Source organism: Exiguobacterium sp. s56 (assembly GCF_018618255.1).
Taxonomy (GTDB): Bacteria; Bacillota; Bacilli; order Exiguobacteriales; family Exiguobacteriaceae; genus Exiguobacterium; species Exiguobacterium chiriqhucha.
Genome location: NZ_JACSLR010000018.1, coordinates 1 through 53,599 on the forward strand (window position 1 = coordinate 1; position 53,599 = coordinate 53,599).

Sequence of the window (53,599 nt, forward strand, 5' to 3'; positions counted from 1 at the left end):
TTCGTCCTGAGCCAGGATCAAACTCTCCAAAGAATTTGATATAGCTCTTTAAAAATGACGAAGCTTGCGCTTCATTCAAAAATTGTAAATCATTTTTGCCTCATCGTTCAGTTTTCAAAGACCAAATGTTGTCGTGTTAGCGACTTTTTAATAATAGCGATTTGACCTTTTAAAGTCAACCGTTTTTTATTATTTTTTTTAATTCGCATTCTGTTGTTCGTGTGTGAACAGCAGCGACGTTTATTAATATATCAGCGCCCCCTATTTTCGTCAACTGTTTTTCTAAAAAAACTTTATTTTTTGTTTTACGCTCTGTAACTGAACGAAAGAACGTTTCAAACAAACAAGCCCAGACGAATGTCTGAGCTTGTAATAGTACGCTGTCATGATGATTTAGATGACACACGTTTCTTCGTTTTGGCCTTTCCCGCTGTCGACGGTTTGACGCTCTCTGCCTGAGCAGGTGCTTGGAAGCGATGCAGCATCAAGACTTGATACGCATTGGCAAACACGAGCGTCGCTAACGCCGGCCACAAGAGGACGATTTCATCCGTCGCCTGTAGGGCTGGAATCCATTCGATTAACGTGATGACGATCATCAAGAAGAGCGTCGGGATGAACGCACTCGCGTTCGTCTGCTTCGCCTTACTCGTCGCGATAATCCAAGATACCATCACCAACACGACCATTTCACCGATATAGCGCCACATATGATCGTTGCCGAACGCGAGCATGCGAAGATATACCGCATCAAATAACGCAAAGGCGATCAATAGCACTTGCACGCGATTCCATAACCTTGGTCCTCGGAACAAGTCCAATCCAACCCGGTGGACAATCAAATAAGCAAAGAATCCCATCATGCTAATTCCCGTCCACGTGCTCGAGTAGCTAAGCGCCGTGACGATCGCTTCCCAAGATTGACTCACTAAATAACCTGGATTGGCCAGTAAGTTCATCACAAACCCAAATAACGTCCCGAAGACGAGCGTCGTCCAAAACAACCTTAAAAATCCTTGTACCTTCATTTGTGAACCATTACCCTTCTATCTGTTGAATGACCGCTTGTGCCAATCCATCGTATGTTTTCTCAAACGGATGCCCGTCCCGATAAACCGATGGGGCAAAGTCTTCTTCGTTTTCGTACGGCTGACCGAGCGGAATTTGAGCGAGCAACTTGCTCTTCAATGCCTCGGACAACTTTTCGCCTCCGCCGTAACCGAAGACATACTCTTTCTCTCCAGTCACTTTGCTTTCGAAGTACGCCATGTTCTCGATGATGCCAAGCACTTTGTGGTTCGTCTTAATCGCCATCGCCCCAGCCCGTGCAGCGACGAACGCAGCCGTCGCATGCGGTGTCGTGACAATCAACTCTTGGCATGCCGGGAGCATCGAATGAATATCGAGCGCGACATCACCCGTCCCTGGCGGTAAATCGAGGAGCAAGTAATCTAGGTCGCCCCATTCGACGTCGTTAAAGAAATTATTGAGCATCTTCCCGAGCATCGGTCCACGCCAGATGACCGGCGCGTTATCTTCGACAAAGAAGCCCATTGAAATGACTTTCACACCGAACCGCTCGACCGGGATGATTTTTTCTCCACGCACGACTGGTCGTTCTTCGATTCCGAGCATATCCGGCACACTAAAGCCATAAATGTCCGCATCAATCAATCCGACTTTTTTCCCGGCCCGCGCGAGCGCGACGGCTAAGTTGACGGAGACCGTCGATTTCCCGACGCCGCCTTTCCCTGATGCGATTGCGATGAACGTCGTACCGGCGTTCTCACGAAGAATCGCCGGCTTTGTCGCTTCTTTCAAGCTCTCGTCATTGAGCGCCTCGAAGCGGAGGCCGACCGTCTTGAAACCTTTTCCTTTGAGCAACGTGACAATCTCTTGTTGAAGTTGAAGCTGTTCCCCGCTCCCGGTTTGACCGAGCGCGACTTTAACACTGACATAATCTTCTTTAATGCGAATATCCTTCACGCCAGCTGTATCTCCAAGCGTACGGTTGATTGTTGGATCGATCAACCCCGCCAATTCTTCACGAACTTGTTCTACTGTAAGCATGTGGTTTCCCCCTAATTTCTGTCTCGCTAACAGTATATCAAAAAAAGCGTTTTCTTGAGGGAACGGAATGCAACAATTTCATGAGCAACAAAAAAACTCTCCGCCCCAATGGACAGAGAGTTTGAACCAAATTGTTCGAAGATTAACGCTTCGAGAATTGTGGTGCGCGACGTGCAGCTTTAAGACCGTATTTTTTACGTTCTTTCATGCGAGCGTCACGAGTCAAGAAGCCTTTTTCTTTGAGGCTTGGACGGAATTCTGGGTCCGCTTGAAGAAGCGCACGTGATACGCCGTGGCGAATCGCTCCAGCTTGTCCTGTGAATCCACCACCGTTAACGTTAACGATTACATCGTATTTACCTTCTGTTTCAGTCAATACGAGTGGTGATTTTGCCATCATGATCAAAGTCTCATGACCGAAGTATTCTGAAATATCACGGCCATTTACAACAACTTTGCCGTCACCTGCAACGAGGTGAACGCGAGCCACCGAGTGTTTGCGGCGGCCTGTTCCGTAGTAACGTACATCTGCCATCGTTTAGTTCCTCCCTGTGTCCCGATTAACCGCGAAGTTCGTAAACTTCTGGTTTTTGTGCTGCGTGGTTGTGCTCAGCTCCAGCGTAAACGTGGAGTTTGTTGAATGATTGACGTCCAAGTGATCCTTTTGGAAGCATCCCTTTGATTGCGAGTTCAAGCATACGCTCTGGACGTTTTGCGAGAAGCTCTTTTGCAGTTTGTGATTTCAAACCGCCTGGATGACCTGAATGACGGTAGTAAATCTTGTCGTTCAATTTGTTACCAGTCAAGTGGATTTTCTCAGCGTTGATGATGATGACGTGGTCTCCGCAATCAACGTGTGGTGTGAAAGTCGGCTTGTGCTTACCGCGAAGAAGTGATGCTACTTCACTAGTCAAACGACCAAGTGTTTTGCCTTCTGCGTCGATAAGGAGCCATTTGCGTTCTACTTCAGATGCTTTTGCCATGAATGTCGTGCGCATGTGGAATACCTCCTAAAATGTCTGTTTACTTAATTTTTTTAGTGCTTGTTTGATGCTTTATCATAATCCTAGTTTACGGGGCTAAGATTGTGGTTCATCTCTCAATGTGAAAATGAAATGCCAATGAATATAATACGATTTTATAGGGGGAATGTCAATCTACTTTTTCATAATTCACATTCCACAAATATAGACCGTGCGGTGGGGCTGTAATCCCAGCGCTACGCCGGTCTTTAGAAGCGAGCATTCGACTCACATCTGCCGGTTCATATTTCCCTCGCCCGACCTCAAGCAACGTACCAACCATAATCCGAACTTGGTTATAGAGAAAGCCCGAGCCGACGAATCGGAAGTACATCTCATCGCCTGCTTCAACGAGCTCCGCTTCATAAATTGTTCTGACGCGGTCCTCCACTTCCGCCTTCGTCACCGAGAAGGACGTGAAGTCGTGGGTCCCGACTAATAGACGAAGCGCCTGGCGCATCCGCTCATGATCGAGCGTATACGTGACCGTCACGGCATGGTGGCGTCGGAACGGATCGGCGTCGCCTCGGAAGAAATAGCGATACTCTTTCCGTTTCGCCCCGTACCGTGCGTGAAACGAAGCATCGACTTCTTCAGCCGCTTGGACGAGGATATCATCCGGTAACATCGCATTCAACGCTTTGACGAACCGGTCGACCGGCATCGAGAGGTGCGTATCAAAGTGCAAGATTTGCCCTCTCGCGTGGACCCGAGCATCCGTACGGCCCGAGGCCACGACTTTCACGGCTCGGCTATGCATCCGCGCCAAGACGGCCTCCACTTCGGCTTGAATCGTGTTTCCGTTCGGTTGTACCTGATAGCCTGCATAGTGCGTCCCGTCATACGCTACCGTCAGTTTGATTCGTTTCATCCAATCCCTCGCAATCCGATTAGAATGAGTGTCACGATGACAAAGATGAGGAGTAACGCCGTATCACGACGATGCCACGTCATCTCACGCAACCGCGTCCGCCCTTCACCCCCACGGTACCCTCGAGCTTCCATCGCCGTAGCGAGGTCCTCAGCACGTTTAAACGCAGATACGAATAAAGGGATCATGAGCGGGACGACCGCCTTGAGGCGATCCATGATTGGACCGCTCTTCAAATCGACCCCTCGCGCCTGTTGGGCCTTCATGATCCGATCCGTCTCGTCGGCCAACGTCGGCAAGAACCGGAGCGAGATGGACAACATGAGGGCGATCTCATGGGCTGGTACCCGGAACCGCTCTAACGGACGGAGCCCGGCCTCAATCGAGTCGGTCAGTTCCATCGGCGTCGTCGTCAGCGTCACGAGCGTCGTCAACATGACGAGATAGAAGAAACGGAGCGAGACGATTAAGCCCATGCGGACACCTTCCGAATAAATTGCGAACGGTCCGAATGAAATCAACTCGGTTCCCTCGCGATTAAAGAACAACTGCAACAACAGCGTAAATAGGATCAGGAATAGAATCATCTTCAGTCCGTTCCATAAATACCGCCACGACAGTTGAGACAATCGCACGGCGAACAACGTGAAGGCCAGCAAGAATACGTTCGTCCACAAGTTATCCGCCAAAAAGACGATGGGAATGAAGGCGAGGATAAACAACGTCTTGGCTCGCGCGTCGAGTGTGTGGAGCCACGAGTGTCCGGGAATGTACTGTCCGATAATCAAGTCGCTCCCCCCCTTCCTAGCTCGAGCGCAATCCAGTCCGCCAATTCAGTCTCTGTTCGGAGAGACGGTGTGGCGACCCCAAACACAGGGGCGAGTTCATTAGCGAAACGGAGCACGTGTGGAATCTCGAGCTGGAGCGCCTCGACGAGCGCCTCGTCTTTGAATAAATTGAATGGATCTCCGTCAAAGGCGACCTGTCCGCGTTCCATGACGACGACACGTTCCGCATAAGCCAACACGTCATCCATATCGTGCGAGACGAGGATGAGTGTCAAATCGAGTTCTTGTTTTAATCGTTTGAATAACGCCAGCATCTCGCGACGGCCGAGCGGGTCGAGCCCTGCCGTCGGTTCATCCACAACGAGAACGTCCGGACGGCTCGCGAGTACTCCGGCGATAGCGACACGGCGCATCTGTCCGCCCGAGAGATCGAACGGTGAACGGCTCCAAAGAGCTTCATCGAGACCCACAAGGCGTAAGGCGAAATGAGCCCGTTCTTTCGCTTCGTCTTCAGACGCCCCGAAGTTACGTGGACCGAACATGACGTCGCGTTCGACCGTCTCTTCAAATAATTGATGTTCCGGATATTGAAAGACGAGCCCAACGCGGCGCCGAAGCGGGAGTAAGCTTTGCTTTTTATCGCGACGCTTCGTGATCGCACGGACTTCGATATCATCGACGACGACACGACCTTTTGTCGGCCGCAACAGGCCATTCATATGTTGAACGAGCGTTGATTTTCCAGAGCCGGTGTGGCCAAGAAACGCAACAAGCGCCCCCGACGGAATCATCACATTCACATCGCGCAGCGCGGTTCGTTCAAACGGAGTATTCAATTGATATTGGTAAGTCACTTCTTCAATGCTAATCGGCATAGATGGTTCACCAACTCCGAATGTTGTAGCATCAGACGATCGAGTGGTATGCCCCGTTCCTTCAGTTCGAGTTGCATCCGGACAATAAACGGTACGTCGAGCTGAATGGCTCGTAACGCCTCCGGATTTTGAAACACGTCTTCGGGTGTGCCGGTCATCGCAATCTTGCCTTTCGACAACGCAATGATACGGTCGGCAAACAACACTTCGTCGAGCTCGTGGGTAATGGCGACAACGGTCATCCCTTCTGAGACGAGCTGTTGCACCGTTTCAATCACCTCTTTGCGCCCAATCGGGTCGAGCATCGAGGTAGCTTCATCGAGCACGAGGACATGCGGGCGCATTGCGAGAGCCGAAGCAATCGCAACACGCTGCTTTTGTCCACCGGATAACTGATGCGGTTCACGGTCCGCTAGTTCCGATAATCCAACGCGCGCTAGACTGTCATCAATTCGACGAACCATTTCTTGACGTGGAAGTCCCATGTTTTCGAGAGAGAATGCCACATCATCGCGCACGGTCGCCCCGACAAACTGGTTGTCGGGATTTTGGAAGACGACACCGATCCTTTTCCGAACGTCCCACACGTCTGTGGCGTCCGTTGGATCGAGTGCCTCAACCCGGACTTCTCCTTCTTGAGGAAGCAAAAGCCCATTCCACAACTTCGTCAAAGTCGACTTACCAGAACCGTTATGGCCAACGATCGCGAGCCATTCCCCTTTGTATACGTCGAGTGACAACCCATTGAGGGCTGGCTCGGTCTGTCCCGGGTAACGAAACACGATATCGCGTACCATAATTTGAGATTCCATCTGCCGACTCCTTTCCGATGTGGAAACAGGGCAATACGTCACCGCATGCCCTGTTGACTGCCTAATGAATTAGACGAGTTCGATGATTACGACTTCCGCACCGTCACCGCGGCGTGGGCCGACTTTCATGATGCGTGTGTATCCACCTTGACGTTCAGCGTAGCGTGGTGCCACGTCTTCGAACAATTTTTGGATTGCGTCTTTTTCTCCAGCGTTCTCTTTGCGAACGAATGAAGCTACTTGACGACGGGCATGAAGATCGCCACGTTTCCCAAGAGTGATCAATTTTTCAACGACTGGGCGAAGTTCTTTCGCTTTTTGTTCAGTTGTTTGAATGCGCTCGTTGATAATAAGGTCAGTTGCAAGATCACGTAAAAGTGCCTTACGTTGCGAGCTTGTACGGCCGAGTTTCGAATAAGCCATTACATTTCCCTCCTTCGTTTGAACTTAGTCTTCTTTACGCAAGCCCAAACCGAGTTCGTCCAACTTGAGTTGAACTTCTTCGAGTGATTTACGTCCGAGGTTACGAACTTTCATCATCTCTTCCTCTGATTTGTTTGCGAGTTCTTGAACCGTGTTGATGCCAGCGCGCTTCAAGCAGTTGTACGAACGAACTGAGAGATCGAGTTCTTCAATCGTCATTTCGAGTACTTTTTCTTTTTGGTCTTCTTCTTTCTCGACCATAATTTCTGCATTGAGAGCTTCGTCAGTCAAGCCAACAAAGATGTTCAAGTGTTCTGTCAAAATTTTCGCCCCGAGCGATACCGCTTCTTCCGGACGGATTGAACCATCTGTCCACACGTCTAATAGAAGCTTATCGAAGCTAGCATCTTGACCGACACGTGTTTTATCTACTTCGTAGTTCACGCGTTGAATCGGTGTGTAGATCGAATCGATTGGAATTACGCCAATCGGCATATCATCACGTTTGTTATCTTCTGCCTGGACGTAACCACGACCACGGCGAGCAGTCAAACGCATGCGAAGCGTCGCGTTGTCAGCGAGAGTCGCGATGTGGAGCTCAGGATTCAAGATTTCAACGTCGCTATCATGGGTAATGTCTGCCGCAGTGACAGCACCGGCACTTGAAACGTTAATCTCAAGCGTTTTCTCTTCGTCCGAGTACACTTTGAGTGCTAACTTCTTGAGGTTAAGTACGATTTGCGTGACGTCTTCGACGACTCCGTCAATCGTAGAGAACTCATGAAGTACGCCATCGATTTGAACCGCTGTTACCGCTGCACCAGGGAGCGATGACAAAAGAATTCGACGTAGTGAGTTGCCGAGAGTAGTGCCATATCCACGTTCAAGCGGTTCCACCACGAATTTACCAAACGTAGCATCCTCGCTGATTTCGACCGTTTCGATCTTTGGTTTTTCAATCTCGATCATCTGAACCCCTCCTTGAGTGTATCCTGCCATGCAGCGCGAGCTGCATTGTATATGCTGTTTGTGCTAGGTAAGCCCTTCACACGCACAAGCGATTATACGCGGCGACGTTTTGGAGGGCGGCAACCGTTGTGCGGAACTGGTGTTACGTCACGGATTGCAGTTACTTCAAGACCAGTAGCTTGGAGGGCACGGATAGCCGCTTCACGTCCAGCACCAGGACCTTTAACGTTAACTTCTACTGTACGCATACCGTTGTCCATTGCAACTTTCGCTGCAGTTTCAGCAGCCAATTGTGCTGCGAACGGAGTCGATTTACGTGATCCTTTAAATCCAAGGTTACCAGAAGTAGCCCATGAGATCGCGTTACCTTGCGTGTCAGTGATTGTAATGATTGTGTTGTTGAAAGTAGAACGGATGTGTACCACACCGACTTCAACATGTTTTTTGACTTTACGTTTTGAACGTACATTTTGCTTACGTTTCGCCATTGTTCAATTCCCTCCTTTACTTCTTCTTGTTCGCTACTGTACGGCGTGGGCCTTTACGAGTACGCGAGTTGTTCTTCGTGTTTTGTCCGCGAACAGGGAGACTACGACGGTGACGAACACCGCGATAAGCGCCGATCTCGATCAAACGTTTAATGTTGAGTGAAACTTCACGACGAAGGTCACCTTCAACTTTGATTCCGTCAATTGCTTCACGGATACGGTTGATTTCGTCTTCTGTCAAATCACGTGTGCGTGAATCTTCAGATACGTTTGCAGTCTTCAAAATTTCTTGTGCTCTTGTTTTACCAATACCAAAGATGTATGTGAGCGAAATAACGATACGTTTTTCGCGTGGAATATCTACACCAGCAATACGTGCCATGTGTGCACCTCCTCTTAGATTAACCTTGTTTTTGTTTGTGTTTCGGGTTTTCGCAAATTACCATTACTTTACCCTTACGACGAATAACTTTACATTTTTCGCAGATCGGTTTTACCGACGGTCTTACTTTCATGATTATACCCTCCTCCTGGAAAAATCGGAGTTACTTGTAACGGTACGTAATCCGCCCGCGAGTCAAGTCGTACGGAGACAACTCGACAGTTACGCGGTCACCTGGAAGGATTCGAATATAGTGCATCCGAATTTTCCCTGAGACGTGCGCGAGCACCGTGTGGCCGTTTTCTAACTCCACTTTAAACATTGCGTTTGGAAGTGGTTCGACAACAGTGCCTTCCACTTCAATGACATCTTGTTTCGCCATCATTTATTCCCCTTTCTATATGAAGATATTTAGGAGCACAGACGATCTATCGCATTGTACTGTGAGAGAAGGATCCGTTACGGATCAGCACGAAGCAATAGAGCCTCATTCACCGGAATCGAGTTTCGTTAAAATCTCGTATCCATCGTCTGTGATGGCGATGGTGTGCTCAAAGTGGGCGCACATGCTACCGTCCACTGTCACAACTGTCCAGTTGTCAGCCAGTGTTCGAACATAGCGTTGACCAGCATTGACCATTGGTTCAATGGCTAACGTCATTCCAGTCTTCAGGCGCGGCCCTTTCCCCGGTGGACCATAGTGCGGAATTTGCGGTTCTTCATGCAAATTTTGTCCGACACCATGACCGACGTATTCGCGGACGACAGAGAAATCATGAGATTCCACATACGCTTGAATCGCATGCGAAATGTCTGTCAGACGCTGCCCAGCCTTAGCGTGCTCCAATCCTTTATACAGACTTTCTTCAGTTACGTCAAGTAACTGCTGCGTCTCTGCTGAGATTGTTCCCACTGGATACGTCCAAGCGGAATCTCCATGGTATCCGTTATAGTAGGCACCGATGTCGATTGAGATGATATCTCCATCGTTCAATACCCGCTTTCCGGGAATCCCATGAACAAGCTCTTCGTTCACTGAAGCACAAACGCTACCGGTAAACCCGTTGTAGCCTTTGAACGACGGTGTCGCACCTTGGCTGCGAATGTATTCTTCCGCGATCCGGTCGAGCTCAAGCGTCGTAATACCTGGTTTGATGTGCTCTTTGAGCACCTGGTGTGTTCGAGCAACAATTTGCCCAGCCTCACGCATAATCGCTATTTCACGAGGCGTCTTCGTGATGATCATTCAGTACCACCGAGTAACGCTTTGACATCGGCGTATACGACATCGATTGGACGATCTCCATCCAATGTACGAAGATACCCTTTTTCAGCGTAAAAGTCAATGAGTGGTTTCGATTGCTCGATGTTGACGTCAAGGCGACGGCGGACCGTTTCCTCTTTATCGTCTTCACGTTGCATGAGAGCCGACCCATCCACATCACAGATGCCTTCCACTTTAGGTGGGTTGAAGATCACATGATATGTCGCACCGCACGTTGGGCAGATCCAACGACCTGTCAAACGCGGGACGAGAATTTCCGCATCCACATCGATATTCACGACATGGTCAATCTGTTTTCCCAAATCTTTAAGCAAACTTTCGAGTGCCTCTGCTTGAGCAACAGTACGCGGGAATCCATCGAGTAGGAAGCCGTTTTTCGTATCATCTTGACTCAAACGCTCACGTACGATTCCGATTGTTACCTCATCCGGTACGAGTTCGCCTTTATCCATGAACGATTTTGCTTCTTTGCCGAGTGGCGTTCCGCCTTTGATTGCCGCACGAAACATGTCGCCTGTCGAAATGTGTGGGATTTGGTACTCTTCGACGATTTTAGCCGCTTGAGTCCCTTTCCCTGCACCCGGTAAGCCCATGAGTACTAGATTCATCTCAGTTAGCCTCCAGTTTTGATTTTCACAACACGTCGTAAACACGACAGGAAGGAAGGGTGTACCCTTCCTTCCGCTTTAACGGATAAAGCCTTTGTAGTGTCGTTTTACAAGTTGACTTTCGATTTGTTTCATCGTTTCGAGGGCTACCCCGATCACGATCAACAAGCTCGTTCCTCCGATTTGCACCGAAGTTGGGAGACCGGCAAGCTTAATGAAGATTGTCGGCATGATCGCAACGAGCGATAGGAAAATCGCTCCGAAGAATGTCAAACGATAGAGCAACTTCGTGATGTACTGTTCTGTTTGCGCCCCAGGACGAATCCCAGGAATATAGCCACCTTGCTTCTGCAGGTTTTCTGCCATCTGTTCAGGATTGACCTGAATGAATGTATAGAAGTAAGCGAATGCGATGATGAGCGCTACGTAGATTGACATTCCGATTGGAGCTGTCGTATCGAAGTAGGTCTGCAACTTCTGCGTCGTTTCCGGAGAAGCAATGAAGCTTGCAACAGTTGGTGGTGTCACCATGAAGGAAATCGCGAAGATAACCGGGATGACACCGGCAGCGTTTAGTTTGATTGGCAAGTGCGTCGACTGTCCGCCCACAGGGGTACGGTTCGCCGTGCGTTTTGCGTATTGAATCGGAATTTTGCGAGCGGCCTGTTGAACATAAATGATCCCCATGGTCACCGCAAGGATAACGAGCAATAGTACAACCAAGTAAACGATGTTAATGAATAACGCATCTCCAGCATTTTGGAGCTTCGTCTCATAAATCTGCGTGAAGATTCTTGGGAACCCAGCGACGATACCGGCGAAGATAATGATGGAAATACCATTCCCAACACCTTTCTCCGTCGTCATCTCACCAAGGAACATCAAGAACGCCGTACCGGCAGTCAGTACGATCGCGATCACGAAATAGGTTGCCGTGCCCCACGTCTCATTGACGAGACCTGGATAGAGGCGGTTAAATCCAAACGACAATGAAGTCGCTTGAATAAACCCTAAGATGATCGTCCCATAGCGCGTGACCGTCGCTAGCTTTTTACGTCCAGACTCGCCCTGTTTTGCCCATTCGGCAAACTTCGGAACGACGTCCATTTGTAAGAGCTGCACAACGATCGATGCCGTAATATACGGCATGATCCCCATTGCGAACAGGGAGAAGTTCTGTAAAGCATTTCCTCCAAACAAGTTCAAGAAGTCGAGTAGACCTCCTGAGTCAAAACGCAACACATCCGTATTCACCATCGGCACCGGGATATGGGCCCCGATGCGGAAAATGATGATGATTGCGAGTGTGAAGAGAATACGCTGTCGAATATCTTTCACGCGCCACATATTGGAGATCGTCTGAAACATCAGATCACCTCAACTGAACCGCCAGCTGCTTCGATCGCTTCTTTCGCTGCACCCGAGAATTTGTTGGCTTTTACAGTCAATTTTGTTTCAAGCTTGCCGTTAGCAAGTACTTTGATTCCGTCTTTAGCAGAGCTGACAACACCAGTCTCGATTAAGAGTTCTGGAGTAACTTCAGTACCTGCTTCGAAACGGTTAAGCGTGTCTAGGGAAACAACTGCATACTCTTTACGAGTAGGGTTGTTGAAACCGCGTTTTGGAAGACGACGGTAAAGTGGGTTTTGCCCACCTTCAAATCCTGGACGAACGCCACCGCCCGAACGAGCTTTTTGACCTTTATGTCCACGGCCAGAAGTTTTACCGTTACCAGTCGCCATACCGCGACCGACACGGTTGCGTTCGTGACGCGAACCTGGAGTTGGCTTCAATTCATGGAGTTTCATAGTGGCACCTCCTTATTTAGTAAGATCTTTATTATTCGTTGATTTCGTTTACAGTCACAAGGTGCGACACCTTTTTGATCATACCACGCATCGCCACGTTGTCAGGGACAACGACAGTCTGATGCATTTTACGAAGACCGAGTGTACGTACTGTTACACGCTGATCCTCAGGACGACCAATAGTGCTGCGTGTGAGGGTGATTGCGAGTTTCGCCATGTCTAATTCCCTCCCTTATTTAAGAAGTTCTTCTACGCTTTTACCGCGTAGTTTAGCAACTTCCTCTGCTTTTTTAAGCTCTGTCAAGCCTTTAACCGTCGCACGGACGATGTTGATTGGTGTGTTAGATCCAAGCGATTTCGAAAGGATGTCACCTACACCTGCAAGTTCGAGCACTGCACGAACCGGTCCACCTGCGATAACCCCAGTACCTTCAGAAGCTGGTTTCATGAATACACGACCTGCTCCGAATACTCCTGTGATTTCGTGTGGAATTGTTGTACCAACCATCGGTACTTGAACCATGTTTTTCTTAGCGGCTTCAATAGCCTTGCGGATCGCTTCTGGCACCTCTTGTGCCTTACCTGTACCGAAACCGACGTGACCATTCTTGTCACCTACGACGACGAGAGCGGCGAAACGGAAGCGACGGCCACCTTTCACGACTTTCGCGACGCGGTTTACGGTAACAACGCGTTCTTCAAGTTGTTCCATGTTAACGTCTAACTGGCGCATCGAGTGTCCCCTCCTTTTTGTTAGAATTTAAGACCTGCTTCACGAGCTGCTTCAGCAACAGCTTTGACGCGGCCATGATAGAGGTATCCACCACGGTCGAACACAACAGTGTCGATACCTTTCTCGAGTGCACGTTCAGCTGCAAGTTTACCAACAGCTTTCGCTGCTTCAACGTTGCCGCCGTTTGTAAGATCGAGAGCTTTATCTTTCGAAGATGCTGACACAAGCGTTGTTTGTGCTGCATCATCGATGAGTTGAACGTAGATGTGCTTGCTCGAGCGGAATACGTTCAAACGTGGACGAGCTGCTGTCCCCGTGATCGTACGACGTACACGAGCATGACGTTTCTTACGAACTGCATTTTTGTCTGCTTTTGTGATCATTTATGCCACTCCTTTCCGTTCATTTCGTGACGAATTACTTACCAGTCTTACCTTCTTTACGGCGAATACGTTCATCAGAGTAACGAACACCTTTACCTTTGTAAGGTTCTGGAGCACGGTACGAGCGGATTTGAGCTGCAACGTGACCGACGCGCTCTTTGTTAATCCCTTTAACGATGATTTGCGTGTTTGAAGGAACTTCAATCTCGATACCTTCTTCAGCAACGTACTCGATTGGGTGCGAGTAACCGAGGCTGAGGACGAGTTTGTTACCTTGCTTAGCTGCACGGTAACCAACCCCTGAGATCTCAAGTGTTTTCTGGAATCCGTTAGACACACCTTCCACCATGTTGGCGATAAGGGCACGTGTCGTACCGTGGATCGTACGGTTCTCTTTCGAGTCATCCGGACGAACAACAGTCAATTCGTTTTCTTCAACTTTGATTTCCAAGGCTGGGTTAGCTGAAAGCGAAAGTTCACCTTTAGCACCTTTTACTGTGACCGTGTTGTCTTCTGCAACCGATACAGTAACGCCAGCTGGAATCGTAACTGGTTTTTTACCAATACGTGACATTGATTACACCTCCGTTCTTGTTAGAAAAGTGACTTACCAGATGTAGGCGAGCACTTCGCCGCCGACTTGTTGTTGGCGAGCTTCTTTATCAGTCATAAGACCTTTTGATGTCGAAAGAACTGCGATACCGAGTCCTCCGAGTACTTTTGGTACTTCATCTGCTTTTGCGTATACACGAAGACCTGGTTTCGAAATGCGTTTGAGACCAGTGATAACACGTTCGTTGCTTGCTCCGTACTTAAGGAACAAACGAAGTGTACCTTGCTTAGCGTCCTCGATATATTCAACATCGCGAATGAAACCTTCACGCTTGAGGATCTCTGCAACCTCACGTTTGATATTAGAAGCTGGAAGCTCTAATTTTTCATGGCGAACCATGTTAGCGTTACGGATACGTGTAAGCATATCTGCAATTGGGTCTGTCATTACCATGCGATGTACCTCCTTTCACACTGTTAGTGGATTACCAACTTGCTTTTTTAACACCAGGGATTTGACCTTTGTATGCAAGATCACGGAACTTGATACGGCTGATCCCGAATTTACCCATGTAACCATGTGGACGACCTGTGATGCGGCAACGGTTATGAAGACGCACAGGTGAAGAGTTACGTGGCAATTTGCTGAGTCCGATGTAGTCGCCTTCAGCTTTCAATTGTGCACGTTTCTCAGCGTACTGGGCAACGAGTTTCTCGCGTTTTTGTTCGCGATTCACCATTGACTTTTTAGCCATGTTGTCGACCTCCCTTTAGATTATTTTTGGAATGGCATTCCGAGAAGTGTGAGCAATTCACGAGCTTCTTCGTCTGTGTTCGCTGTTGTAACAACAACGATATCCATACCGCGTACTTTTGTTACTTTATCGTAATCGATCTCAGGGAAAATAAGTTGCTCTTTCACACCAAGCGTGTAGTTACCGCGTCCGTCGAATGCTTTCTTCGATACACCGCGGAAGTCGCGTACACGTGGAAGTGAAACAGTTACCAATTTGTCGAGGAAATCGTACATACGCTCGCCACGAAGAGTAACCTTCGCACCGATTGGCATGCCTTCACGAAGTTTGAAACCAGCGATTGATTTCTTAGCCTTCGTTACGAGTGGTTTTTGACCAGAAAGAATTGATAATTCTTCCACTGCCATGTCAAGAGCCTTCGAGTTCGAAACAGCGTCACCTACACCCATGTTGATGACGATCTTGTCGACCTGTGGGACTTGCATAACTGAGTCATAGTTGAATTTATCCATCATCGCTTTCACGATGTCGCTTTTATACTTCTCTTGCAAACGGTTCATAGTCGAATGGACCTCCTTTCGTCACGTTCTTCTTATTTATCGAGTACTTCGCCCGATTTCGCGACACGAACTTTTTTACCATCGACTACTTTGAAACCAACGCGAGTTGGTTTGCCCGTTTTAGGGTCGAGTGGCATGACGTTCGAGACGTGAATTGGTGCTTCGATTTCAAGGATACCGCCTTGTGGATTCGCTTGTGATGGTTTCGAGTGTTTTTTAATCACGTTGATACCTTCTACGACTACGCGGTTCTTGCTTGGCATAGCTTTGAGGATAACCCCTTGCTTGCCTTTATCTTTACCAGACATTACCTGGACTGTATCGCCTTTTTTAACATGCATCGTTTTGCGCACCTCCTTATAGGATTGAAATTGGAAATTAAAGTACTTCCGGTGCCAACGAAACGATCTTCATGAATTCTTTTTCACGAAGTTCACGTGCAACTGGCCCGAAGATCCGAGTGCCGCGTGGGCTCTTGTCATCTTTGATGATGACTGCTGCGTTCTCATCGAAACGGATGTACGAACCATCTTTACGACGAGCGCCGCGTTTTGTACGAACGACAACTGCTCTGACAACGTCACCTTTTTTAACAACGCCACCTGGTGTTGCTTGTTTTACCGTTGCGACGATAATGTCACCGATGTTGGCAGTCTTACGACCTGAACCACCGAGGACTTTAATTGTCAACAGTTCACGCGCGCCAGAGTTGTCTGCTACTTTCAAGCGAGATTCTTGTTGAATCATGCGAGTGTACCTCCCTCCGGATGTTTATAGATCCGAACTGTTATTAGATGATTACTGACTCTTCTACTACTGTTACGAGACGGAAACGTTTGTCTTTAGAAAGCGGACGTGTTTCCGCGATGCGTACCACATCGCCGATTTTAGCGACATTGTTCTCATCGTGTGCTTTAAATTTCTTCGTGTAGTTTACACGTTTGCCATAAAGCTTATGACGTACTTTTGTTTCAACTGCAACGACGATCGTTTTGTCCATTTTGTCAGACACGACGCGTCCAGTGAGTACTTTACGCTTATTGCGTTCCATGAGTGTTACCTCCTCTTAAAGAATCCGATTAGATTAGCCGTTGTTGATGCCGAGTTCGCGTTCACGAAGAATCGTTTTAGCACGCGCAATCGACTTGCGTACTTCACGGATACGAGCAGGATTCTCAAGCTGACCTGTAGCCAATTGGAAACGAAGGTTAAAGAGTTCTTCTTTCCACTCGCCTACTTTACCGTTGAGCTCTTCAGTTGTTGATTGACGGAGATCAGTTGCTTTCATTCGTATCACCACCATTTTCTTCACGTTTCACGAACTTACATTTAACTGGAAGTTTGTGTGCAGCAAGACGAAGCGCCTCACGTGCTACTTCCTCAGATACACCCGCGATTTCAAACATAACTTTGCCAGGCTTAACTACAGCTACCCAGCCTTCTGGAGCACCTTTACCCGAACCCATTCGGACTTCGAGAGGCTTTTTCGTGTATGGCTTGTGTGGGAAGATCTTGATCCACACTTTACCACCACGTTTCATATAACGTGTCATTGCGATACGTGCTGATTCGATTTGACGGTTTGTGATCCAGCTCGCTTCGAGCGATTGGAGACCGAATTCACCGAAATGAACTGTTGTGCCGCGTTTTGCATTTCCGCGCATTTTACCACGGTGTACACGACGATATTTCACGCGTTTAGGTAACAACATAGTGTGTTGCCTCCTTCCTGAAAGAGTGTTTATTATTCAGCGTTTTTAGCTGTGTTGTTTTTTGTTGGAAGAACTTCACCATGGTACAACCAGACTTTAATTCCGATTTTACCATAAGTTGTGTCAGCTTCAGCTGTTCCGTAGTCGATGTCGGCACGGAGCGTGTGAAGTGGAACTGTTCCTTCCGAGTACTTCTCTGAACGAGCGATATCAGCGCCACCAAGACGACCAGAAACTTCTGTTTTGATCCCTTTGATGCCAGTGCGCATCGAACGTTGGATTGATTGTTTCATTGCACGACGGAATGACACACGGCCTTCCAATTGACGAGCGATGTTTTCAGCAACAAGTTTAGCGACAGCGTCCGCGTTTTTCACTTCAACAACGTTGATGTGAACACGTTTGCCTTCAGCAAGCTTGATGATGTTTTTACGGAGTGATTCGATTTCCGAACCACCTTTACCGATAACCATACCTGGTTTCGCAGTGTGAAGTGAAATGTTTACGCGATTTGCAGCGCGTTCGATTTCTACTTTAGAAACACTAGCATCCTTCATTTTGTTTTCGATGTATTCACGAATAACGAAGTCTTCATGAAGGAGATCTGCGTAGTCTTTCTCAGCGTACCAACGCGAATCCCAGTCTTTGATAATACCAACGCGAAGACCGTGCGGATTTACCTTTTGACCCACTACATATCCCTCCTTATTTCTCAGTTACCACGATGTGGATGTGGCTTGTGCGTTTGTTAATGCGGCTTGCGCGACCCATCGCACGTGGGCGGAAGCGTTTGAGTGTTGGACCTTCGTTGACGAAGATTTCCGACACTACAAGGTTCTCAATATTCATATCGTAGTTGTGCTCTGCGTTTGCAATCGCTGACTTCAATACTTTTTCAACGATTGGCGACGCTGCCTTGTTCGTGTGAGCAAGGACAGAGAGCGCTTCGCCGACTTGTTTCCCGCGAATTAAGTCTACAACGAGACGTGCTTTGCGAGGAGCAAGACGGACCATATTAGCTGATGCTTTAGCTTGCATGGATTTGACCTCCCCTCAAATTACCGTTTCGTTTTCTTGTCTGATCCGTGACCTTTGTACGTACGTGTTGGAGCGAATTCACCAAGTTTGTGACCGACCATGTCTTCTGTCACGAATACTGGTACGTGTTTACGACCATCGTGTACACCGAACGTGTGACCCATGAATTCTGGGAAGATTGTCGAGCGACGTGACCAAGTTTTGATGACTTGCTTCTCACCAGATTCGTTAAGTTTGTCAACTTTAGCGAGCAAATGGTGATCTGCGAATGGACCTTTTTTCAAGCTGCGACCCATGATAGAACCTCCCTTTGGAATGATTCGGGAACGGCCCTTTCGAACCGCCCGAGAATCATGTAGTAATTATTTCTTACGGCGACGAAGGATGTACATGTCGCTCGATTTGTTTTTCTTACGTGTTTTAAGACCAAGAGCTGGTTTACCCCAAGGAGTAAGTGGGCCCGAACGACCGATTGGCGCACGACCTTCACCACCACCGTGTGGGTGATCAACCGGGTTCATTACAGAACCACGTACTGTTGGGCGTTTGCCTAACCAACGTGAACGTCCTGCTTTACCGATGTTTACGAGTTCGTGTTCTTCGTTACCAACTGAACCGACTGTCGCGCGGCAAGTGCCGAGGAACAAACGTGATTCACCTGATTGAAGACGAACGATAACGTACTTGCCGTCACGTCCTTGGATTTGTGCCGATGCACCAGCCGCACGAACAAGCTGACCGCCCTTACCAGGCTTAAGCTCGATGTTGTGGATAGTAGTACCGACAGGGATGTTCATAAGTGGAAGAGCGTTCCCCACTTTGATATCCGCTTCTGGGCCAGCCATGATTTCCATGCCTACTTTGATGCCCTTAGGAGCGAGGATGTAACGTTTCTCACCATCTGCATAGTTGATGAGGGCGATGTTTGCTGAACGGTTTGGATCGTATTCGATCGTAGCAACGCGTCCGACGATGCCATCTTTGTTACGTTTGAAATCGATGATACGGTATTTACGTTTGTGTCCGCCACCTTGGTGACGTACTGTCAAACGACCTTGGTTGTTACGACCGCCTTTTTTCGAAAGCTTTTCAGTTAACGATTTTTCAGGGCGATTCGTTGTGATCTCTGCAAAGTCGAGAGATGTCATGTTACGGCGACCGTTAGTGGTCGGCTTAAACTTTTTAATTGCCATCGAGGATTCCCTCCTTTTCTTCTAAGGTAGTAAATTAACCGAGGAAGTCGATTGTGTTGCCTTCAGCAAGAGTTACGATCGCTTTTTTACGACGCGATGTGTAACCAGAGTGACGACCGACACGTTTCGCTTTCGGTTTCATGTTCATTGTGTTTACCGAAGCAACTTTCACGTTGAAGATTGTTTCGATAGCGTGCTTCACTTGTGATTTAGTCGCTTTAACGTCGATCTCGAAAACGTATTTGTTAGCTTCCATGAGGCTAACAGAACGCTCAGTGATGATAGGACGTTTGATGATATCGTATGCTTGAGCCATTATGCAAGCACCTCCTCTACCTTCGCAACCGCATCTTTAGTGAAGATGACTTTGTCGTTAGCAACGAGGTCAAGAACGTTAACGCCGGCTGCTTCGATCACAGTCACTCCTGGGATGTTACGAGCTGCGAGAGCGATAGTCTCATTGTAGTCCGCTGTGACTACGAGAGCCTTACGTTCTACTGATAGGCCAAGAAGTACAGCGACCATATCTTTTGTTTTTGGTGCATCGAAAGCAAGGCCTTCGAGGACGATCATTTCGTTGTTTTTCACTTTTGACGACAAAGCCGAGAGAAGTGCAAGACGACGAACTTTTTTAGGAAGCTTGTAAGAGTATGAACGTGGTGTTGGACCGAAGACTGTACCACCACCAACCCATTGTGGTGAGCGGATAGAACCTTGGCGCGCACGACCAGTTCCCTTTTGTTTCCATGGTTTACGGCCGCCACCGCGTACTTCCGAGCGACCTTTCGTATCGTGAGTACCTTGACGGCGTGATGCTTGTTGCATAACGATCGCGTCATAAAGTACTGAGTCATTTGGCTCGATACCGAAGATGGCTTCTGCCAATTCGATTTCGCCAACTTGTGAACCTGTTTGGTTAAGCAAAGCTACTTTAGGCATTCGTAATTCCTCCTTTCCGTGCAGTTAATTAGTTACCCTTTACCGCTGTTTTGATGATGACGTTCGACTTGCGAGCGCCTGGGATTGCGCCTTTAACGAGTACAAGGCCGCGTTCCACGTCAACTTTGACAACTTCAAGGTTTTGAATCGTTTTACGCTCGCCACCCATTTGACCAGGAAGAAGCTTCCCTTTAAATACGCGGTTAGGAGCTACAGGACCCATCGAACCAGGACGACGGTGGTAGCGCGAACCGTGAGCCATTGGTCCACGTGATTGTCCGTGACGCTTGATCGCACCTTGGAATCCTTTACCTTTCGATGTACCTGTTACGTCTACTAATTCACCTGCAGCGAAAATGTCCGCCTTGATCTCTTGACCGATTTCGTATCCTTCTACTGAAGTACGAATCTCTTTGATGAAGCGCTTAGGTGTCGCACTTGCTTTCGCAGCGTGACCTTTTGCTGGTTTGTTTTGACGTGATTCTTTGATGTCTCCGAAACCGAGTTGAAGTGCCTCGTAACCGTCTGTTTCAACCGTTTTAAGTTGAAGAACGACGTTTCCTTCGACAGCAACTACTGTTACTGGTACGACTTCGCCTGCTTCGTTGAAGATTTGAGTCATACCGAGTTTTGTTCCTAAGATTCCTTTAGCCATGAGATACACCTCCTGTTTAATAATTATTGTCTCTTCTGGCTAGTATCTACTATATGAAGAATTAAAGTTTGATTTCGATGTCCACACCTGATGGTAATTCGAGACGCATAAGCGCATCAACCGTTTTTGGTGTTGGGTTAACGATGTCGATCAAGCGTTTGTGTGTACGCATTTCGAACTGTTCACGAGCATCTTTGTACTTGTGAACGGCACGAAGGATCGTGTAGATCGATTTGTCAGTCGGAAGCGGGATTGGTCCCGAAACCTTTGCACCTGAACGCTTCGCAGTATCAACGATTTTCTCAGCTGATTGATCGAGTACGCGATGGTCGTATGCTTTTAAACGAATACGGATTTTTTCATTTGCCATGTAAGTTTCCCTCCTTTGTCGCCTATTTTTAAAAATAGACAGTTCTCCGCGGAAATTTCCACACCGGCCATGGCAAAGCTGCCTGGCGTGTCATAACCTCCCGCTTCATCGCAGCGTGCTTGTGTCAGCAGAGGTATCCGATCATTGCAAATCAACGATTGGACCCGATTTCTGCTGTAAAGTCTCTCACCACTCGCACAAACACTTAATCATTATATCGAATCTACATATGAAATGCAAGATTTGATTTTTTAGTTGTGCCGGATGTCTGATGAGTTGTTCAACGTTCACTAATGTAACAAGATTCGAACCCATTTGCAAGCTATTTTCCTTCTTTTGTTGAACTATTTCTTTCGAGAACCGCCGTGCCAACTCGACCTAGCGTTTCATATAGGTTCCGAAGCGTTCGGTGACGGCTTCAATGACCGAGGCGGGGGCTCGTTTGAGACATGCTTGGACGATCCCTTCATTGAGCTCATGCGTCTCAAAATAATCCGCCAGTCGATTAAGCCGATCTTCCCGACCGATGACCGTATACAGCACGACCCACTCTTCGAGCCGCATCCAGCTGCCGACCGGTTCAATGTAAGGATGCGTATAAATCCCATCGGTACACTTCATCCGGAAACTGGCCATCACATCGATGTCGCCCCCTTCAAACACATATTCACTAAAGTATGTCGTCATGTAGTCGGCATGCGGTTTCGTTTCGACTTTCTCGCCGACTCGGCTCAACACTTGATCCAATCGTTCGAATTGATCCGGCTCCACGAATACATCCAAGTCATTCGTCGTTTCGATGAGTCCATGATGCTTCAATAACGTCGACCCACCGAACCGACACGCAATCCCATTTAAGCGGCATAACGTCTCGACTTGTTTTTCCATCCTCGTCACCCCTTCCTGCAACATATGTCCCATCTTACCACGTCTAGCCATAAAACAAAAAAGCAGCCCGCAAAATGCGGACTGCTTGAAAGGTCAGTGTATCAATCGATTACTCGATGATTTCAGTTACTGAACCAGCGCCTACTGTACGGCCACCCTCACGGATTGAGAAACGTGTTCCGTCTTCGATCGCGATTGTAGAAATCAATTCGATCGTCAACTCGATGTTGTCTCCTGGCATTACCATTTCAGTACCTTCTGGAAGGTGAACGATACCTGTTACGTCAGTTGTACGGAAGTAGAACTGCGGACGGTAGTTCGCGAAGAATGGCGTGTGACGGCCACCCTCTTCTTTAGAAAGAACGTAGATTGAAGCTTTGAACTTTGAGTGCGGCGTGATTGAACCTGGCTTAGCAAGTACTTGTCCACGCTCGATGTCTTCACGTGATACACCACGGAGAAGAGCACCGATGTTGTCGCCAGCTTCAGCGTAGTCGAGAAGCTTACGGAACATCTCTACACCAGTACATACAGTTTTCTTAGTTTCTTCTGTAAGACCAACGATTTCAACTTCGTCGTTGACGCGGAGAACACCACGCTCAACACGACCAGTCGCTACAGTACCGCGACCAGTGATTGAGAATACGTCCTCAACTGGCATCATGAATTCTTTGTCCGTGTCACGAACTGGCTCAGGGATGTACTCATCAACTGCGTTCATGAGTTCCATGATTTTTTCTTCCCACTGTGGTTCGCCGTTAAGCGCGCCAAGTGCAGAACCTTTGATTACAGGGAGGTCGTCGCCTGGGAAGTCGTACTCAGAAAGAAGTTCACGGATTTCCATTTCAACGAGCTCAAGGAGTTCTTCGTCGTCAACCATGTCAACTTTGTTCATGAATACGACGATGAAAGGAACACCTACTTGACGTGAAAGAAGGATGTGCTCACGTGTTTGTGGCATTGGGCCATCAGTTGCCGAAACAACGAGGATCGCGCCGTCCATTTGTGCAGCACCAGTGATCATGTTTTTAACATAGTCAGCGTGACCTGGGCAGTCAACGTGTGCATAGTGGCGTTTGTCAGTTTCGTACTCGATGTGAGCTGTTGCGATTGTGATACCGCGCTCACGCTCTTCAGGAGCACCATCGATTGCGTCAAACTTTGTAGCTGTTTTACCTTGTGCTTTTGAAAGTACAGCTGAGATCGCTGCAGTCAAAGTTGTTTTACCGTGGTCGACGTGGCCGATTGTACCAACGTTAACGTGCGGTTTAGAACGGTCGAATTTTTCTTTACCCATTCTAGATTCCTCCTCTATTAGACAATTAGTTTTTTATTTAACTAGGAAGACGTAGGCTACTTTTAACATACGTCCTCCTTAGCTTACAACAATCAATTAAGCGTTACAACCGTTATTAGCCGTTCGCTTTTTTGATGATTTCTTCTGCGATTGACTTCGGTACTTCTTCGTAGTGATCGAAGTGCATCGAGTACGTTCCGCGTCCTTGCGTACGTGAACGAAGCGATGTCGCATATCCAAACATTTCTGAAAGTGGAACCATTGCTTTAACGACTTGAGCGTTACCGCGTGCTTCCATACCTTCTACGCGTCCACGGCGTGACGTGACGTCACCCATGATGTCTCCCAAGTATTCTTCTGGGATAACAACTTCGACACGCATCATTGGCTCAAGGATTACAGCTTTCGCTTGTTCCTTAAGTTGTTTAACCGCCATCGAAGCAGCAACTTTAAACGCCATCTCGTTCGAGTCGACATCGTGGTACGATCCGAAGACGAGGGCAGCTTTAACGTCCACTACTGGGTAACCAGCGAGGATACCGTTTTCGAGAGCTTCTTCAATCCCGTTCTGAACAGCTGGGACGTATTCACGTGGTACAACACCACCGACGATCTTGTTCTCGAATGCGAATCCAGCGCCTTCTTCGTTCGGCTCGAATTCTACGACAACGTGACCGTACTGACCGCGTCCACCTGATTGACGTACGAATTTCGAATCGATCTTCGCAGCGCCACGGATTGTCTCACGGTAAGCAACTTGTGGTGCACCAACGTTAGCTTCTACTTTGAATTCGCGACGCATACGGTCAACGAGGATATCAAGGTGAAGCTCACCCATACCAGAGATGATTGTTTGACCAGTCTCTTGGTTTGTTTCAGTGCGGAAAGTTGGATCCTCTTCTGCGAGTTTCGCGAGGGCTTGACCCATCTTGTCTTGGTCAGCTTTCGATTTAGGCTCGATAGCGACCGAGATAACCGGTTCTGGGAATGTCATTGACTCGAGAACGACGTTGTCTTTCTCTGAGCAAAGCGTATCACCAGTCGTAGTATCTTTAAGACCAACGGCTGCGGCGATGTCACCAGCGAATACCATTGGGATTTCTTCACGGCTGTTCGCGTGCATTTGAAGGATACGACCGAGGCGCTCACGCTTACCTTTAGTCGAGTTCTTCACATACGAACCAGCTTGTGCTGTACCAGAGTACACGCGGAAGAACGTCAATTTACCGACGTAAGGATCCGTCATGACTTTGAACGCAAGTGCCGAGAACGGAGCTTCGTCAGAAGGCTCACGCGTGATTTCTTCTTCTGTGTCGAGGTTAACACCTTTGATTGACTCAACATCAACTGGTGATGGGAGGTAATCAACAACAGCGTCCAACATCAATTGAACACCTTTGTTTTTGAAGGCAGAACCAACGAGTACAGGGTAGAATTCTACGCTGAGTGTTGCTTGACGGATACCAGCTTTGAGTTCTTCGATTGAGATCTCTTCGCCTTCGAGGTATTTCATCATCAACTCTTCGTTGTAGTCAGCAACCGCTTCGATCAATTGACCGCGAAGTTCTTCAGCTTCGTCAGCCATGTCAGCTGGGTAGCCATCCGTTACTTCGATGTCAGTACCGAGGTCGTTCGTGTACATGTATGTCTTCTTCTCAACGAGGTCGATGATTCCTTTGAATTCATCTTCCGCACCGATTGGAAGTTGGATTGGATGTGCGTTTGCGTGTAAACGTTCGTGAAGTGTTTTCACCGAGTACAAGAAGTCCGCACCGATTTTATCCATCTTGTTGACGAATACGACACGTGGAACACCGTAAGTCGTCGCTTGACGCCATACAGTTTCTGTTTGTGGTTCAACACCTGACTGAGCGTCAAGTACCGCAACAGCGCCATCAAGTACACGGAGTGAACGTTCAACTTCAACTGTGAAGTCTACGTGTCCAGGTGTATCGATGATGTTTACACGGTGGCCATTCCACTGTGCAGTTGTCGCTGCAGAAGTGATCGTGATTCCACGCTCTTGCTCCTGCTCCATCCAGTCCATTTGTGAAGCTCCTTCATGAGTTTCACCAATCTTGTGGATACGACCTGTGTAATAAAGAATACGTTCAGTTGTTGTCGTCTTACCGGCATCGATGTGAGCCATGATCCCGATGTTACGAGTATTCTTTAGGGAGAATTCTCTTGCCATACTGGGTATTCTCCTTCCGCATGTGTTTTTCGTGTGCTGGCACACGATATGATTATACCCGAAAGCCACTCCATTAAGCCACCGCTTGGTGACGTGGAGTGGTCTTTACGTTTAACTTACCAACGATAGTGAGCAAACGCTTTGTTCGCTTCTGCCATCTTATGCATGTCTTCGCGTTTCTTAACAGACGCACCAGTGTTATTGGCTGCATCCATGATTTCATTCGCGATACGTTGCTCCATCGTTTTCTCGTTGCGGAGACGAGCGTAGTTCACGAGGTAACGAAGACCAAGTGTCGTACGGCGCTCTGGACGAACTTCAACAGGAACTTGGTAGTTTGCTCCACCAACACGGCGAGCTTTAACTTCAAGTACAGGCATGATGTTGTTCATTGCTTCTTCGAACACTTCCATAGGCTCTTTGCCTGAGCGTTCAGCGATGAGGCCAAATGCGTTGTAAATGATAGTTTGAGCTGTACCTTTTTTACCGTCTAACATGACACGGTTAATGAGGCGAGTTACCAATTTCGAGTTGTAGATCGGATCTGCGATAACGTCACGACGTTCTGCACGGTTTTTACGCATCCGAGTACCCTCCTTTCAAAATTTCAGTAGTTTTTAGTTTTGCGAGAATTACTTCTTCGCAGCTTTCGGACGTTTCGTACCGTATTTAGAACGGCCTTGCATACGTCCGTCAACACCTGCAGTGTCAAGCGCACCACGAACGATGTGGTAACGTACCCCTGGTAAGTCTTTTACACGTCCTCCACGGATAAGAACAACGCTGTGCTCTTGAAGGTTGTGGCCAATACCTGGAATGTACGCAGTCACTTCGATTTGGTTAGTCAAACGAACACGAGCATACTTACGTAATGCCGAGTTCGGTTTCTTCGGAGTCATTGTACCAACACGTGTACAAACACCACGTTTCTGTGGCGAGCTCACGTTAGTTTGTGACTTGATGAAACTGTTGTAACCTTTGTTAAGTGCTGGAGAGTCAGATTTAACGACTTTCGATTTACGTCCTTTACGGACTAACTGGTTGATAGTAGGCATCTTTGAAGATCCTCCCTTCCTGAATTATGCTATTTTCTAGACCCACCGACCCGGGTGGTTCATTTAAGGTCATAACGAAACGCTTTTACGAGGCGTAGGCATTCCATGACCTCGCAAAAACGTGAGTTATACCTTGAAAGTGGCAATAATAGCAGCCAAACCTTTCCGGAGAAAGATCGGGTGACGTCCAAGTAGCTTGCCGACTGCTGGACACCGTTGTCATCGACAACAACCGATTGGCGGCACTAAATCATAGTAGCACCGCCAACCCATGCTGTCAAGACGTTTTTATTCTACCGTCGTGTCTTCGAGAACGGCTTTCGTCTCTTCTTCTTTGAGTTTAACATCACGGTAAACCGGCATCCCAGTACCAGCTGGAACGAGTTTCCCGATGATGACGTTCTCTTTGAGTCCGAGGAGATAGTCGCGCTTGCCTTTGATGGCAGCGTCTGTCAATACACGAGTCGTTTCTTGGAACGAAGCGGCCGAGAGGAACGAATCTGTCTCAAGCGACGCTTTTGTGATTCCGAGAAGGACCGGTTTCGCTGTTGCCGGGCTCTTGCCTTCGCGAAGCGTATCTTTACACGCTTCTTTGAAGACGCTGATATCGACGAGCGAACCAGGGAGAAGTGGCGTGTCACCAGACTCGATGACTTTGACGCGGCGAAGCATTTGGCGAACCATGACTTCGACGTGTTTGTCGCCGATTTCTACCCCTTGCATGCGGTAAACTTTTTGTACTTCTTGGAGCAAGTAGTTTTGAACACCAGATACACCACGGACGGCGAGCAATTCTTTCGGATCGATCGAACCTTCCGTGAAGACTTCTCCGGCTTCTACTGTATCTCCGATTTGAACACGAAGACGTGCTCCGAACGGAATCGTGTACGTACGTGTCTCACTGAGTCCTTCGACGGTGAGTTCACGCTTGTCACGCGATTCTGTGAAGTCGATGACCGTACCAGGGATTTCCGAGATGACCGCTTGCCCTTTCGGGTTACGAGCCTCGAATACCTCTTGGATACGTGGAAGACCTTGTGTGATATCATCTCCGGCTACCCCACCTGTGTGGAAGGTACGCATTGTAAGCTGCGTTCCTGGCTCACCGATTGATTGCGCGGCGATGATTCCGACAGCTTCGCCGACTTCAACGTTCGAGCCAGTCGCCAAGTTGCGGCCGTAACATTTCTTACATACGCCGTGTGACGTGTTACATGTAAAGGCTGTACGGATTTCAACTCGTTCGATTCCAGCGTCGACGATGTCGCGAGCGAGATCTTCGGTAATCAATTGGTTCTTCTCGACCATGACTTCACCCGTTTCCGGATGTGCCACTGTCTCGAACGCTGTACGGCCGACGAGGCGGTCATACAAGTTTTCGATTTCTTCCGTGCCTTCGCGGAGAGCGGCAACGCGGATTCCGCGGTCCGTTCCACAATCTTCTTCACGGATGATGACATCTTGGGCTACGTCAACAAGACGACGCGTCAAGTAACCTGAGTCAGCCGTCTTAAGGGCTGTATCGGCAAGACCTTTACGCGCACCGTGCGTCGAGATGAAGTACTCTTGTACCGTCAGACCTTCACGGAATGAAGATTTGATCGGAAGTTCGATGATGCGGCCAGATGGAGCGGCCATCAAACCACGCATCCCTGCGAGCTGCGTGAAGTTGGACGCGTTACCACGGGCACCTGAGTCAGACATCATGAAGATTGGATTCAAGCGATTGAGGGATTTCATCAATCGTGATTGAATCTCATCCTTCGCTTCGTTCCAAGAGCGTACAACGCGCTCGTAACGCTCATCTTCAGTGATGAGACCGCGACGGAATGACTTCATGATTTGATCGACTTGAGTTTGCGCTTCATCAAGGATTTCTTGTTTGTCCGGAAGAACGATGATATCAGCGATTCCGACCGTCACACCGGCTTTCGTCGAGTGTTTGAAGCCAAGATCTTTCATCCGGTCAAGCATGCGGCTTGTTTCAGTCGTTTCGAACTTCTGGAACACTTCCGCGATGACTTTTCCAAGGAATCCTTTTTTGAACGGCTCGACCAAAGGACGTGAGGCGATTTCTTCTGCCACGTTGGCACCTTTGTCGATGAAGTACTTGTCAGGCGTTGCTTCCTGTAAGTTTTCCATCGTCGGCTCGTTCAAGTATGGGAACGTGTTCGGCAAGATCTCGTTAAAGATCATCTTACCGACCGTTGTGATCAACATTTTCTCGTTTTGCTCATCTGTGAACGTCGGGTTGTTGAGCGTACGTGCTGGAAGAGCGACACGTGTATGCAAGTGGACATAGCCATTTTGATACGCGATGAGCGCTTCGTTCACGTTCGACAAAATTTTCCCTTGTCCGACGGCATCGTCGCGTTCAAGCGAGATGTAGTAGTTGCCGAGGACCATATCCTGCGATGGTGTAACAACTGGTTTTCCGTCTTTCGGGTTCAAGATGTTTTGCGCTGCGAGCATGAGAAGACGAGCTTCAGCTTGCGCTTCAGCAGAAAGTGGTACGTGAACCGCCATTTGGTCACCATCAAAGTCGGCGTTATAAGCCGTACATACGAGCGGGTGAAGGCGAATCGCGCGACCTTCGACGAGAATCGGTTCGAAAGCTTGAATCCCTAGGCGGTGAAGCGTTGGGGCACGGTTCAAGAGAACCGGATGCTCACGAATGACTTCTTCGAGGACGCCCCAGATTTCTGGTTGCATCTTCTCAATCTTACGTTTGGCGTTCTTGATGTTCGACGCGATGCCGCGACCGACAAGTTCTTTCATCACGAACGGTTTGAAGAGTTCAAGGGCCATCTCTTTCGGTAGACCACATTGGTACATCTTCAAGTTTGGACCAACGACGATAACCGAACGTCCTGAATAGTCGACCCGTTTACCAAGAAGGTTTTGACGGAAACGACCTTGTTTCCCTTTCAACATGTGTGAAAGTGATTTAAGGGGACGGTTACCTGGTCCTGTGACCGGACGACCACGACGACCGTTGTCGATGAGGGCGTCAACCGCTTCTTGAAGCATACGCTTCTCGTTTTGCACGATGATGTTCGGCGCGCCGAGATCGAGCAAACGTTTGAGACGGTTGTTTCGGTTGATGACTCGACGATACAAATCGTTCAAGTCAGATGTCGCAAAGCGTCCACCGTCGAGCTGCACCATCGGGCGAAGCTCAGGCGGAATGACAGGAAGTACTTCGAGGATCATCCAATCTGGATCATTGCCTGATGTGAAGAATGCATCGAGCACTTCAAGGCGTTTGATCGCACGTGTACGACGCTGACCTTGAACTGTCTTCAATTCTTCGCGGAGTTCTCCGACTTCCTTCTCGAGTTGCACGTCTTGAAGGAGTGTGCGGATGGCTTCCGCACCCATGTCTGCTCTGAAGTCACTGCCGTATTTTTCACGGTAGAGACGGTATTCTTTTTCCGAGAGAAGTTGTTTCTTCTCAAGCGGAGTGTCACCTGGCTCCGTCACAACGTACGACGCGAAGTAGATTACTTCTTCGAGCGCACGTGGTGACATATCGAGAACAAGCCCCATTCGGCTTGGAATCCCTTTGAAGTACCAGATGTGCGAAACTGGTGCCGCGAGCTCGATATGGCCCATACGCTCGCGACGCACTTTCGCTTTCGTCACTTCAACGCCACAACGGTCACAAATGACTCCTTTATAACGGATTCGTTTGTATTTCCCGCAGTAGCATTCCCAGTCTTTCGTAGGACCGAAGATTCGTTCACAGAACAATCCGTCCTTCTCTGGTTTAAGTGTACGATAGTTGATCGTTTCCGGCTTTTTGACTTCCCCGTAAGACCACGAACGGATCTTCTCGGGTGAAGCCAAGCCGATTTTCATATATTCAAATCGATTAACATCTACCAAGGGGCCGACCTCCCTTTTCGCCTTATTCCTCTTCCGTAACAGTCGGTTGAACGACTTGTTCTAACGCCGATGTTGCGTTCGGGATGTTGTCGTCATCTTCATCTTTCATTTCAACTTCTTCATCGTCCGCAGACATCATCTTGACTTCCATACCGAGCGCTTGGAGCTCTTTGATCAAGACGCGGAACGACTCAGGAACGCCCGCTTTCGGAACGCTCTCACCTTTCACGATCGCCTCATATGCTTTCACACGGCCAACCGTGTCATCCGACTTGATTGTAAGAATCTCTTGGAGCGTGTAGGCTGCGCCGTACGCTTCAAGTGCCCATACTTCCATCTCACCGAAACGCTGTCCACCGAACTGTGCTTTACCACCGAGCGGTTGTTGCGTGACGAGCGAGTATGGTCCTGTCGAACGAGCGTGAAGTTTATCATCAACCATGTGCGCGAGTTTGATCATATACATGACACCGACCGAGACGCGGTTATCGAACGGTTCACCAGTACGACCGTCATAGAGACGAGTCTTGGCATCTTTGTCCATTCCAGCTTCTTCAATCGTTGCCCATACGTCTTCCTCACGCGCACCATCGAATACAGGTGTCGCCACTTTGATGCCGAGCTTTTTAGCCGCCATTCCAAGGTGGAGTTCGAGTACCTGACCGATGTTCATCCGTGATGGTACACCTAGTGGGTTAAGCATGATGTCAATCGGTGTGCCGTCCGGCATGTATGGCATGTCTTCTTCAGGGAGAATGCGCGAGATAACACCTTTGTTACCGTGACGTCCCGCCATCTTATCCCCTTCGTGAATCTTACGTTTTTGAACGATGTAGACACGAACCATTTGGTTCACGCCTGGTGAGAGTTCGTCACCGTTTTCACGATCGAACACTTTGACGTCCAAGATGATGCCGTCGCCGCCGTTTGGTACACGGAGTGACGTATCACGGACTTCACGTGCCTTCTCACCGAAGATTGCGTGCAAGAGACGCTCTTCCGCCGTCAATTCAGTCACACCTTTAGGCGTAACTTTACCGACGAGGATATCGCCATCCTTGACTTCCGCACCGATGCGGATAATCCCACGGTCGTCCAAGTTGCGAAGTGCGTCATCACCGACGTTTGGAATATCACGTGTGATTTCCTCAGGTCCGAGTTTCGTGTCGCGTGACTCTGATTCGTACTCTTCGATATGAATCGACGTGTACACATCATCTTTCACGAGGCGTTCACTCATGATGATCGCATCCTCATAGTTGTAACCGTCCCATGTCATGAAGGCGACGACGACGTTACGACCGAGCGCGAGCTCACCCATATCCATCGACGGTCCGTCAGCAAGGATTTCTCCTTTTTCGACACGGTCACCAGCAGCGATGATCGGCTTCTGGTTGTAGCATGTCCCTTGGTTCGAACGGACATACTTTTGAAGTTTGTAGCGGTCAAGGTCACCTGATACCTCAGAACCGTTCACGTCAGACGTGCGGCGGACTAAGATTTCGCGTGCTGTGACACGCTCGACGACACCTGGGAATTTCGCGATAATCGCGGCCCCAGAGTCTTTCGCTGACACGTACTCCATCCCAGTACCGATAATCGGTGAATCTGGTTGAAGAAGTGGTACAGCTTGACGTTGCATGTTCGCTCCCATGAGGGCACGGTTCGAGTCATCGTTCTCAAGGAACGGGATACATGCCGTCGCAGCAGAAACAACCTGTTTCGGCGAGACGTCCATGTAATCGACTCGGTTCGGCTCAACTGACAAGTTTTGTCCGCGGAAACGGCAAAGGACTTGTTCGTTGGCGAACCCGCCTTCTTCTGTGAGCGGCATGTTCGCCTGAGCGACGACGTAGAGATCTTCTTCATCCGCCGTCATATATTGAATCTCGCTCGTGACGAGACCTGTTTCAGGGTCGACTCGACGGTACGGAGCTTCAATGAAGCCGTACTCGTTTACTTTCGCATAAGACGAAAGCGAGTTGATGAGACCGATGTTTGGTCCCTCCGGCGTTTCGATTGGACACATCCGACCGTAGTGCGAATAGTGAACGTCTCGAACTTCGAAGCCGGCACGCTCACGTGTCAAACCACCCGGTCCAAGTGCAGAGAGACGACGCTTGTGCGTGAGCTCTGCGAGCGGGTTTGTTTGGTCCATGAACTGTGACAACTGCGAACTACCGAAGAACTCTTTAAGCGACGCAATAACTGGGCGAATGTTGATTAACGCCTGTGGTGTGATCGCGTTTTGATCTTGAATCGACATCCGTTCTTTAACGACACGTTCCATACGAGAAAGCCCGATCCGGAATTGGTTTTGGAGAAGTTCTCCGACTGAACGAAGACGACGGTTTCCTAAGTGGTCAATGTCATCTGTTGTTCCGACTTCGTGTAATAAGTTAAAGAAGTAGTTGATCGATGCGATGATATCAGCCGGTGTGATGTGTTTCACGCTGCGGTCGATATTGCCGTTACCGATAATGTTCAAGATACGCTCTCCATCTGGGTCATCTGGTGAGATTACTTTGATCGATTGAAGACCGAACGGTTCACCTTCAGCGACGCCGCCTGTCGGCTCAGCATCCATATAACCGAGGCCGTTCTCCAAGTGTGGAAGAACGCGGTCAAGGTTGCGACGATCGAGGACAGTTCCAGCTTCGGCGATGACTTCACCTGTTTCTGGGTCAACGAGCGTCTCGGCCAATTTTTGACCGAAGAGACGGTTTTTAAGATGAAGTTTTTTGTTCATCTTATAGCGACCGACGTTTGCAAGGTCGTAACGTTTTGGGTCGAAGAAACGAGAAACGAGAAGTGACTTCGCGTTCTCAACCGTTGGTGGTTCACCAGGGCGGAGACGCTCGTAAATTTCGATTAACGCTTTTTCTGTTGATTCTGTATTATCTTTTTCAAGGGTGTTACGAAGATACTCGTCATCCCCGAGAAGGTCGATAATCTCTTGGTCCGTACCGAAACCGAGGGCACGCAACAACACCGTTACCGGGATTTTGCGGGTACGGTCAATACGAACGTAAACGATATCTTTGGCATCTGTCTCAAGTTCGAGCCATGCACCACGGTTCGGAATAACAGTCGCTCCGAAGCCACGCTTACCGTTTTTATCGAGTTTCGCGTTGTAATAAACGCTTGGTGAACGAACGAGCTGGGAAACGATAACGCGTTCTGCACCGTTAATGATAAACGTTCCCGATTCTGTCATGAGCGGGAAATCCCCCATGAACACTTCTTGTTCTTTGAGCTCACCTGTCTCTTTGTTTTGCAAACGTACTTTTACGCGCAATGGCGCAGAGTAAGTTACGTCTCGCTCCTTCGACTCATCGATCGAATACTTCGGCTCACTGAGCGAATAGTCGATGAACTCGAGCACGAGGTTTCCGGTGAAGTCGGAGATTGGCGAAATGTCCGTAAACATCTCTTTCAATCCTTCACGCAAGAACCACTCGTAAGAAGCAGTTTGAATTTCAATCAAATTCGGAAGCTCTAATACCTCACTGATACGGGCAAAGCTTCTTCTCTGACGGTGACGACCGTACTGAACAAGTTGACCAGTCAACTGATTCACCTCTCAGACCCCCAATTCTCTATCGAATTTTTCGGGCGTAATAATCGAACATTGTCATTGAATGTCGCCTCTTTTCCGCGTCTAAAAAGCGGCAAACGCGGCAGTTCAAAGCGAATTCCATTCCAATGGCATTTTATAATGTTAGCATATACGTTATAGCGAGTCAACAAGACTTCACCGTTTGTCAAGAGCGAATTGCCCGGAAAATGAAATAGCCCTTTTCTTTCGCAACCGTCTCGACTTGACCGAACACATCTTCAAGCAACTTCTTGGCAGAAGGCGCTCCTTGTTTCTTTTGAATAACGACGTAGAGCGCTCCACCTACGACAAGGTGTGTATACGCATCGCGCAAAATCGTGTGGACCACTTGCTTCCCGGCCCGAATCGGCGGATTGGTCACGATTGCGGCGAACTGTTCATCACCGACTCCGTCATAAGCGTGGCTGAGTCGCGTCTCAATCGTCACCCCATTTTGGGCGGCGTTTTGCTCTGACAAGGCAAGCGCTCGCTCGTTCACGTCGACGAGGAGTGCTTCACGCCCAGAGGCGTCGGCAAGCGAGATCCCCATCGGACCGTAGCCGCAGCCCACATCTAAAATGCGTCCTTCAACATCAGGCACTTCAAATGATTCGATTAAGAGACGTGACCCAAAATCGACCGATCCTTTCGAGAACACGCCGCGGTCCGAGGTGAAGCGATATGTCTTCCCTCGCAACTCAAACGTCCATGTCTCAGGGGCACTTTTCGAACTAGGGTCGTTCGTATAGTAATGATCTCCCATGCATTGAACCTCCTAACCCACTCTTCAAGGAAATAAAAGAAGCTCGCCATAGCGAGCTTCTATAGGTTGTAGAAGTAAAAGTTAGATTACTTAACTTCGACAGTTGCGCCAGCTTCTTCAAGCTTAGCTTTGACTGCGTCTGCATCTTCTTTAGAAACGCCTTCTTTGACTGGAGCTGGAGTTCCGTCAACGAGTGCTTTCGCTTCTTTAAGACCGAGGCCTGTAAGTTCACGTACCGCTTTGATGACGTTGATTTTACCAGCGCCAGCGTTTGTGAGGATTACGTCGAATTCAGTTTGCTCTTCAGCTACTGCTGCGCCTGCACCTGCAACTGCTACTGGAGCTGCTGCTGATACGCCGAATTCTTCTTCGATTGTTTTTACGAGTTCGTTAAGTTCGAGAACCGTCATTGATTTGAGGTCTTCGATGAATTGCTCTTTGTTGAAAGCCATTATGGTTTTCCTCCTTTGATGTTGTAAAGATTGGTTTTTGTTACGCTACGAGACAAAAATTAAGCAGTTTGCTCTTCTTTTTGTTCTGCGATTGCGTTTGTTGCGACTGCGAGCCCACGGATTGGAGCTTGAAGTACGCTGAGAAGCATCGAGAGAAGACCTTCGCGTGATGGAAGTTCTGCAAGGGCTTTAACTTCTTCAAGTGAAGAAACTTTGCCTTCGATGATTCCGCCTTTCAATTCGAGCGCTTTGTGCTCTTTCGAGAAGTCGTTCAAGATCTTCGCTGGAGCTACAACGTCTTCGTTCGAGAACGCGATTGCTGTAGGGCCAGTGAAGACTTCGTCAAGACCTTCGAAGTTCGACTGAACTGCTGCGCGGCGAAGAAGACCGTTTTTGTATACTTTGAACTCGATTCCAGCGTCACGGAGTGATTTACGGAGTGTAGTCACTTCTTCAACTGTAAGTCCACGGTAGTCAACAACGATTGTCCCAACGCTTGCTTGCATTTTCTCAGCGATTTCATCGACGAGTGCCGATTTCTGAGATACGATTTTTTCGCTTGCCATGTGTTTGCACCTCCTAGTCAATTCTTATACCGGACGAGAGGCTGCTCTTCAAAAAGAAATCCCTCGTATGAAGACATACGAGGGCGTAATTGTTTGAAAGTAAACCTGTGACAACAGGCTCAAGTTCGAGCAAAGACACCTCGGAAGGGTTTACGGACCGATGTCCACCTTCTGTCTACGGTAATCCAACATATTCGGTTGAACGTGTATTACTTTAACAGCGGTATCACACGTTGTCAACAGTTTATTTCAAGTAGATTACTTGATGAAGTCGGCAGTCGCGACACGGATCCCAGGACCCATTGTCGAAGAAAGCGCGATGTTTTTAAGGTAAGTTCCTTTTGCAGTAGCAGGCTTCACTTTCATGAGCGTCTCGATGATTGTCTCGATGTTCTCAGTAAGTTTAGTTGCTTCAAACGATTTCTTACCAACTGGTACGTGGATGTTACCGGCTTTGTCAACGCGGTACTCTACTTTACCAGCTTTGATGTCCGCGATTGCTTTCGTCACGTCGAACGTAACTGTGCCTGTTTTCGGGTTAGGCATGAGGCCTTTTGGTCCGAGAACGCGACCAAGTTTACCAACTTCGCCCATCATGTCAGGTGTCGCAACGATAACATCGAAGTCGAACCATCCTTGTTGGATTTTAGTGATGAACTCAGAGTCACCGACATAGTCAGCGCCAGCCGCTTCAGCTTCTTTAACTTTTTCGCCTTTTGCGAAGACGAGAACTTTTTGTGTTTTACCAGTACCGTGTGGAAGTACGACGGCACCGCGGATTTGTTGGTCCGCTTTCTTCGGATCTACGCCGAGACGGACAGCAACTTCGATTGTTTCATCGAATTTAGCAGTAGCTGTTTTTTGAACGAGTTCAACGGCCTCAGTGAGTTCGTATGACTTCATGCGATCAACAAGCTTAGCTGCTTCTTGGTGTTTTTTACCCATGATTCTTTTCCTCCTTGTGGTTAGCGGAATTTCCTCCCACATAATGAAGGGATTGAAGGTGAGCATAATATTCACCGACAATCCCAGAGACTAATAAATTAGTCTTCGATTACAATACCCATACTACGCGCAGTACCTTCAACCATAAGCATCGCTGTTTCAACAGACGACGCGTTAAGGTCAGGCATTTTAAGTTCAGCGATTTCGCGAACTTTATCACGCTTAACCGTTGCTACCTTCTTACGGTTTGGTTCACCAGAACCGCTCTCGATACCAGCAGCTTTCTTCAAAAGAACTGCAGCTGGTGGAGTTTTCGTAATGAATGTAAACGAACGATCTTCGTATACCGTAATGACTACAGGAATAATCAATCCGGCTTGGTCTTGTGTACGAGCGTTGAACTCTTTACAGAATCCCATGATGTTAACACCTGCTTGACCAAGTGCTGGTCCTACTGGTGGTGCTGGGTTAGCTTTACCAGCTGGGATTTGAAGTTTAACGAGTTTAGTAACTTTTTTCGCCACGAGACACACCTCCTTAAGTCTAAAATGTGGTTTCTTGGACGTTGTGCGCCCTCCCACTCAATCTATTAGGTCGAGTTTGTACCGAAATAAAGCACAACATCAAACATTTCCGATTGTACCATCCGTTCCCGAGAATGGCAAGTGGGTTTAGTTAATTTTCTGAACTTGTTCAAAATCAAGTTCAATTTTTGTTTCACGGCCGAACATGTCAACGACAACTTTGAGCTTCTCTTTCTCGGTTTCGATTTCATCAATCGTACCTTCAAAGTTCTCAAATGCGCCTTCTTTGACACGGACGAGGTCGCCGAGTTCGTAGTTGTAACGATCTTTCTTCTCGATGAGACCCATCTGTGACAATACGTTCGTCACTTCGTCCGGTTGAAGCGGAATCGGCTTAGCGCCGCCACCCGTCGAACCGAGGAAGCCGGTGACGTTCGGTGTGTTCCGAACGACATACCATGAATCATCCGTCATGATCATTTCGACGAAGACGTAACCTGGGAAGCTTTTCACTTCTTTTTCTTTAATCTTCTTCTCGCCACTCTTGAGAGTGACTTCTTCTTGCGTTGTTTCAGTCGGAACGAGGACGCGGAAAATTTTATCTTCCATGTTCATCGAACCGATTCGACGTTCTAGGTTTTCTTTGACGTTGTTTTCAAATCCAGAATACGTCTGGACAACAAACCATTGTTTCTCCACGGCTTTCACCTCTTTCCTTAGTTAATCAATAGGTTGACGAGATAACTGACACCAGTATCTACGCCGAACACGAACAGGCCGACCACGACGACCGTCGCGATGACCGTGATGGTATATTTTGTGAGCTCTTTACGAGTCGGCCAACTCGTTTTCTTTAACTCTTTCCATACATCGCGCAAAAAGTTCATGATAGCTTCCTCCTACGTTGAATGCCAATCTACGTTACTTTGATTCTCGATGTGTCGTATGTGCATTGCAACGACGACAGAACTTTTTCAGTTCGAGCCGCGTCGTCACGTCGTCTTGCTTAACGGTCGAATAACCGTTCGACCCGCAATCCGAACACGCGAGACTTACTTTCTTTGCCATTCATAAGCGCCCCTTTCGACAGCTCTCCCACTAAAAAAGAGCGAAAAAAAAACGCCTCCTGTAAATGGCGTCTACGGACAAGGCGCTGCCTTAAAAGTATCACATAGGAGGCTTGCGGTCAATATCGGTTAGCTCGTCAGCGTTTTGACGTCGACATGCCGCTCAAACTTTTTCTTCACGCGCTGTAACGCGTTATCAATCGACTTCACGTGACGGTCGAGGTCGTCTGAGATTTCTTGATACGAACGGCCGTCCAAATAAAGACGTAACACTTTTCGTTCCAAGTCACTCAGGAGCTCTTCCATCTTTTCTTCCATGAACAGTTGCTCTTCACGCGTGACGAGCAAATCTTGCGGGTCTGTCGGATGCGGCGGCAAAATCACATCAAGAAGCGTCCGGTCCGACTCGTCGTCAAAAATCGGCTTATCGAGCGAGACGTAAGAGTTGAGCGGAATATGTTTTTGACGCGTCGCCGTTTTAATGGCGGTGATCATTTGACGCGTGATGCACATCTCAGCAAAACTTTTGAACGAAGCGAGCCGTTCGTCCCGATAGTCCCGAACCCCTTTATACAGACCGATCATCCCTTCTTGGACGATATCCTCGTGGTCGGCACCGATTAAAAAATAAGACCGTGCCTTCGCCCGAACGAAATATCGGTAACGTTCAATCAAAAACTCAAGAGCGTCGCTATCCCCTTCGTTACGCGCAAGAAAGACGAGCTCTTCGTCGGACATGTTTTCAAACTGCTCGTATGGCCATCCGTTCATGTTTCCTACCCCCCGGCGATTGATGAACTTATGTAAGTTTGTGCTCTCATTATAGGCGCCGTTTAAAACGACCGTCAAATAAAATTCTAAAAATTCCGTCAATTACAATTCGTGTAACTCATACATGTAATAGTATACAACATTTCTTTCCAAAAAAATGTCAAATTAAAAACAAAGACGAGTCCATTTCATGAACTCGTCCGTGAGTTTCGTCACCGCTTCATTTACGACGACGAATTTCTTCCAATCGGGCCCGCACATCTGGCGTGAGGTCGATTGTTTTTCGGTTGGATCGGTCCTGCTCAAGCGCCGACCGCTCTTGGGCGATTAACTGCTGCGCTTGTTTCCAATCTTTGAGCAGTTCGGCCGCGGGCACGCGGAGGGCGCCTTGACCGAAGATGACCCATTGCTCGGTGAAATCGTTCGTCGCGACGAATAACGTGACGAGACGATCATCGACGAGTTCATGGGCCCGCCGCTCAATCCATTCGTCCGCGGTCTCGTTCTCTTTCGTGTAGATGACCGCGATCCGACTCTGTTTCGCTTTCGACTCTCGTCCATAACGCATATGCGCATCGAAGACAATCGTCACTTCACGACCTGTGACCGCCTGATACTCGGCCATCGCTTCAATCAAGTCGGTACGTGCCTTCTCAAAATCGATGTCGCGCAGTTTGCGAAGGTGTGGCCAAGCGCCAATGATGTTATACCCATCCACGAGGAGCAGTTCCCGTTTCTTGATACTCATGACAATGGGTTACGTGAGCGGTGCACTTCATACAATAGAAGCGCGGCCGCGACCGAGGCGTTCAGCGATGTGACATGACCAACCATCGGCATATGGACGAGGAAGTCACACGACTCCCGCACGAGGCGGCTCATCCCTTTGCCCTCACTACCGATGACAACGACGAGCGGCATGTTCCCATCGAGGCGGCGATAATCTTGGCTCTCGCTCGCGTCCGTCCCGACGACCCATAGTCCTTTCTCTTTCAACTCTTCAAGCGTCCGCGTCAAGTTCGTGACGCGTGCGACCGGGATATACTCAATCGCACCCGTCGAGGCTTTCGCCACCGTCTGCGTCAATCCAACCGAGCGGCGCTTCGGAATGATGATTCCGTGGGCTCCGACCGCATCCGCCGTCCGAAGAATCGAACCGAGGTTGTGCGGGTCTTCGAGCTCATCGAGCAAGATGAAGAGCGGCGTTTCACCTTTCGACTCAGCGAGTGCGAACATGTCTTCAACCGACTTATATTCGTAAGCGGCGACCGCGGCGACAACGCCTTGGTGATGTTCACTGCCGGCCATCTTCTCGAGTTTCGTCTTCGGGACGAATGAGATTTGGACCGACGCCTCGTTAGCCATCCCGATGATTTGGGCGAGTGGCCCTTTCTGTTGGCCTTCCATGATGAAGACCTTGTTCATGTCACGTCCGCTCCGGAGTGCTTCCATGACCGGGTTGCGCCCGTATAAAAAATCGATTCCTTCTTCCATCACATCGACTTCTTGGTAGTCCGGCCGTTCTAGTTTCTGACGTTGCGGACGGTCGTTCCGTTCACCACGTGGACGGTCATTCCGTTCGCCGCGTGGGCGGTCATTCCGTTCGCCGCGTGGACGATCGAATGAGCGTTGCTCCCTTGCTCCGTCATGTCGTTTCGAATGACTCGGTTTCGAGCCATGCGAACGCTTGTTCGATGAGTTCTTCAAGACGATCCCTTCTTTCCATTAGATATGTGTAACCAATCAATGCTTCGAACGCGGTCGAGTAGCGATACGTATGAACATCTGTCCGCTTTGGGATTGAACCAGATTTCGCGTTCTTCCCGCGGCGGACAACGGCCGTTTCATCTTCGCTCAAGATGCCTGTCTCGAGCCAGTGGGTCACGACCCCAGCCTGGGCGGCCGCATTTACGTAGCGGATGGCGCCGCGGTGGAGATCGTTCGGCTTCGTCATCCCTTGTCCGAGCAGTCGTTTGCGTACCGCCATCTCATAGACGGCGTCCCCCATATAGGCGAGGGCGAGAGCGTTCAGTTGAGGAGCCTGTTGCTTCATAACCGCTTCCACCGCACCCCTTGGGCCGTATCTTCGAGTTGAATGTTCTGGTCTTTCAAGAGGTCACGAATCTCATCGGCACGCGCGAAGTTTCGCTCCGCCCGGGCCGTGTTCCGCTCTTGAATCAATTGATCGATTTCCGCGTCAAGCAGTTCCACTTCGTTCGCAATCGTTAAACCGAGCACGCCCGTCAACTCTTCGAACAGGGCGATCACGTGTTCCAACGTCGTTTTCGAGACGTGGTCCGCCTTTGCGTAGATATTGGCTTCACGCGCCAAGTCGAATAAGACCGTCACCGCGTTCGCCGTATTGATATCATCATCCATCGCTTCGATGAACGTGGTTTTAATTGTCGCGAGCTTGCGTTCCATCGCTTCACTCGGTTCTTCAAGACCAGCTGTGACCGACAGGCGGTACGCGACGTTTTGGTATGCTTCCTTGATGCGATCCCATCCGTTCGCCGCTTGTTCAATCAACTCACGACTGTAGTTGATCGGATGGCGATAATGGACCGACAACATGAAGAAGCGGAGCACCATCGCATCGACTTCTTTCAACGCCTCATGGACGAGTAGGAAGTTGCCGAGCGATTTGGACATCTTCTCGTTCTCGATATTGATGAATCCGTTATGCAGCCAATAGTTGGCGAACTTCGTATGGTTGCACGCCTCCGATTGGGCAATCTCGTTCTCGTGGTGCGGGAACTTCAAGTCATGGCCCCCGGCGTGAATGTCGATCGTCGTGCCAAGGTGTTTTTTCGCCATCGCTGAACACTCGATGTGCCAGCCTGGACGACCTTGTCCCCATGGACTCTCCCATGCCGGCTCACCTGGTTTCGCGGCTTTCCACAAGACGAAATCGAGCGGGTCTTCTTTCTTTTCCCCGACGTCGACACGTGATCCCGCGCGTAAGTCTTCAATCGACTGCTGGCTCAATTTGCCATACGTCTCAAACTTACGCGTCCGGAAATAGACGTCCCCGCCTGCTTCATACGCAAAGTCCTGCGTCTCGAGTTCGCGGATGAATGTGATAATCTCTTCCATCGTGTCCGTGACACGTGGATGGACGTCCGCCGGCAATACGTTCAAAGCACCCGTGTCTGCCAAATACGCGTCGATATACCGATTCGTCAACGTACCGACGTCTTCTCCGAGCTCATTGGCGGTCCGAATGATTTTATCGTCGACATCTGTAAAGTTGAGGACGTATTTGACGTCATAGCCTCGATACGTCAAGTAGCGGCGGACCGTATCAAAGGCAATCGCTGGACGAGCATTGCCGACGTGAATGTAATTGTAAACGGTCGGTCCACATACATACATCGACACTTTCCCAGGTACGATTGGTACAAACGGCTCTTTTTTATTCGTGAGGCTGTTGTAAAACTGAATCATGTGTATTCTCCTCCATCCGTTTCTCTAATGAAGCAAGTTTGTCTTCTAGCTGAGCGACGGCACGTTCCAGCCGCTCTTGGCACTCGCGGTCCGGGTCGGGGAAGCGGTGATCGAGATCATGCTGCTTAACCCGTTCGCCGTTCCGGATGACGACCCGGCCTGGAATCCCGACGACCGTCGAGTCGGATGGGACGTCTTTTAAAACGACAGAACTCGCCCCGATTTTGACGCAATCGCCAATCGTGATATTGCCGAGCACTTTCGCCCCGGCAGAGATGAGGACATCATTCCCGATCGTCGGGTGACGTTTCCCTTTCTCTTTTCCCGTTCCGCCGAGCGTCACGCCCTGATAAATCGTTACATTGTTACCGATAATCGCCGTCTCACCAATGACGATGCCAAACCCGTGATCGATAAAGAGACGTTCACCGATGACCGCACCGGGATGAATCTCAATTCCCGTCAACCAACGGCTCGTCTGCGCGATTAACTTCGCCATTAACTTGACTTTGCGCGTCCATAGACCGTGCGCGATTCGATGTGCCCACAGGGCGTGTAACCCTGGATAGGTCAAGACGACCTCTATTTTTGATCTTGCGGCCGGGTCGAGTTCGAGCACGTTTCGTATATCGGCGCTCACACTTTTCCAAAATCCCATAATTGTTCTCCTTTTCCATATCAAAAACAAAGACGCCCCTGTGCCAAGGCACAGAGACGCCGTAAGCGCGGTTCCACTCTGTTTGGGAAAGTTCCCCTCTCATGTCTCGTTAACGCCGAGTCGCGGTCCCGACTACGTATCGCCGGAACGGCTCCGAGGTGCACTTCGACGGGGGACGCTTCTAGAACTTCCAGCCTAGGTTCTAGTCTCTGTTAAGTGTCATACCGCTTACTTTCCTCATCGTTGCCTTTAAGCTAATAATGTTGTGAGACGTGCCAAGACACGCTCTTTGCCAATTAGTGAAATGGCGTTCGGAAGCTCTGGTCCGTGCGTCTGCCCGGTCGTCGCGACCCGGATCGGCATGAACAAGTTCTTTCCTTTTTGGCCAGTCGCCTTTTGTGTCGCTTTCGTCGCTGCTTTGACGGCTTCCGGTGTGAAGTCTTCGATTGCTTCAAGTTGAGCCTTGAATTCGGCGAGGACAGCCGGTACCGTTTCTCCAGCGAGGACCGCATTGGCCTCTTCGTCGTATTCGACCTCGTCTTTAAAGAACAGGTCCGTCAACGTCACGATTTCAGCACCGTGTGTCATTTGTTCTTTATAGAGGGCGATCAACGCTGTCGCCCAATCGGCTTGTTCTATCGACAAGGCGTTCGGTAAACGTCCTGCTTCTTGTAAGAATGGTAAACTGAGTGCCACCACTTCGTCAAGCGAAGCCTGTTTCATATAGACGCTGTTGATCCAAGCAAGCTTCTGTTGGTCAAAGACGGCCGGGCTCTTCGACAAACGACTCGCATCAAACATCTCGATGAACGCTTCTTTCGTGAAGATCTCCTCTTCTCCGACCGGCGACCAACCGAGGAGCGAGATGAAGTTAAAGAGTGCCCCTGGAAGGTATCCGAGATCAGCGTATTGTTCGATAAACTGAATAATCGACTCATCACGCTTCGATAACTTCTTATGGTTCTCGTTATAAATCAATGTCATATGACCAAACGCCGGATAGTCCCAACCGAGAGCGTCATAGACCATCATCTGTTTCGGTGTGTTAGCGATATGATCATCCCCGCGCAACACGTGGCTGATTTTCATCAAGTGATCGTCGACGACGACAGCGAAGTTATACGTCGGGATGCCGTCCTGTTTGACGATGACCCAGTCTCCGAAGTCTTTCGACTCGAACGAGACGTCGCCTTTGACGACATCAGTCCACTTATATGTGACCGACTCTGGTACACGAATCCGAATCGACGGTTTACGTCCTTCGGCTTCGAACGCAGCTTGCTCTTCGTCGCTCAAGTTACGATGTGCACCCGAATACCGCGGTGCTTCGCCGCGTGCGATTTGAGCCTCACGCTCCGCCTCGAGTTCTTCAGACGTCATATAGCATTTATAGGCGAGTCCGTTGTCCATCAACTCGTTCACGTATTTATTGTAAAGGTCGAGTCGTTCCATTTGGAAGTAAGGACCATGATCGCCGCCGCGACCTGGACCTTCATCCCAATCGATTCCGAGCCATTCCAAATACTTCATCTGACTCTCGACACCGTTTTCCACGTTCCGCTTTTGGTCCGTGTCCTCGATTCGGAGAATCATCTTCCCGCCGGCATGGCGAGCATACAAATAGTTAAATAGCGCGGTCCGGGCGTTCCCAATATGAAGGTGACCCGTCGGACTCGGCGCATAGCGTACGCGCACTTCACTCATAATATTTCCACCTTTCTTCTCTTCTGCCCAAATAGTATACCACTTTTGTCAAGCGCGGTTGAGCAGGATGACCGCCTGGGCGGCAATTCCTTCTTCACGTCCGGTGAAGCCTAGCTTTTCAGTCGTCGTCGCTTTGACGTTCACTTGGCTGATGTCCGCTTCGAGCAACTCGGCGATGACCGCTCGCATATCGTCGATGTACGTGCGAAGCTTCGGCCGCTCCGCCATCACTGTCGCATCGACGTTGCCGAGCACATAGCCTTCCGCTTTGACGAGTTGCCAGACGTGCTGCAACAACACTTTCGAGTCCGCGTCCTTAAATTCCGGGTCCGTATCCGGGAAATGCTTGCCGATATCCCCCGCCGCAATCGCTCCGAGCGCTGCATCGGCAATCGTATGCAACAAGACGTCCGCATCCGAGTGGCCAAGCAGGCCGCGGTCGTGTGGAATCTCGATTCCCCCTAAAATGAGCGGACGCCCTTCGGCGAACGCATGTACATCAAATCCTTGTCCGATTCTCATCGATAGTCCTCCTTCGTTAAAATCGCTTCACCAAATAATAAATCTTCCGGGGTCGTCATTTTAATGTTGTGGTAATCCCCCGGGATAATCATCACCCGTTGCCCGGTCCATTCGAATAGACTGGCATCATCCGTCCCGATAAAACGAGCAGCTTCTGCCCGCTCATGGGCGGCTTGAATGGCGCCTGCCGGAAACGCTTGGGGCGTCTGCGCCAACCATAGTGCCTCACGCGGCACCGTCTGCGTGATGTGTCCGTCCGTCACTTGTTTCACCGTATCTTTGACCGGAACAGCGAGAATCGCCCCTGCCGTCTTGGCCGCTTCGGCGATGGCATGAAGTTGGTCAAGGCGCACAAATGGCCGTGCCCCGTCATGAATCAAGACGACATCTTCGGGATTGACGACTTGCAATCCGGCTCGAACGCTCTGTTGTCGTTCTTCCCCACCCGTCACATATGTAATCGGGGTTTGGACATGACGCAACTGCTGCTCGAACCACGCTTGCTCCTCAGGACGCACCGCGAGCACGATGCGCGCGCACCACGCATCTCTCGCGAACGCTGACACGGTCCAGACGATAATCGGTTTTCCTTGCAGCGTCAGCATCAACTTATTCTCATCGGCTCCCATCCGCTTTCCTTTTCCTGCGGCCGGAATGACAACCGTATAGCGTACCATTCCATTCACCCCTTTTCGCGAAAAAAGAGAGCGCCGATGCGTCTCTTTTTCCACTTATTTATTCAGGACGAGCAAAAATCATGCGGCCAGCCGACGTCTGAAGCACGCTCGTGACGACAACGGGTAACGTCTTCGAGATCAGCTTGCGCCCACCTTCAACGACGACCATCGTGCCATCTTCGAGATAGGCGACACCTTGATTTTGTTCTTTTCCTTCTTTAATGACCGTCACGACCATCTCTTCTCCTGGAATGACGATCTGTTTGACCGAGTTGGCCAAATCGTTAATGTTCAATACTGGGACGTTCCGAACTTCACACACTTTGTTCAAGTTGTAGTCGTTCGTGACGACGATGCCTTTTTTCAATTCGGCCAACTTGATCAATTTGATATCCACTTCGGCGACGTCTTCAAAATCCCCATCATAGATTTCCACTTCGATCCGATCGTTGTCTTGTAACTCTTTTAAAATATCAAGACCGCGACGGCCCCGGTTACGCTTCAGCGTATCCGACGAGTCCGCAATATATTGAAGCTCACCGATGACGAACTGCGGCACGATGAGTGTCCCTTCGATGAAACCGGTCTTCGAGATATCAGCGATTCGACCATCGATGATGACGCTCGTATCCAAAATTTTATCGTTAGAGCGGCGCAATGGTTCCGCGGCCGGCTTCTCTCGTTCACTTTTGACGAACAGTTTAATCCATTCATTCCGCTTCCGGTAACCGACGGCAAAGCCGAAGTAACCGAACAGAGCGGTCACAAAAATCGGTACAATCTTGCTGAGCAAGAAGATATTCGTCACTTCTAACGAGACGCTGATCAAAAAGGCGATCAACAAACCAATAATCAATCCGATCGAGCCAAACAAAATATCGCCGACCGGCAAACGGACAAGCCGTTCTTCGATAAAACGGATAAATTTAACGACCCCATCGGTCAAGAATAAACTAAGAATGAAGAAGATAAGTCCACCAATCAAACTAGCAACGTAAGGAATCGTCAACCAAGCCGGTACACTCACACCAAGGTCGCCTAATAGCAACATCGCTTCGATAATTCCAAACCAACCGACGACGAGTCCGATCAATATAAATCCGATTCGTACAGCAATCTTCACTCATTCCACCTCCTTCATTATGAATTAAAATTTCAAGAAATTAACACTTTCATTGTAACACGGTTCTTTTGAAAGCGTTCGTTACAAAGCGTTAAAAACTGCCGGAAGCGCCCCGTCAGAACGGGATAGCGAGTTGGAGCGCTTCATCGACAGTACTGACACCGACGACATCGATACCAGGCGGGGCTGTCCAGCCCCCGAGGTTGTTTTTCGGAATGATGGCCCGGGTGAAACCAAGCTTGGCCGCTTCAGCGACACGTTGCTCAATCCGTGACACCCGCCGTACCTCACCGGTCAATCCGACTTCGCCGATACATACATCCGTCGGACGGGTCGGACGGTCCCGGAAGCTTGATGCGATCGAAATACAGATGGCCAAGTCGATGGCCGGTTCGTCCAATTTGACGCCCCCGGCCGCCTTCAAATAAGCGTCTTGCGTTTGGAGCAAGAGACCTGAACGCTTCTCGAGCACGGCCATGAGAAGGGCGACCCGGTTCTGGTCAATCCCGGTCGCCATCCGGCGCGGGTTCCCGAACGAGGTCGGCGAGATGAGTGCCTGTAACTCGACGAGCACGGTCCGCGTCCCTTCCATCGATGCGACGACGGTGGAGCCCGAGACGCCAGCAGTTCGTTCTTCCAAGAAGATTTCAGACGGGTTGAGCACTTCTTCGAGCCCGCCTTCTTTCATTTCAAAGATGCCAATCTCGTTCGTCGAACCGAACCGGTTTTTGACGGCACGTAAAATTCGGAACGTATGGTGACGCTCCCCTTCGAAGTAAAGGACCGCATCCACCATGTGCTCGAGCAGACGAGGACCGGCAATCGAACCTTGTTTCGTCACGTGACCGACGATAAAGACAGCCACTCCTCGCGTTTTAGCGATTTTCATGAGCGCTGCCGTACATTCCCGGACTTGGGCGACACTACCTGGCGCCGATTGGATTTCATCCATATAAACGGTTTGAATCGAGTCGATGATGACGAACCCCGGTTCTTCTTCATCGATGACTCGTTCAATCATCAACATGTCCGTCTCTGCGAGGACATATAAGTCTTCAGTCGGCAGACCGAGCCGTTCGGCTCGGAGTTTCGTCTGTTTGAGCGATTCTTCCCCGGAAATATAGAGCACTTTCCGTCCACTATGAGCCAAATGGGCACTCACTTGGAGGAGAATCGTCGACTTCCCGATTCCCGGGTCCCCACCGACGAGGACGAGCGAGCCTGGGACAATACCGCCACCGAGCACCCGGTCAAACTCTTGACTGTTCGTATGGACGCGCGTCTCTTCTTGCGACACGACGTCCGACAGACGTTCTGGCTTCAACTGTCTCGAGGAGCTATGGACGAATGCGGCTCCCCGCTTCGCCTTTTTCTCTTCGACAAATTCTTCGACGAGCGTATTCCACTCGTTACAACCTGGGCAACGTCCCATCCATTTTGCGGATTCGTATCCGCATGACTGACATACGTACTTCGTTTTAATTTTTGCCATGATGTTCCTTTCCGTCTAAAAAAGCCCCCTCACACGAGAGAGGGAGCCTTGTAGTTACTGAACGACACCTTCATTACGGACGACGAATTCGCCATCCTGTACATCGAGCGCCACTTTGCTGCCTTTTGTAATGCTGCCACTGAGCATCGATTCTGAGAGTCGGTCCTCAACCTCACGCTGGAGCGCACGGCGGAGTGGACGAGCCCCGTATTCCGGATCGTACCCGACTTCGGCGATTTTCTCGAGCGCCGATTCCGTCAAGCTGAAATCAATCCCTTGTTCTCCGAGACGTTTTGTAAGTGTCTCGGCCATAAGTTTGACGATTTCTTGGATGTGTTCTTTTTGGAGCGAGTGGAAGACGGTAATCTCGTCAATCCGGTTCAAGAACTCGGGACGGAACGCCTTCTTCAACTCTTCCATAACTTTATCTTTCATTTCCGTATATTCACGCTTCACATCATCTTCAACGGTGAACCCGACATACTTGTTCCGTTTGAGCGCTGCTGCACCGACGTTTGACGTCATGATGATGACCGTGTTCCGGAAGTCTACCGTACGCCCTTTCGAGTCAGTCAAGCGACCGTCATCGAGCACTTGGAGCAAGATGTTGAACACTTCAGGGTGAGCCTTTTCAATCTCATCAAGCAAGATGACCGAATATGGCTTGCGGCGAACCTTCTCTGTCAATTGACCGCCTTCTTCATAACCAACGTAACCTGGAGGCGATCCAACGAGACGACTCGTCGCGTGTTTCTCCATGTACTCCGACATGTCGATTCGGATGATGGCGTCTTCGTCACCGAACAACGCTTCAGCCACAGCCCGAGCCAACTCGGTTTTCCCGACACCAGTTGGTCCAAGGAAGACGAACGAACCAATCGGACGTTTCGGATCTTTCAATCCGGCACGAGCCCGGCGAATCGCCCGCGAAATCGATTTGACAGCCTCATCTTGACCGATGACTCGGCCGTGGAGAATCGATTCGAGTTTGAGGAGACGATCTGTCTCTTCTTCGGCAATCTTCGTCACCGGTACACCTGTCCAGTTGGCGACGACTTGCGCGATATCTTCTTTCGTTACTTCGAGTTTTTCGTTCCCTTGCTTATTCTGCCATTCCGATTTGAGCTGTTCGAGTTCATCTCGAAGTTTCTGCTCGGTATCGCGTAGTGAGGCAGCCTTCTCGAACTCTTGACTCTGTACAGCCGAATCTTTTTCTTTACGAATCGACTCAAGACGAGCCTCGAGTTCTTTCAAGTTTGGCGGTGCCGTGAATGAGCGAAGTCTTACTTTCGAAGCAGCCTCATCGACGAGGTCAATCGCTTTATCTGGAAGGAAACGGTCCGAGATGTAGCGGTCCGAGAGAACGACGGCCTCATGAATCGCTTCATCTGTGATTGTGACGCGATGGTGCGCCTCGTAACGGTCACGTAACCCGAAGAGAATTTGTTCTGCCTCATCCGTCGTCGGTTCATTGACTTGAATTGGTTGGAAGCGACGTTCGAGCGCGGCATCCTTCTCGATATATTTACGATACTCATCGAGTGTCGTCGCACCAATACATTGAAGTTCGCCACGTGCGAGTGACGGTTTCAAGATATTCGATGCATCGATGGCGCCTTCTGCACCCCCAGCACCAATTAACGTATGCAACTCGTCAATGAAAAGAATGACGTTCCCAGCTTGGCGAATCTCATCCATCACTTTTTTCAAACGATCTTCAAATTCACCGCGGTACTTCGTTCCAGCGACGAGTGTACCCATATCCAGCACCATGACGCGCTTATTCCGAAGTGTTTCCGGTACTTCATTGTTGATGATCTGTTGGGCGAGCCCTTCGACGACTGCCGTCTTCCCGACCCCTGGTTCCCCGATGAGGACCGGGTTGTTTTTCGTCCGGCGTGATAACACTTCGATGACACGTTGAATTTCGCCTGAGCGACCGATGACCGGATCAAGACGGGATTCTCGCGCTTGCTGTGTCAAATCACGAGCTAAGCCGTCAAGCGTCGGTGTAGCAGCACTTGTACCTGGTTGTGATGCATTAGCTGACGACTCAGTGTTTCCTAAGAGCTGGAGCACTTGCTGACGCGCCTTCGTCAAGCTGATCCCAAGGTTGTTCAAGACTCGAGCTGCTACCCCTTCTCCTTCGCGAATGACGCCGAGGAGAATGTGTTCAGTCCCGACATAAGAGTGACCAAGTTTCCGTGCTTCATCCATCGATAGCTCAATCACTTTTTTCGCACGTGGCGTATAGTGAATCGTCGATCCGTTTTCTGAACCTCGTCCGATGAGTGCCTCCACTTCTTGCTGAATCTTTTCAGACGTAAGTCCGAGAGCGAACAGTGCCTTAGCGGCAATCCCTTCTCCCTCGCGAACAAGTCCGAGTAAAATGTGCTCCGTACCGATATTATGATGGCCAAGCCGTACTGCTTCCTCTTGTGCTAAAGCTAATACGCGCTGAGCTCGTTCTGTAAATCGACCAAACATCATTGACAAAACCTCCTTAAAGTTGGATCAAACTAACCCATGATCTAACGTTCGACGAACGAGCGTCGCACGTTCGCGATCTCGTTCTTTCGTAGATAATGTTTTCCCGAAATGCTTTTGTAGGAAACCTGATTGAAGCTTTACAATCAATTCGTGAAACTGAGGTGGACTCCAATCCGATAAAATACCCAGGTCACTCGCCAAGTGAAGATCGGATAGGCGTTCGACAGCTTCTGTTGACGATAGCAGTTTTGCATAGCGTAAAATCCCATACGAGCGATAAAACTGATCTTCTAACTCGTCCTGGTTGCGAGCCAATAACTCTTCGCGGGCTTGTCGCTCTGCCTGAATGACTTGTTCCGTAATCTCCATGAAGTCGGTTAACAGTTGGGTTTCATGGCTCCCTAACGTGCGTTGGTTCGATAATTGGAACAGTCGCCCCGCCGCATCACTGCCTTCCCCGTAACGTCCCCGAATCGTATATCCGAGCTTCCGAAGTTCTTTTAGAATAGGAGTTATCCGTCCGGTCAACGTCAGTCCTGGTAGATGAAGCATCACCGAGGCTCGTAGACCCGTCCCGATATTACTCGGACATGTTGTCAAATAACCTAGCTGTTCATCAAATGCGTAAGGAAGGGACTCCCCACAGAGAGCATCGACACGTCTTGCCAGTTCGAAAGCCTCTTCTACTTGATAACCTGGGAGTAGAGTTTGAATTCGTAAATGGTCTTCTTCATTGATGAGTACGCTGATCGTCTCATCATCACTTAAAAAGACGGCACTTTGTTCTTTCGCGGCAATCGTAGGGCTAATCAAATGCTTTTCAACGAGCGCTTGTCGGGTCACCTGATCATAAGCACCCATATGCAAATACTCAAAACCTTGCAATCCTCCAAGTGACGCTTCAATCCGTTCACAAAGTTGTTGCTGTCCTTCCTCCGATAATACAGGAGAAAAGACGGTGTCTTTTAAATTGCGCGCTAGACGAATGCGAGTCGAGATGACCAAATCATCTAACTTGGCTCGCTCTCTCATTTTAGGACCAAGTGGATGTTTAAGATAAGACTCCATCACGCCTCACCTCGCCCTTTCAATTGATTGATCTCTTTTTTCAGCCTGGCTGCGCGTTCATAATCTTCTTGTTCGACGGCTCGTTCCAACTCCCCTGCTAACTTTGCAAGTCGCTCTTCGATTCGCTCGTCGGGAGTCCGTAACGCATCTGGCATCGAACCTACATGTTCATCATGGCCTTGTTGATACTGACGTGTGATTTTAATCAATTCTTCGCGAAAGACGGTATAACAAGTGGTACAGCCCGCTTTTCGAAGATGAGCTAATTCAGTTTGTGTCAATTGACAGCCCGGGCACCGTTTCACAGCTGGTACGTAACCTGCCATCAGTTCAACTGTACATTGACGACATAGTCGTCTCGTCACCGGTATCCCGTTCTCGACTACTTGGATCTCATTGATGGCAGGTCGCCGTTTGCATCGTTCGCATAACATCTCTTTATGCCTCCGTCGGTCAATGGTAACTAAGTAACTTCATTAATGCGAGTAACTGTTGTCTTCGAATCAAGTGACGATCGTCAGCGTGTAACCCAAGCGCTTCATCAGACAATAAATGATATAACAAGCGCACTTCCCGCTCACTCAACATCCCTTCTTCAAATAAGCGAATCAAGATGTTCTCGACAAGCTGTTCGGAAAGACGAGGATGGTCTTGTAAAATATCCATCAAGCTGACCAACACGTCTTGCTTTTCATGTAAAATTACGCGGCGAATGCGAATATATCCCCCGCCCCCACGCTTACTTTCGACAAGATAGCCCTTCTCGACCGTAAAGCGCGTATTAATGACGTAGTTGATTTGAGACGGAACACATTCGAAACGCTTGGCAATATCTTGCCGTTTAATCTCGATTGCTTCGGCCTGACTCTCCTTCAGCACTTGCTTCAAATACTGTTCGATTACATCCGATATGTTTCTCATCTCCACCACCCTCTGACCATCTTTGACTTTTGACTATATTCTATCATTGATTCAAAAAAAGGCAAACGAAAAGCGATGTCGCAACTGCGACACCGCTTCAAACAGAAAAAAAGACGACCGAGCGGATGCTCGATCGTCTTTCGCGTTGGCCTGGCAACGTCCTATCCTCACAGGGGGAGACCCCCAACTACTTTCGGC

68 protein-coding genes and 2 other annotated features are annotated in these 53,599 nt (G+C 49.2%); all 68 genes read right to left on the bottom strand.

Annotated features, from left to right (window positions below; genetic code table 11):
* Positions 1–383 precede the first annotated feature (383 nt).
* Positions 384–1,004 carry a KinB-signaling pathway activation protein gene (locus KNP71_RS13915; RefSeq protein ID WP_251132822.1) on the bottom strand — a complete coding sequence of 207 codons (621 nt, stop codon included), beginning with the start codon at positions 1,002–1,004 and terminating at the stop codon, positions 384–386.
* Between the two features lie 34 nt (positions 1,005–1,038).
* Entirely contained in the window at positions 1,039–2,070 is a 1,032-nt protein-coding gene (locus KNP71_RS13920; RefSeq protein WP_021066632.1) for an Mrp/NBP35 family ATP-binding protein, read from the bottom strand.
* A gap of 142 nt (positions 2,071–2,212) precedes the next feature.
* A complete protein-coding gene (rpsI, locus tag KNP71_RS13925) occupies positions 2,213–2,605 on the bottom strand; it encodes a 30S ribosomal protein S9 (RefSeq protein WP_021066631.1) in 393 nt (130 codons plus the stop codon).
* 25 nt (positions 2,606–2,630) lie between these two features.
* Positions 2,631–3,068 carry a 50S ribosomal protein L13 gene (gene rplM, locus KNP71_RS13930; RefSeq protein ID WP_021066630.1) on the bottom strand — a complete coding sequence of 146 codons (438 nt, stop codon included), beginning with the start codon at positions 3,066–3,068 and terminating at the stop codon, positions 2,631–2,633.
* A 154-nt stretch (positions 3,069–3,222) separates the two neighbouring features.
* Positions 3,223–3,963 carry a tRNA pseudouridine(38-40) synthase TruA gene (truA, locus tag KNP71_RS13935; protein ID WP_021066629.1) on the bottom strand — a complete coding sequence of 247 codons (741 nt, stop codon included), beginning with the start codon at positions 3,961–3,963 and terminating at the stop codon, positions 3,223–3,225.
* Positions 3,960–4,751 carry an energy-coupling factor transporter transmembrane component T family protein gene (locus tag KNP71_RS13940; RefSeq protein WP_021066628.1) on the bottom strand — a complete coding sequence of 264 codons (792 nt, stop codon included), beginning with the start codon at positions 4,749–4,751 and terminating at the stop codon, positions 3,960–3,962. Before KNP71_RS13940 ends, truA begins: the two co-directional genes overlap by 4 nt.
* On the bottom strand, positions 4,748–5,626 hold the full coding sequence (locus KNP71_RS13945) for an energy-coupling factor transporter ATPase (protein ID WP_214830927.1): 879 nt from the start codon (positions 5,624–5,626) through the stop codon (positions 4,748–4,750). Before KNP71_RS13945 ends, KNP71_RS13940 begins: the two co-directional genes overlap by 4 nt.
* Positions 5,602–6,438, bottom strand: a complete 837-nt coding sequence (locus tag KNP71_RS13950; RefSeq protein WP_029594432.1) for an energy-coupling factor transporter ATPase — start codon at positions 6,436–6,438, stop codon at positions 5,602–5,604. The genes KNP71_RS13945 and KNP71_RS13950 overlap by 25 nt, the downstream gene beginning before the upstream one ends.
* Positions 6,439–6,507: 69 nt before the next feature.
* Entirely contained in the window at positions 6,508–6,861 is a 354-nt protein-coding gene (gene rplQ / locus KNP71_RS13955) for a 50S ribosomal protein L17 (protein ID WP_012727650.1), read from the bottom strand.
* Between the two features lie 24 nt (positions 6,862–6,885).
* A complete protein-coding gene (locus KNP71_RS13960; RefSeq protein WP_021066625.1) occupies positions 6,886–7,830 on the bottom strand; it encodes a DNA-directed RNA polymerase subunit alpha in 945 nt (314 codons plus the stop codon).
* Between the two features lie 92 nt (positions 7,831–7,922).
* Positions 7,923–8,318 carry a 30S ribosomal protein S11 gene (gene rpsK, locus KNP71_RS13965; protein WP_021066624.1) on the bottom strand — a complete coding sequence of 132 codons (396 nt, stop codon included), beginning with the start codon at positions 8,316–8,318 and terminating at the stop codon, positions 7,923–7,925.
* Positions 8,319–8,334: 16 nt separating this feature from the next.
* On the bottom strand, positions 8,335–8,700 hold the full coding sequence (gene rpsM, locus KNP71_RS13970; protein WP_021066623.1) for a 30S ribosomal protein S13: 366 nt from the start codon (positions 8,698–8,700) through the stop codon (positions 8,335–8,337).
* Positions 8,701–8,719: 19 nt separating this feature from the next.
* On the bottom strand, positions 8,720–8,833 hold the full coding sequence (gene rpmJ, locus KNP71_RS13975) for a 50S ribosomal protein L36 (RefSeq protein ID WP_003156543.1): 114 nt from the start codon (positions 8,831–8,833) through the stop codon (positions 8,720–8,722).
* Positions 8,834–8,863: 30 nt separating this feature from the next.
* Positions 8,864–9,082 carry a translation initiation factor IF-1 gene (infA, locus tag KNP71_RS13980; RefSeq protein ID WP_021066622.1) on the bottom strand — a complete coding sequence of 73 codons (219 nt, stop codon included), beginning with the start codon at positions 9,080–9,082 and terminating at the stop codon, positions 8,864–8,866.
* Between the two features lie 105 nt (positions 9,083–9,187).
* Entirely contained in the window at positions 9,188–9,946 is a 759-nt protein-coding gene (gene map / locus KNP71_RS13985) for a type I methionyl aminopeptidase (protein WP_021066621.1), read from the bottom strand.
* Positions 9,943–10,593, bottom strand: coding sequence for an adenylate kinase (locus tag KNP71_RS13990; RefSeq protein ID WP_029594431.1), 651 nt, complete (start codon positions 10,591–10,593; stop codon positions 9,943–9,945). Before KNP71_RS13990 ends, map begins: the two co-directional genes overlap by 4 nt.
* A 78-nt stretch (positions 10,594–10,671) precedes the next feature.
* Entirely contained in the window at positions 10,672–11,961 is a 1,290-nt protein-coding gene (gene secY / locus KNP71_RS13995) for a preprotein translocase subunit SecY (protein ID WP_021066619.1), read from the bottom strand.
* Complete coding sequence (gene rplO / locus KNP71_RS14000; protein ID WP_021066618.1) at positions 11,961–12,401, bottom strand: 50S ribosomal protein L15; 441 nt, start codon at positions 12,399–12,401, stop codon at positions 11,961–11,963. Before rplO ends, secY begins: the two co-directional genes overlap by 1 nt.
* A gap of 31 nt (positions 12,402–12,432) precedes the next feature.
* Positions 12,433–12,618, bottom strand: coding sequence for a 50S ribosomal protein L30 (gene rpmD / locus KNP71_RS14005; RefSeq protein WP_021066617.1), 186 nt, complete (start codon positions 12,616–12,618; stop codon positions 12,433–12,435).
* A 15-nt stretch (positions 12,619–12,633) separates the two neighbouring features.
* On the bottom strand, positions 12,634–13,134 hold the full coding sequence (gene rpsE, locus KNP71_RS14010) for a 30S ribosomal protein S5 (RefSeq protein WP_021066616.1): 501 nt from the start codon (positions 13,132–13,134) through the stop codon (positions 12,634–12,636).
* A gap of 20 nt (positions 13,135–13,154) precedes the next feature.
* Positions 13,155–13,517: a 50S ribosomal protein L18 gene (gene rplR / locus KNP71_RS14015; RefSeq protein WP_012727661.1), complete on the bottom strand. Its 363-nt coding sequence runs from the start codon at positions 13,515–13,517 to the stop codon at positions 13,155–13,157.
* A 34-nt stretch (positions 13,518–13,551) separates the two neighbouring features.
* Complete coding sequence (rplF, locus tag KNP71_RS14020) at positions 13,552–14,091, bottom strand: 50S ribosomal protein L6 (protein ID WP_021066615.1); 540 nt, start codon at positions 14,089–14,091, stop codon at positions 13,552–13,554.
* 33 nt (positions 14,092–14,124) lie between these two features.
* Positions 14,125–14,523, bottom strand: a complete 399-nt coding sequence (rpsH, locus tag KNP71_RS14025; RefSeq protein WP_021066614.1) for a 30S ribosomal protein S8 — start codon at positions 14,521–14,523, stop codon at positions 14,125–14,127.
* A 31-nt stretch (positions 14,524–14,554) separates the two neighbouring features.
* Positions 14,555–14,824 carry a 30S ribosomal protein S14 gene (gene rpsN / locus KNP71_RS14030; protein WP_021066613.1) on the bottom strand — a complete coding sequence of 90 codons (270 nt, stop codon included), beginning with the start codon at positions 14,822–14,824 and terminating at the stop codon, positions 14,555–14,557.
* A gap of 20 nt (positions 14,825–14,844) precedes the next feature.
* Entirely contained in the window at positions 14,845–15,384 is a 540-nt protein-coding gene (gene rplE, locus KNP71_RS14035; protein WP_016508927.1) for a 50S ribosomal protein L5, read from the bottom strand.
* Between the two features lie 32 nt (positions 15,385–15,416).
* A complete protein-coding gene (gene rplX / locus KNP71_RS14040; protein ID WP_021066612.1) occupies positions 15,417–15,725 on the bottom strand; it encodes a 50S ribosomal protein L24 in 309 nt (102 codons plus the stop codon).
* 37 nt (positions 15,726–15,762) lie between these two features.
* A complete protein-coding gene (rplN, locus tag KNP71_RS14045) occupies positions 15,763–16,131 on the bottom strand; it encodes a 50S ribosomal protein L14 (RefSeq protein WP_012727667.1) in 369 nt (122 codons plus the stop codon).
* 43 nt (positions 16,132–16,174) lie between these two features.
* On the bottom strand, positions 16,175–16,435 hold the full coding sequence (rpsQ, locus tag KNP71_RS14050; protein ID WP_021066611.1) for a 30S ribosomal protein S17: 261 nt from the start codon (positions 16,433–16,435) through the stop codon (positions 16,175–16,177).
* 33 nt (positions 16,436–16,468) lie between these two features.
* Positions 16,469–16,672 carry a 50S ribosomal protein L29 gene (rpmC, locus tag KNP71_RS14055; protein WP_012727669.1) on the bottom strand — a complete coding sequence of 68 codons (204 nt, stop codon included), beginning with the start codon at positions 16,670–16,672 and terminating at the stop codon, positions 16,469–16,471.
* Positions 16,659–17,096: a 50S ribosomal protein L16 gene (rplP, locus tag KNP71_RS14060; protein WP_016508922.1), complete on the bottom strand. Its 438-nt coding sequence runs from the start codon at positions 17,094–17,096 to the stop codon at positions 16,659–16,661. The genes rpmC and rplP overlap by 14 nt, the downstream gene beginning before the upstream one ends.
* Positions 17,097–17,128: 32 nt before the next feature.
* On the bottom strand, positions 17,129–17,788 hold the full coding sequence (gene rpsC / locus KNP71_RS14065) for a 30S ribosomal protein S3 (protein ID WP_021066610.1): 660 nt from the start codon (positions 17,786–17,788) through the stop codon (positions 17,129–17,131).
* Positions 17,789–17,801: 13 nt separating this feature from the next.
* Positions 17,802–18,134, bottom strand: a complete 333-nt coding sequence (gene rplV, locus KNP71_RS14070; protein ID WP_021066609.1) for a 50S ribosomal protein L22 — start codon at positions 18,132–18,134, stop codon at positions 17,802–17,804.
* 20 nt (positions 18,135–18,154) lie between these two features.
* Positions 18,155–18,430, bottom strand: coding sequence for a 30S ribosomal protein S19 (gene rpsS / locus KNP71_RS14075; RefSeq protein ID WP_012727673.1), 276 nt, complete (start codon positions 18,428–18,430; stop codon positions 18,155–18,157).
* 66 nt (positions 18,431–18,496) lie between these two features.
* Positions 18,497–19,327, bottom strand: coding sequence for a 50S ribosomal protein L2 (rplB, locus tag KNP71_RS14080; protein WP_021066608.1), 831 nt, complete (start codon positions 19,325–19,327; stop codon positions 18,497–18,499).
* Between the two features lie 34 nt (positions 19,328–19,361).
* On the bottom strand, positions 19,362–19,643 hold the full coding sequence (rplW, locus tag KNP71_RS14085) for a 50S ribosomal protein L23 (RefSeq protein ID WP_021066607.1): 282 nt from the start codon (positions 19,641–19,643) through the stop codon (positions 19,362–19,364).
* Positions 19,643–20,266: a 50S ribosomal protein L4 gene (gene rplD, locus KNP71_RS14090; protein ID WP_021066606.1), complete on the bottom strand. Its 624-nt coding sequence runs from the start codon at positions 20,264–20,266 to the stop codon at positions 19,643–19,645. Before rplD ends, rplW begins: the two co-directional genes overlap by 1 nt.
* Positions 20,267–20,294: 28 nt before the next feature.
* Entirely contained in the window at positions 20,295–20,921 is a 627-nt protein-coding gene (gene rplC / locus KNP71_RS14095) for a 50S ribosomal protein L3 (RefSeq protein WP_021066605.1), read from the bottom strand.
* A 61-nt stretch (positions 20,922–20,982) separates the two neighbouring features.
* Positions 20,983–21,291 carry a 30S ribosomal protein S10 gene (gene rpsJ, locus KNP71_RS14100; protein WP_021066604.1) on the bottom strand — a complete coding sequence of 103 codons (309 nt, stop codon included), beginning with the start codon at positions 21,289–21,291 and terminating at the stop codon, positions 20,983–20,985.
* Positions 21,292–21,669: 378 nt separating this feature from the next.
* Entirely contained in the window at positions 21,670–22,179 is a 510-nt protein-coding gene (locus tag KNP71_RS14105) for a hypothetical protein (RefSeq protein ID WP_029594430.1), read from the bottom strand.
* A 109-nt stretch (positions 22,180–22,288) separates the two neighbouring features.
* Positions 22,289–23,476, bottom strand: a complete 1,188-nt coding sequence (tuf, locus tag KNP71_RS14110) for an elongation factor Tu (protein WP_021066602.1) — start codon at positions 23,474–23,476, stop codon at positions 22,289–22,291.
* Between the two features lie 115 nt (positions 23,477–23,591).
* Positions 23,592–25,670 (bottom strand): elongation factor G, encoded by a 2,079-nt coding sequence (gene fusA, locus KNP71_RS14115; protein WP_029594429.1) that lies wholly within the window; start codon positions 25,668–25,670, stop codon positions 23,592–23,594.
* 116 nt (positions 25,671–25,786) lie between these two features.
* Positions 25,787–26,254 (bottom strand): 30S ribosomal protein S7, encoded by a 468-nt coding sequence (gene rpsG, locus KNP71_RS14120; RefSeq protein WP_021066600.1) that lies wholly within the window; start codon positions 26,252–26,254, stop codon positions 25,787–25,789.
* Between the two features lie 48 nt (positions 26,255–26,302).
* Positions 26,303–26,725, bottom strand: coding sequence for a 30S ribosomal protein S12 (gene rpsL / locus KNP71_RS14125; protein WP_012727683.1), 423 nt, complete (start codon positions 26,723–26,725; stop codon positions 26,303–26,305).
* A gap of 288 nt (positions 26,726–27,013) precedes the next feature.
* The gene (gene rpoC / locus KNP71_RS14130) at positions 27,014–30,613 is read right to left on the bottom strand and encodes a DNA-directed RNA polymerase subunit beta' (RefSeq protein WP_021066599.1); all 3,600 of its coding nucleotides are present in this window, start codon (positions 30,611–30,613) and stop codon (positions 27,014–27,016) included.
* Between the two features lie 22 nt (positions 30,614–30,635).
* Entirely contained in the window at positions 30,636–34,184 is a 3,549-nt protein-coding gene (rpoB, locus tag KNP71_RS14135) for a DNA-directed RNA polymerase subunit beta (RefSeq protein ID WP_058765118.1), read from the bottom strand.
* Between the two features lie 193 nt (positions 34,185–34,377).
* On the bottom strand, positions 34,378–34,974 hold the full coding sequence (locus KNP71_RS14140; protein ID WP_029594426.1) for a class I SAM-dependent methyltransferase: 597 nt from the start codon (positions 34,972–34,974) through the stop codon (positions 34,378–34,380).
* A gap of 86 nt (positions 34,975–35,060) precedes the next feature.
* Positions 35,061–35,426, bottom strand: a complete 366-nt coding sequence (gene rplL, locus KNP71_RS14145; RefSeq protein ID WP_021066596.1) for a 50S ribosomal protein L7/L12 — start codon at positions 35,424–35,426, stop codon at positions 35,061–35,063.
* A gap of 59 nt (positions 35,427–35,485) precedes the next feature.
* A complete protein-coding gene (gene rplJ / locus KNP71_RS14150) occupies positions 35,486–35,992 on the bottom strand; it encodes a 50S ribosomal protein L10 (RefSeq protein ID WP_021066595.1) in 507 nt (168 codons plus the stop codon).
* A gap of 45 nt (positions 35,993–36,037) precedes the next feature.
* Positions 36,038–36,191 (bottom strand) — a sequence feature (ribosomal protein L10 leader region).
* Positions 36,192–36,250: 59 nt separating this feature from the next.
* A complete protein-coding gene (rplA, locus tag KNP71_RS14155) occupies positions 36,251–36,937 on the bottom strand; it encodes a 50S ribosomal protein L1 (protein ID WP_021066594.1) in 687 nt (228 codons plus the stop codon).
* Positions 36,938–37,035: 98 nt separating this feature from the next.
* Positions 37,036–37,461: a 50S ribosomal protein L11 gene (gene rplK, locus KNP71_RS14160; RefSeq protein WP_021066593.1), complete on the bottom strand. Its 426-nt coding sequence runs from the start codon at positions 37,459–37,461 to the stop codon at positions 37,036–37,038.
* Between the two features lie 147 nt (positions 37,462–37,608).
* Positions 37,609–38,160, bottom strand: coding sequence for a transcription termination/antitermination protein NusG (nusG, locus tag KNP71_RS14165; RefSeq protein WP_021066592.1), 552 nt, complete (start codon positions 38,158–38,160; stop codon positions 37,609–37,611).
* Positions 38,161–38,177: 17 nt separating this feature from the next.
* Entirely contained in the window at positions 38,178–38,348 is a 171-nt protein-coding gene (gene secE / locus KNP71_RS14170; protein WP_021066591.1) for a preprotein translocase subunit SecE, read from the bottom strand.
* Between the two features lie 34 nt (positions 38,349–38,382).
* The gene (gene rpmG, locus KNP71_RS14175; RefSeq protein WP_021066590.1) at positions 38,383–38,529 is read right to left on the bottom strand and encodes a 50S ribosomal protein L33; all 147 of its coding nucleotides are present in this window, start codon (positions 38,527–38,529) and stop codon (positions 38,383–38,385) included.
* 128 nt (positions 38,530–38,657) lie between these two features.
* The gene (sigH, locus tag KNP71_RS14180) at positions 38,658–39,299 is read right to left on the bottom strand and encodes an RNA polymerase sporulation sigma factor SigH (protein ID WP_021066589.1); all 642 of its coding nucleotides are present in this window, start codon (positions 39,297–39,299) and stop codon (positions 38,658–38,660) included.
* A 220-nt stretch (positions 39,300–39,519) separates the two neighbouring features.
* Positions 39,520–40,047 (bottom strand): NYN domain-containing protein, encoded by a 528-nt coding sequence (locus KNP71_RS14185; protein WP_029594425.1) that lies wholly within the window; start codon positions 40,045–40,047, stop codon positions 39,520–39,522.
* Complete coding sequence (gene rlmB, locus KNP71_RS14190; protein ID WP_029594424.1) at positions 40,044–40,793, bottom strand: 23S rRNA (guanosine(2251)-2'-O)-methyltransferase RlmB; 750 nt, start codon at positions 40,791–40,793, stop codon at positions 40,044–40,046. Before rlmB ends, KNP71_RS14185 begins: the two co-directional genes overlap by 4 nt.
* 151 nt (positions 40,794–40,944) lie before the next feature.
* Positions 40,945–41,352 (bottom strand): Mini-ribonuclease 3, encoded by a 408-nt coding sequence (locus tag KNP71_RS14195; RefSeq protein WP_021066586.1) that lies wholly within the window; start codon positions 41,350–41,352, stop codon positions 40,945–40,947.
* Complete coding sequence (cysS, locus tag KNP71_RS14200) at positions 41,349–42,746, bottom strand: cysteine--tRNA ligase (RefSeq protein WP_021066585.1); 1,398 nt, start codon at positions 42,744–42,746, stop codon at positions 41,349–41,351. The genes KNP71_RS14195 and cysS overlap by 4 nt, the downstream gene beginning before the upstream one ends.
* Positions 42,715–43,404: a serine O-acetyltransferase gene (gene cysE / locus KNP71_RS14205; protein WP_021066584.1), complete on the bottom strand. Its 690-nt coding sequence runs from the start codon at positions 43,402–43,404 to the stop codon at positions 42,715–42,717. Before cysE ends, cysS begins: the two co-directional genes overlap by 32 nt.
* A 49-nt stretch (positions 43,405–43,453) precedes the next feature.
* Positions 43,454–43,657 (bottom strand) — a binding site (T-box leader).
* Positions 43,654–45,111 carry a glutamate--tRNA ligase gene (gltX, locus tag KNP71_RS14210; RefSeq protein ID WP_198922703.1) on the bottom strand — a complete coding sequence of 486 codons (1,458 nt, stop codon included), beginning with the start codon at positions 45,109–45,111 and terminating at the stop codon, positions 43,654–43,656. (Overlaps the previous feature by 4 nt.)
* 45 nt (positions 45,112–45,156) lie before the next feature.
* Positions 45,157–45,630: a 2-C-methyl-D-erythritol 2,4-cyclodiphosphate synthase gene (gene ispF, locus KNP71_RS14215; RefSeq protein ID WP_021066582.1), complete on the bottom strand. Its 474-nt coding sequence runs from the start codon at positions 45,628–45,630 to the stop codon at positions 45,157–45,159.
* Positions 45,627–46,307 (bottom strand): 2-C-methyl-D-erythritol 4-phosphate cytidylyltransferase, encoded by a 681-nt coding sequence (gene ispD / locus KNP71_RS14220; protein WP_029594420.1) that lies wholly within the window; start codon positions 46,305–46,307, stop codon positions 45,627–45,629. Before ispD ends, ispF begins: the two co-directional genes overlap by 4 nt.
* A 58-nt stretch (positions 46,308–46,365) precedes the next feature.
* A complete protein-coding gene (locus KNP71_RS14225) occupies positions 46,366–47,430 on the bottom strand; it encodes a PIN/TRAM domain-containing protein (RefSeq protein ID WP_021066580.1) in 1,065 nt (354 codons plus the stop codon).
* A 115-nt stretch (positions 47,431–47,545) separates the two neighbouring features.
* On the bottom strand, positions 47,546–48,922 hold the full coding sequence (gene radA / locus KNP71_RS14230) for a DNA repair protein RadA (protein WP_021066579.1): 1,377 nt from the start codon (positions 48,920–48,922) through the stop codon (positions 47,546–47,548).
* A gap of 54 nt (positions 48,923–48,976) precedes the next feature.
* On the bottom strand, positions 48,977–51,412 hold the full coding sequence (gene clpC / locus KNP71_RS14235) for an ATP-dependent protease ATP-binding subunit ClpC (protein ID WP_214830929.1): 2,436 nt from the start codon (positions 51,410–51,412) through the stop codon (positions 48,977–48,979).
* Between the two features lie 24 nt (positions 51,413–51,436).
* Positions 51,437–52,480, bottom strand: coding sequence for a protein arginine kinase (locus KNP71_RS14240; RefSeq protein ID WP_021066577.1), 1,044 nt, complete (start codon positions 52,478–52,480; stop codon positions 51,437–51,439).
* Positions 52,480–52,914, bottom strand: a complete 435-nt coding sequence (locus KNP71_RS14245; protein WP_029594416.1) for a UvrB/UvrC motif-containing protein — start codon at positions 52,912–52,914, stop codon at positions 52,480–52,482. Before KNP71_RS14245 ends, KNP71_RS14240 begins: the two co-directional genes overlap by 1 nt.
* A 19-nt stretch (positions 52,915–52,933) precedes the next feature.
* Positions 52,934–53,401 carry a CtsR family transcriptional regulator gene (locus KNP71_RS14250; protein WP_021066575.1) on the bottom strand — a complete coding sequence of 156 codons (468 nt, stop codon included), beginning with the start codon at positions 53,399–53,401 and terminating at the stop codon, positions 52,934–52,936.
* Positions 53,402–53,599: the final 198 nt, after the last annotated feature.

Excerpts from the sequence above, each read along its gene's own strand:
- KNP71_RS13920 (WP_021066632.1), bottom strand. The coding sequence starts at position 2,070 with ATGCTTACAGTAGAACAAGTTCGTGAAGAATTGGCGGGGTTGATCGAT.
- rpsI (WP_021066631.1), bottom strand. The coding sequence starts at position 2,605 with ATGGCAGATGTACGTTACTACGGAACAGGCCGCCGCAAACACTCGGTG.
- rplM (WP_021066630.1), bottom strand. The coding sequence starts at position 3,068 with ATGCGCACGACATTCATGGCAAAAGCATCTGAAGTAGAACGCAAATGG.
- truA (WP_021066629.1), bottom strand. The coding sequence starts at position 3,963 with ATGAAACGAATCAAACTGACGGTAGCGTATGACGGGACGCACTATGCA.
- KNP71_RS13945 (WP_214830927.1), bottom strand. The coding sequence starts at position 5,626 with ATGCCGATTAGCATTGAAGAAGTGACTTACCAATATCAATTGAATACT.
- KNP71_RS13950 (WP_029594432.1), bottom strand. The coding sequence starts at position 6,438 with ATGGAATCTCAAATTATGGTACGCGATATCGTGTTTCGTTACCCGGGA.
- rplQ (WP_012727650.1), bottom strand. The coding sequence starts at position 6,861 with ATGGCTTATTCGAAACTCGGCCGTACAAGCTCGCAACGTAAGGCACTT.
- KNP71_RS13960 (WP_021066625.1), bottom strand. The coding sequence starts at position 7,830 with ATGATCGAGATTGAAAAACCAAAGATCGAAACGGTCGAAATCAGCGAG.
- rpsK (WP_021066624.1), bottom strand. The coding sequence starts at position 8,318 with ATGGCGAAACGTAAGCAAAATGTACGTTCAAAACGTAAAGTCAAAAAA.
- rpsM (WP_021066623.1), bottom strand. The coding sequence starts at position 8,700 with ATGGCACGTATTGCTGGTGTAGATATTCCACGCGAAAAACGTATCGTT.
- rpmJ (WP_003156543.1), bottom strand. The coding sequence starts at position 8,833 with ATGAAAGTAAGACCGTCGGTAAAACCGATCTGCGAAAAATGTAAAGTT.
- infA (WP_021066622.1), bottom strand. The coding sequence starts at position 9,082 with ATGGCGAAACAAGATGTCATTGAAGTGGAAGGCACTGTTGTCGAACCA.
- map (WP_021066621.1), bottom strand. The coding sequence starts at position 9,946 with ATGATCATCACGAAGACGCCTCGTGAAATAGCGATTATGCGTGAGGCT.
- KNP71_RS13990 (WP_029594431.1), bottom strand. The coding sequence starts at position 10,593 with ATGAATCTAGTACTCATGGGCTTACCGGGTGCAGGGAAAGGGACTCAA.
- secY (WP_021066619.1), bottom strand. The coding sequence starts at position 11,961 with ATGTTTCAGACGATCTCCAATATGTGGCGCGTGAAAGATATTCGACAG.
- rplO (WP_021066618.1), bottom strand. The coding sequence starts at position 12,401 with ATGAAACTCCATGAATTGAAGCCAACTCCAGGTTCGCGTCACGAACGC.
- rpmD (WP_021066617.1), bottom strand. The coding sequence starts at position 12,618 with ATGGCGAAACTCGCAATCACCCTCACACGCAGCACTATTGGTCGTCCT.
- rpsE (WP_021066616.1), bottom strand. The coding sequence starts at position 13,134 with ATGCGCCAGTTAGACGTTAACATGGAACAACTTGAAGAACGCGTTGTT.
- rplR (WP_012727661.1), bottom strand. The coding sequence starts at position 13,517 with ATGATCACAAAAGCAGACAAAAATGCAGTTCGTAAGAAACGTCATGCT.
- rplF (WP_021066615.1), bottom strand. The coding sequence starts at position 14,091 with ATGTCACGTATTGGTAAAAAACCAGTTACGATTCCAGCTGGCGTTACT.
- rpsH (WP_021066614.1), bottom strand. The coding sequence starts at position 14,523 with ATGGTAATGACAGACCCAATTGCAGATATGCTTACACGTATCCGTAAC.
- rpsN (WP_021066613.1), bottom strand. The coding sequence starts at position 14,824 with ATGGCTAAAAAGTCAATGGTGAATCGCGAACAAAAACGCGAGAAACTC.
- rplE (WP_016508927.1), bottom strand. The coding sequence starts at position 15,384 with ATGAACCGTTTGCAAGAGAAGTATAAAAGCGACATCGTGAAAGCGATG.
- rplX (WP_021066612.1), bottom strand. The coding sequence starts at position 15,725 with ATGCATGTTAAAAAAGGCGATACAGTCCAGGTAATGTCTGGTAAAGAT.
- rplN (WP_012727667.1), bottom strand. The coding sequence starts at position 16,131 with ATGATTCAACAAGAATCTCGCTTGAAAGTAGCAGACAACTCTGGCGCG.
- rpsQ (WP_021066611.1), bottom strand. The coding sequence starts at position 16,435 with ATGGAACGCAATAAGCGTAAAGTACTCACTGGACGCGTCGTGTCTGAC.
- rpmC (WP_012727669.1), bottom strand. The coding sequence starts at position 16,672 with ATGAAAGCAACTGATCTCCGTCAATCAACAACTGAAGAGCTCAACGGT.
- rplP (WP_016508922.1), bottom strand. The coding sequence starts at position 17,096 with ATGTTGTTACCTAAACGCGTGAAATATCGTCGTGTACACCGTGGTAAA.
- rplV (WP_021066609.1), bottom strand. The coding sequence starts at position 18,134 with ATGCAAGCTAAAGCATCAGCTAATATGGTCCGTCTTGCTCCTCGCAAA.
- rpsS (WP_012727673.1), bottom strand. The coding sequence starts at position 18,430 with ATGGGTCGCAGCTTGAAAAAAGGTCCATTCGCAGATCACCATTTGCTC.
- rplB (WP_021066608.1), bottom strand. The coding sequence starts at position 19,327 with ATGGCAATTAAAAAGTTTAAGCCGACCACTAACGGTCGCCGTAACATG.
- rplW (WP_021066607.1), bottom strand. The coding sequence starts at position 19,643 with ATGGCTCAAGCATACGATATCATCAAACGTCCTATCATCACTGAGCGT.
- rplD (WP_021066606.1), bottom strand. The coding sequence starts at position 20,266 with ATGCCTAAAGTAGCTTTGCTTAACCAAACAGGTTCACAAGTTGGCGAA.
- rplC (WP_021066605.1), bottom strand. The coding sequence starts at position 20,921 with ATGGCTAAAGGAATCTTAGGAACAAAACTCGGTATGACTCAAATCTTC.
- rpsJ (WP_021066604.1), bottom strand. The coding sequence starts at position 21,291 with ATGGCAAATGAAAAAATCCGTATTCGTTTAAAAGCATACGACCATCGC.
- KNP71_RS14105 (WP_029594430.1), bottom strand. The coding sequence starts at position 22,179 with ATGGAAAAACAAGTCGAGACGTTATGCCGCTTAAATGGGATTGCGTGT.
- tuf (WP_021066602.1), bottom strand. The coding sequence starts at position 23,476 with ATGGGTAAAGAAAAATTCGACCGTTCTAAACCGCACGTTAACGTTGGT.
- fusA (WP_029594429.1), bottom strand. The coding sequence starts at position 25,670 with ATGGCAAGAGAATTCTCCCTAAAGAATACTCGTAACATCGGGATCATG.
- rpsG (WP_021066600.1), bottom strand. The coding sequence starts at position 26,254 with ATGCGTAAAAACCGTGCAGAACGTCGTGACGTTATCGCAGATCCGATC.
- rpsL (WP_012727683.1), bottom strand. The coding sequence starts at position 26,725 with ATGCCTACTATCAACCAGTTAGTCCGTAAAGGACGTAAATCGAAAGTC.
- KNP71_RS14140 (WP_029594426.1), bottom strand. The coding sequence starts at position 34,974 with ATGGGAGATCATTACTATACGAACGACCCTAGTTCGAAAAGTGCCCCT.
- rplL (WP_021066596.1), bottom strand. The coding sequence starts at position 35,426 with ATGGCTTTCAACAAAGAGCAATTCATCGAAGACCTCAAATCAATGACG.
- rplJ (WP_021066595.1), bottom strand. The coding sequence starts at position 35,992 with ATGGCAAGCGAAAAAATCGTATCTCAGAAATCGGCACTCGTCGATGAA.
- rplA (WP_021066594.1), bottom strand. The coding sequence starts at position 36,937 with ATGGGTAAAAAACACCAAGAAGCAGCTAAGCTTGTTGATCGCATGAAG.
- secE (WP_021066591.1), bottom strand. The coding sequence starts at position 38,348 with ATGAACTTTTTGCGCGATGTATGGAAAGAGTTAAAGAAAACGAGTTGG.
- rpmG (WP_021066590.1), bottom strand. The coding sequence starts at position 38,529 with ATGGCAAAGAAAGTAAGTCTCGCGTGTTCGGATTGCGGGTCGAACGGT.
- sigH (WP_021066589.1), bottom strand. The coding sequence starts at position 39,299 with ATGAACGGATGGCCATACGAGCAGTTTGAAAACATGTCCGACGAAGAG.
- KNP71_RS14185 (WP_029594425.1), bottom strand. The coding sequence starts at position 40,047 with ATGAGTATCAAGAAACGGGAACTGCTCCTCGTGGATGGGTATAACATC.
- rlmB (WP_029594424.1), bottom strand. The coding sequence starts at position 40,793 with ATGGAAGAAGGAATCGATTTTTTATACGGGCGCAACCCGGTCATGGAA.
- KNP71_RS14195 (WP_021066586.1), bottom strand. The coding sequence starts at position 41,352 with ATGAAGCAACAGGCTCCTCAACTGAACGCTCTCGCCCTCGCCTATATG.
- cysS (WP_021066585.1), bottom strand. The coding sequence starts at position 42,746 with ATGATTCAGTTTTACAACAGCCTCACGAATAAAAAAGAGCCGTTTGTA.
- cysE (WP_021066584.1), bottom strand. The coding sequence starts at position 43,404 with ATGGGATTTTGGAAAAGTGTGAGCGCCGATATACGAAACGTGCTCGAA.
- ispF (WP_021066582.1), bottom strand. The coding sequence starts at position 45,630 with ATGAGAATCGGACAAGGATTTGATGTACATGCGTTCGCCGAAGGGCGT.
- ispD (WP_029594420.1), bottom strand. The coding sequence starts at position 46,307 with ATGGTACGCTATACGGTTGTCATTCCGGCCGCAGGAAAAGGAAAGCGG.
- radA (WP_021066579.1), bottom strand. The coding sequence starts at position 48,922 with ATGGCAAAAATTAAAACGAAGTACGTATGTCAGTCATGCGGATACGAA.
- clpC (WP_214830929.1), bottom strand. The coding sequence starts at position 51,412 with ATGATGTTTGGTCGATTTACAGAACGAGCTCAGCGCGTATTAGCTTTA.
- KNP71_RS14240 (WP_021066577.1), bottom strand. The coding sequence starts at position 52,480 with ATGGAGTCTTATCTTAAACATCCACTTGGTCCTAAAATGAGAGAGCGA.
- KNP71_RS14245 (WP_029594416.1), bottom strand. The coding sequence starts at position 52,914 with ATGTTATGCGAACGATGCAAACGGCGACCTGCCATCAATGAGATCCAA.
- KNP71_RS14250 (WP_021066575.1), bottom strand. The coding sequence starts at position 53,401 with ATGAGAAACATATCGGATGTAATCGAACAGTATTTGAAGCAAGTGCTG.